Annotated in this window: 53 protein-coding genes (1 of these 53 running past the window's edge); 17 read left to right on the top strand and 36 right to left on the bottom strand. The window is 61.6% G+C overall.

The window, feature by feature from the left end; translation table 11 throughout:
• Nucleotides 1-719, top strand: the 3' portion of a protein-coding gene (locus tag BX591_RS12280) for an NAD(P)/FAD-dependent oxidoreductase (RefSeq protein ID WP_111931656.1). The gene continues 457 nt to the left of window position 1, outside the view; the window shows 719 of its 1176 coding nt (coding positions 458-1176); its start codon lies beyond the left edge, outside the window; its stop codon occupies nt 717-719.
• Nucleotides 720-750: 31 nt separating this feature from the next.
• A complete protein-coding gene (locus BX591_RS12275; RefSeq protein WP_111931654.1) occupies nt 751-1797 on the top strand; it encodes an ABC transporter substrate-binding protein in 1047 nt (348 codons plus the stop codon).
• A 46-nt stretch (nt 1798-1843) separates the two neighbouring features.
• Here BX591_RS12275 and BX591_RS12270 read toward each other — a convergent pair whose 3' ends face one another.
• The 11 genes from BX591_RS12270 to BX591_RS12220 all read right to left on the bottom strand — a co-directional run bounded on the left by BX591_RS12270 (nt 1844) and on the right by BX591_RS12220 (nt 12656).
• Nucleotides 1844-2143, bottom strand: coding sequence for a hypothetical protein (locus BX591_RS12270; RefSeq protein WP_111931652.1), 300 nt, complete (start codon nt 2141-2143; stop codon nt 1844-1846).
• A gap of 94 nt (nt 2144-2237) precedes the next feature.
• Entirely contained in the window at nt 2238-3173 is a 936-nt protein-coding gene (panE, locus tag BX591_RS12265) for a 2-dehydropantoate 2-reductase (protein ID WP_111931650.1), read from the bottom strand.
• A 209-nt stretch (nt 3174-3382) separates the two neighbouring features.
• Nucleotides 3383-4348 (bottom strand): nucleoside hydrolase, encoded by a 966-nt coding sequence (locus tag BX591_RS12260; RefSeq protein WP_111931648.1) that lies wholly within the window; start codon nt 4346-4348, stop codon nt 3383-3385.
• Nucleotides 4345-4734, bottom strand: a complete 390-nt coding sequence (locus tag BX591_RS12255; RefSeq protein WP_111931646.1) for a cytidine deaminase — start codon at nt 4732-4734, stop codon at nt 4345-4347. Before BX591_RS12255 ends, BX591_RS12260 begins: the two co-directional genes overlap by 4 nt.
• Nucleotides 4735-4749: 15 nt before the next feature.
• The gene (locus BX591_RS12250; protein WP_111931644.1) at nt 4750-6027 is read right to left on the bottom strand and encodes a NupC/NupG family nucleoside CNT transporter; all 1278 of its coding nucleotides are present in this window, start codon (nt 6025-6027) and stop codon (nt 4750-4752) included.
• 229 nt (nt 6028-6256) lie between these two features.
• Nucleotides 6257-7444 (bottom strand): thiolase family protein, encoded by a 1188-nt coding sequence (locus BX591_RS12245; RefSeq protein WP_111931642.1) that lies wholly within the window; start codon nt 7442-7444, stop codon nt 6257-6259.
• A gap of 55 nt (nt 7445-7499) precedes the next feature.
• Nucleotides 7500-8933 (bottom strand): efflux transporter outer membrane subunit, encoded by a 1434-nt coding sequence (locus tag BX591_RS12240; protein WP_111931640.1) that lies wholly within the window; start codon nt 8931-8933, stop codon nt 7500-7502.
• A 10-nt stretch (nt 8934-8943) separates the two neighbouring features.
• Entirely contained in the window at nt 8944-10515 is a 1572-nt protein-coding gene (locus BX591_RS12235; RefSeq protein ID WP_111931638.1) for a DHA2 family efflux MFS transporter permease subunit, read from the bottom strand.
• Nucleotides 10516-10525: 10 nt separating this feature from the next.
• Nucleotides 10526-11635, bottom strand: a complete 1110-nt coding sequence (locus tag BX591_RS12230; protein WP_176343122.1) for an HlyD family secretion protein — start codon at nt 11633-11635, stop codon at nt 10526-10528.
• Between the two features lie 86 nt (nt 11636-11721).
• On the bottom strand, nt 11722-12144 hold the full coding sequence (locus BX591_RS12225) for a MarR family winged helix-turn-helix transcriptional regulator (protein ID WP_111931634.1): 423 nt from the start codon (nt 12142-12144) through the stop codon (nt 11722-11724).
• An 89-nt stretch (nt 12145-12233) separates the two neighbouring features.
• Nucleotides 12234-12656: a MarR family winged helix-turn-helix transcriptional regulator gene (locus BX591_RS12220; RefSeq protein WP_111931632.1), complete on the bottom strand. Its 423-nt coding sequence runs from the start codon at nt 12654-12656 to the stop codon at nt 12234-12236.
• Nucleotides 12657-13306: 650 nt separating this feature from the next.
• Here BX591_RS12220 and BX591_RS12210 point away from each other — a divergent pair.
• Complete coding sequence (locus BX591_RS12210) at nt 13307-14929, top strand: DUF2957 domain-containing protein (protein ID WP_111931628.1); 1623 nt, start codon at nt 13307-13309, stop codon at nt 14927-14929.
• Between the two features lie 77 nt (nt 14930-15006).
• On the opposite strand, the gene hutG is transcribed toward BX591_RS12210, so the two are convergent.
• The 8 genes from hutG to BX591_RS12170 form a co-directional block, all read right to left on the bottom strand.
• A complete protein-coding gene (gene hutG / locus BX591_RS12205) occupies nt 15007-15987 on the bottom strand; it encodes a formimidoylglutamase (RefSeq protein WP_111931626.1) in 981 nt (326 codons plus the stop codon).
• On the bottom strand, nt 15984-16778 hold the full coding sequence (locus BX591_RS12200; RefSeq protein WP_111931624.1) for an amino acid ABC transporter ATP-binding protein: 795 nt from the start codon (nt 16776-16778) through the stop codon (nt 15984-15986). The genes hutG and BX591_RS12200 overlap by 4 nt, the downstream gene beginning before the upstream one ends.
• Complete coding sequence (locus BX591_RS12195; RefSeq protein WP_111931622.1) at nt 16775-17443, bottom strand: amino acid ABC transporter permease; 669 nt, start codon at nt 17441-17443, stop codon at nt 16775-16777. Before BX591_RS12195 ends, BX591_RS12200 begins: the two co-directional genes overlap by 4 nt.
• 17 nt (nt 17444-17460) lie before the next feature.
• Nucleotides 17461-18216: a transporter substrate-binding domain-containing protein gene (locus BX591_RS12190; protein ID WP_111931620.1), complete on the bottom strand. Its 756-nt coding sequence runs from the start codon at nt 18214-18216 to the stop codon at nt 17461-17463.
• 83 nt (nt 18217-18299) lie between these two features.
• Nucleotides 18300-19049: an IclR family transcriptional regulator gene (locus tag BX591_RS12185; protein WP_111931953.1), complete on the bottom strand. Its 750-nt coding sequence runs from the start codon at nt 19047-19049 to the stop codon at nt 18300-18302.
• Between the two features lie 229 nt (nt 19050-19278).
• Nucleotides 19279-20169: a transglutaminase family protein gene (locus BX591_RS12180; RefSeq protein WP_111931618.1), complete on the bottom strand. Its 891-nt coding sequence runs from the start codon at nt 20167-20169 to the stop codon at nt 19279-19281.
• Nucleotides 20166-22844: a circularly permuted type 2 ATP-grasp protein gene (locus BX591_RS12175; protein WP_111931616.1), complete on the bottom strand. Its 2679-nt coding sequence runs from the start codon at nt 22842-22844 to the stop codon at nt 20166-20168. Before BX591_RS12175 ends, BX591_RS12180 begins: the two co-directional genes overlap by 4 nt.
• A gap of 30 nt (nt 22845-22874) precedes the next feature.
• On the bottom strand, nt 22875-26348 hold the full coding sequence (locus BX591_RS12170; protein ID WP_111931614.1) for a transglutaminase family protein: 3474 nt from the start codon (nt 26346-26348) through the stop codon (nt 22875-22877).
• Between the two features lie 322 nt (nt 26349-26670).
• On the opposite strand from BX591_RS12170, the gene BX591_RS12165 reads away from it, so the two are divergent.
• Nucleotides 26671-27813 carry a zinc-binding metallopeptidase family protein gene (locus BX591_RS12165; protein WP_111931612.1) on the top strand — a complete coding sequence of 381 codons (1143 nt, stop codon included), beginning with the start codon at nt 26671-26673 and terminating at the stop codon, nt 27811-27813.
• A gap of 114 nt (nt 27814-27927) precedes the next feature.
• On the opposite strand, the gene BX591_RS12160 is transcribed toward BX591_RS12165, so the two are convergent.
• The 3 genes from BX591_RS12160 to BX591_RS12150 all read right to left on the bottom strand — a co-directional run bounded on the left by BX591_RS12160 (nt 27928) and on the right by BX591_RS12150 (nt 30666).
• Nucleotides 27928-29214: a DUF3443 domain-containing protein gene (locus BX591_RS12160; RefSeq protein WP_111931610.1), complete on the bottom strand. Its 1287-nt coding sequence runs from the start codon at nt 29212-29214 to the stop codon at nt 27928-27930.
• 11 nt (nt 29215-29225) lie between these two features.
• Entirely contained in the window at nt 29226-29675 is a 450-nt protein-coding gene (locus BX591_RS12155; RefSeq protein WP_111931952.1) for a DUF2844 domain-containing protein, read from the bottom strand.
• Nucleotides 29676-30240: 565 nt separating this feature from the next.
• Nucleotides 30241-30666, bottom strand: a complete 426-nt coding sequence (locus BX591_RS12150; RefSeq protein ID WP_111931608.1) for a phasin family protein — start codon at nt 30664-30666, stop codon at nt 30241-30243.
• Between the two features lie 353 nt (nt 30667-31019).
• Between BX591_RS12150 and BX591_RS12145 the strand changes: the two genes are divergently transcribed.
• Both BX591_RS12145 and BX591_RS12140 read left to right on the top strand, forming a co-directional pair.
• Complete coding sequence (locus BX591_RS12145) at nt 31020-31448, top strand: hypothetical protein (protein ID WP_111931606.1); 429 nt, start codon at nt 31020-31022, stop codon at nt 31446-31448.
• A 503-nt stretch (nt 31449-31951) separates the two neighbouring features.
• Nucleotides 31952-32719, top strand: coding sequence for a DUF4410 domain-containing protein (locus tag BX591_RS12140; protein WP_111931604.1), 768 nt, complete (start codon nt 31952-31954; stop codon nt 32717-32719).
• A 68-nt stretch (nt 32720-32787) separates the two neighbouring features.
• On the opposite strand, the gene BX591_RS12135 is transcribed toward BX591_RS12140, so the two are convergent.
• From BX591_RS12135 to BX591_RS12115, 5 genes are all read right to left on the bottom strand, one after another.
• Entirely contained in the window at nt 32788-33474 is a 687-nt protein-coding gene (locus tag BX591_RS12135) for a dihydrofolate reductase family protein (protein WP_111931602.1), read from the bottom strand.
• A gap of 79 nt (nt 33475-33553) precedes the next feature.
• On the bottom strand, nt 33554-34147 hold the full coding sequence (locus BX591_RS12130; protein WP_111931951.1) for a DUF2878 domain-containing protein: 594 nt from the start codon (nt 34145-34147) through the stop codon (nt 33554-33556).
• Nucleotides 34148-34376: 229 nt separating this feature from the next.
• The gene (locus tag BX591_RS12125; protein ID WP_111931600.1) at nt 34377-35147 is read right to left on the bottom strand and encodes an SDR family NAD(P)-dependent oxidoreductase; all 771 of its coding nucleotides are present in this window, start codon (nt 35145-35147) and stop codon (nt 34377-34379) included.
• Nucleotides 35148-35254: 107 nt separating this feature from the next.
• Complete coding sequence (locus tag BX591_RS12120; protein WP_111931598.1) at nt 35255-36268, bottom strand: aldo/keto reductase; 1014 nt, start codon at nt 36266-36268, stop codon at nt 35255-35257.
• Nucleotides 36269-36449: 181 nt separating this feature from the next.
• Nucleotides 36450-37346, bottom strand: coding sequence for a LysR family transcriptional regulator (locus tag BX591_RS12115; protein ID WP_111931596.1), 897 nt, complete (start codon nt 37344-37346; stop codon nt 36450-36452).
• A 210-nt stretch (nt 37347-37556) separates the two neighbouring features.
• Here BX591_RS12115 and BX591_RS12110 point away from each other — a divergent pair, with 210 nt between their 5' ends.
• On the top strand, nt 37557-38354 hold the full coding sequence (locus tag BX591_RS12110) for a carboxymuconolactone decarboxylase family protein (protein ID WP_111931594.1): 798 nt from the start codon (nt 37557-37559) through the stop codon (nt 38352-38354).
• A gap of 58 nt (nt 38355-38412) precedes the next feature.
• Nucleotides 38413-39282, top strand: a complete 870-nt coding sequence (locus BX591_RS12105) for a shikimate dehydrogenase family protein (RefSeq protein WP_111931592.1) — start codon at nt 38413-38415, stop codon at nt 39280-39282.
• A gap of 239 nt (nt 39283-39521) precedes the next feature.
• On the opposite strand, the gene BX591_RS12100 is transcribed toward BX591_RS12105, so the two are convergent.
• Nucleotides 39522-39746, bottom strand: a complete 225-nt coding sequence (locus tag BX591_RS12100) for a LysR substrate-binding domain-containing protein (protein ID WP_111931590.1) — start codon at nt 39744-39746, stop codon at nt 39522-39524.
• A gap of 12 nt (nt 39747-39758) precedes the next feature.
• On the opposite strand from BX591_RS12100, the gene BX591_RS12095 reads away from it, so the two are divergent.
• Entirely contained in the window at nt 39759-40286 is a 528-nt protein-coding gene (locus BX591_RS12095; RefSeq protein ID WP_276330765.1) for a VIT1/CCC1 transporter family protein, read from the top strand.
• A 247-nt stretch (nt 40287-40533) separates the two neighbouring features.
• On the opposite strand, the gene BX591_RS12090 is transcribed toward BX591_RS12095, so the two are convergent.
• Nucleotides 40534-41385 carry a LysR family transcriptional regulator gene (locus BX591_RS12090; RefSeq protein ID WP_111931583.1) on the bottom strand — a complete coding sequence of 284 codons (852 nt, stop codon included), beginning with the start codon at nt 41383-41385 and terminating at the stop codon, nt 40534-40536.
• A 175-nt stretch (nt 41386-41560) separates the two neighbouring features.
• On the opposite strand from BX591_RS12090, the gene BX591_RS12085 reads away from it, so the two are divergent.
• From BX591_RS12085 to BX591_RS12065, 6 genes are all read left to right on the top strand, one after another.
• Complete coding sequence (locus tag BX591_RS12085; RefSeq protein ID WP_111931581.1) at nt 41561-41875, top strand: EthD family reductase; 315 nt, start codon at nt 41561-41563, stop codon at nt 41873-41875.
• 60 nt (nt 41876-41935) lie between these two features.
• Nucleotides 41936-42931 carry an alpha/beta hydrolase gene (locus BX591_RS12080; RefSeq protein ID WP_208459644.1) on the top strand — a complete coding sequence of 332 codons (996 nt, stop codon included), beginning with the start codon at nt 41936-41938 and terminating at the stop codon, nt 42929-42931.
• Nucleotides 42928-43815 (top strand): NAD(P)-dependent oxidoreductase, encoded by an 888-nt coding sequence (locus BX591_RS12075; RefSeq protein WP_276330764.1) that lies wholly within the window; start codon nt 42928-42930, stop codon nt 43813-43815. The genes BX591_RS12080 and BX591_RS12075 overlap by 4 nt, the downstream gene beginning before the upstream one ends.
• A gap of 323 nt (nt 43816-44138) precedes the next feature.
• The gene (locus tag BX591_RS12070) at nt 44139-44468 is read left to right on the top strand and encodes a hypothetical protein (RefSeq protein ID WP_111931575.1); all 330 of its coding nucleotides are present in this window, start codon (nt 44139-44141) and stop codon (nt 44466-44468) included.
• Nucleotides 44469-44707: 239 nt separating this feature from the next.
• Nucleotides 44708-45307 (top strand): hypothetical protein, encoded by a 600-nt coding sequence (locus tag BX591_RS36075; protein WP_146749756.1) that lies wholly within the window; start codon nt 44708-44710, stop codon nt 45305-45307.
• A gap of 244 nt (nt 45308-45551) precedes the next feature.
• On the top strand, nt 45552-46283 hold the full coding sequence (locus BX591_RS12065) for a class I SAM-dependent methyltransferase (RefSeq protein ID WP_111931573.1): 732 nt from the start codon (nt 45552-45554) through the stop codon (nt 46281-46283).
• A gap of 183 nt (nt 46284-46466) precedes the next feature.
• On the opposite strand, the gene BX591_RS12060 is transcribed toward BX591_RS12065, so the two are convergent.
• Nucleotides 46467-47453: a zinc-dependent alcohol dehydrogenase family protein gene (locus BX591_RS12060; protein ID WP_111931571.1), complete on the bottom strand. Its 987-nt coding sequence runs from the start codon at nt 47451-47453 to the stop codon at nt 46467-46469.
• A 111-nt stretch (nt 47454-47564) separates the two neighbouring features.
• Here BX591_RS12060 and BX591_RS12055 point away from each other — a divergent pair, with 111 nt between their 5' ends.
• Nucleotides 47565-48434, top strand: coding sequence for a LysR family transcriptional regulator (locus tag BX591_RS12055; RefSeq protein ID WP_111931949.1), 870 nt, complete (start codon nt 47565-47567; stop codon nt 48432-48434).
• A 380-nt stretch (nt 48435-48814) separates the two neighbouring features.
• Here the strand turns inward: BX591_RS12055 and BX591_RS12050 are convergent, their stop codons facing one another.
• The 6 genes from BX591_RS12050 to BX591_RS12025 form a co-directional block, all read right to left on the bottom strand.
• Nucleotides 48815-49318: a DUF1543 domain-containing protein gene (locus tag BX591_RS12050; RefSeq protein WP_111931569.1), complete on the bottom strand. Its 504-nt coding sequence runs from the start codon at nt 49316-49318 to the stop codon at nt 48815-48817.
• Nucleotides 49319-50047: 729 nt separating this feature from the next.
• Nucleotides 50048-51091 carry an iron-sulfur cluster-binding domain-containing protein gene (locus tag BX591_RS12045; protein ID WP_111931567.1) on the bottom strand — a complete coding sequence of 348 codons (1044 nt, stop codon included), beginning with the start codon at nt 51089-51091 and terminating at the stop codon, nt 50048-50050.
• Between the two features lie 69 nt (nt 51092-51160).
• On the bottom strand, nt 51161-52087 hold the full coding sequence (locus BX591_RS12040) for a diiron oxygenase (RefSeq protein ID WP_111931565.1): 927 nt from the start codon (nt 52085-52087) through the stop codon (nt 51161-51163).
• A 178-nt stretch (nt 52088-52265) separates the two neighbouring features.
• A complete protein-coding gene (locus BX591_RS12035; RefSeq protein ID WP_111931563.1) occupies nt 52266-53168 on the bottom strand; it encodes an EamA family transporter in 903 nt (300 codons plus the stop codon).
• Nucleotides 53169-53272: 104 nt separating this feature from the next.
• Nucleotides 53273-55180: an asparagine synthase (glutamine-hydrolyzing) gene (gene asnB, locus BX591_RS12030; RefSeq protein ID WP_111931561.1), complete on the bottom strand. Its 1908-nt coding sequence runs from the start codon at nt 55178-55180 to the stop codon at nt 53273-53275.
• Between the two features lie 206 nt (nt 55181-55386).
• Entirely contained in the window at nt 55387-56154 is a 768-nt protein-coding gene (locus BX591_RS12025; protein WP_111931559.1) for a crotonase/enoyl-CoA hydratase family protein, read from the bottom strand.
• Nucleotides 56155-56433: 279 nt separating this feature from the next.
• On the opposite strand from BX591_RS12025, the gene BX591_RS12020 reads away from it, so the two are divergent.
• On the top strand, nt 56434-57213 hold the full coding sequence (locus tag BX591_RS12020; RefSeq protein WP_111931948.1) for an AraC family transcriptional regulator: 780 nt from the start codon (nt 56434-56436) through the stop codon (nt 57211-57213).
• Nucleotides 57214-57671: the final 458 nt, after the last annotated feature.

Below are 57671 nucleotides of genomic sequence, written 5' to 3'. Positions count from 1 at the left end.
TTTCACCCGCATTCGCTCGCGCCGCGCGCGCGGCCGGTGCGGACGTGCGCGAGCAAACCGAACTCAGCGAGATTCATCACGACGGCAAGCGCTTTCAATTGCGCGCAGGCGACGCATGCATCAGCGCCGACTGGCTGATCAACTCCGCCGGCGCGTGGGCGAACACGGTGGCGGGTTACTTCGGCGAGCGCGTACCGATGAAACCGATCTACCCGAACATGTGGGTCACCGAACCCTTGCCGCCCTTCATCACGCACAACCTCGGCGTGTACGGCGGCGGCATCTACGCGCGGCAAGTGGCGCGCGGCAACTGCGTGATCGGCGGCGGACGCGGACATGGCGACGGCGAATACGGCCACCCATCCACCGACACCACGCGCGCCGTGATGCGCGACGCCTGCGCGCTGCTGCCCGCGTTGCGCGAGGCGCTGCTGATCCGCACATGGAGCGGCGTGGAAGGCGAGACCGTGGACAACAATCCGATCATCGGCGCGAGCCGTACGGTGCCGCGTCTGTTGCATGCGTTCGGTTTCTCGGGCGGCGGTTTTCTGCTCGCGCCCGGCGTGGGTGACGTGCTGGCCGATCTCGTGATCGACGGCGATACCGCCACGCCCTTGCACGCCTTTTCGATTGGCCGCTTTGCCGCCGTTGGCGCGGTATCCGCCGACTCGGCCGCCAGTGTCGCGACCACGCCTTCCGCCACTTCTTCTGCTGCTTAAGTCCCGTTTAGTGAAACTCAGGAGCCCCACCATGAAACTGTTCAAGACGATCGCGGCGCTCGCCGCCCTGTGTGCGTTCAGCGCGGCCGCGCCGGCGTGGTCCGAGACCAAAACCATCTATATCGGCATGAACGGCGGGCCGATGGAAAAGGCTTATACGAGCCAGGTGCTGCCCGACTTCGAGAAAGCCAACAATGTGAAGGTGGTGGTGGTGCCGGGCACGTCGTCGGATATTCTCGCCAAGCTGCTCGCCAATAAGGCGAATCCGCAGATCCACGTGGTGTTTCTCGACGACGGCGTGATGGCGCGTGCGGTCAGCATGGGGGTCTGCAAGAAGCTCGACGACGCGCCGGTCCTGAAAGAGCTCTACCCGTTCGCGCGCATGAAGGACGACATGGGCGCGGGCGTGCAACTCGGCATGACCGGCATTGCGTACAACAAGAAGCTGTTCGCTGAAAAAGGCTGGGCGCCGCCGACTTCGTGGATGGACTTCGCCGATCCGAAATACAAGGGCAAGGTGGTTTTCCAGTCGGCCTCGAGCAGCACCTTCGGCCTGCACGGCTTTCTCGCGATCAACCGTCTGATGGGCGGCAGCGAGCAGAACGTCGAACCGGGCTTCACGAAATGGGCGAGCACGGTCGGGCCGAACGTGGTCGAGTACGTGCCAAACTCCGCGAAGATTTCCGAAATGGTCCAGACCGGCGAGGCAGGTTTGTTCCCGCTGACGCCGACCGGCGTGAGCGATCTGCAGGACAAGGGGATTCCGGTCGCTTATGTGAACCCGAAGGAAGGGCCGGTGTTGCTGCTGGTCGATCTGTGCGTGGTCAACAACAACCCCGATCCGCAACTCGCGCAGAAGCTCGCGCAATTCCTGCTGTCCGCGCCCGCGCAGACCAGGGCCGCCGAAGCGGGCAAGCAGATTCCGACCAACCGCCTCGCGAAGATGACGCCGCCGATGCAGCAAAGCCTGGGCAGTATCGACGATCTGGTGCGCAAGGTGACGGTGGTGGATTGGGACACGATCAATGCGCACCGCGCGCAGTGGGATACGCGCTGGAACCGGCAGATCGAGCGCTAAGTTAGGCGCTGGTTAGACGCTGATTACAACGCTCGGCAACGCCCAGTCAGAAAATCAGCGACACCGCCACGGCCAGCCAGATCGAGCCGACGCCGGCAAGAAACAGATGCCGGGCGATCCGCATGTGGGTGTCGCTGGTTTCCGATTGGGCCGGGTTCGTTGCCAGCCACGGCACGAGCCCGAGGCAGCCGAAACCGATCAGCGCGATCACGACGACCATCACGTCGCCAACGCGCCACTTGGTGGGCTCGTACATGCCCCAGTAGCCGAGAAAGACAATGCCGATCGAAAAGATCGTGGCCGACGCGCTACTGAGCGCGGCCACCGATCCGGTTGGACTCGGCATGCTTCACCTCCGATCGTTGGCTATTGGTTGGCTGTTCGTTGGCTGTTACAGCGTGCCTTGCCTGCCCCCGGTTCCTGCCAGCTGGTGCGATCCGTCAGGACGTGCGGGCCTGCCTCGCTTCATACGTCTTCAGATGACTATAGGCGATTCGCAGCAACGACAGGCCATGTTCGCCCTTCTGCGCATCGCCGCCGCGCGAAATCAGGTCGCCGAGAATATGATCCGCCTCGGTATGCGAGTGGTTTTCCACGTCGCGCAGCATCGACGCGGTGAGCGGCGACGGCGTGAACAGCGTCTGCGTAGCGCGGGCGTCGAAGTCCGGGCCCATCGTGAAGCCTTTGCTCTCGGCCACCGCCCGGCACTCGCCGAGCAGATTCTCGATCACGCGTTTGCCGTCCGGCGCAGCCAGAATATCGCCGACGGAACCCCGCATCAAGCACGTACTGGCCGCCAATGTGGCTAGGAACACCCATTTCTCCCACATGCGCAGCAGAATATTGTCGCTGACCGTGAGGTCGAAATTCGCGCCGGCCATGGCGTCCGCGATTGCCTGGACGCGCTCCGACTTGCCGCCCGCCAGTTCGCCGAATGTGATGGCGTGCATTTCGTTCAGATGCACGATGTGCTGCTCGGCGTTCAACGTCGCGGCGATCACGCATTGGCCGCCCAATACGCGCTGCGCGCCGAACTTCTCGGTCAGCACGTCGATATGGCGCATGCCGTTGAGCATCGGCAGAATCAGCGTCGATTCGCCGACGAACGGTGCGAACGAGTCGATCGCGTCGTCGAGGCTGTAGGCCTTGCAACTGAGCAGCACCAGATCGAACGGCTCGGCGCTCACACCGGCGAGAATCGTGTTGACGTCCGGCAGCGTGAGATCGCCGCGCGCGCTGCGGATCACGAGCCCGTCGCGTTGAAGCTTTTCCGCGCGGCCCGCACGAACGAGGAACGTCACGTCCTGGCCCGCCGCGGCGAGACGCCCGCCGAAGTAACCGCCCACCGCGCCCGCCCCTACTACTAGAATTCGCATCTTTGGCCTCTTGATAGATTTCGGTCGCGCGGCGTTGGGCTTTTGGGTGATAGACCTGAGACACCTAAGAGCCGCTGACGCAGTGCGTGGGGAGAATGTAGCAAAGATTGACCGTCGGCATCCGCCACGATTGCCGGGGCGGCGTGCTGCGAAGCACCGATTGTTCTGGTCAGATCAATCGGTGGGTCCGGCCAATCGCAACGTCACGCTCAGAGCGTGCCGAGAATCGTCTTCTCGTAGAGCGCCAGCATGCCGTCGACGTCCACGTCGACGCACACCTCGCACGCCGGGCGGCTATCCCAGGCCGGCGCGGGCACCGGCATCGTCGCGGGCTTCTGGATCGTCTGACCGACCGCGATACCTTCGGTCAACACGCGCACCGGACCGCGGCGCGTCGAATAGAGATGCGGCGCCAGCACATAAGCCACCGCCGACGAGTCATGCACGTAAATGCCCTTGAGTTGCGCGCTCTCTTCGTGAAACGCCTCGTAGTGCCGCGACACGTCCCACACGAATTGTCCCGCCGCGCCGCCGCGCTCGCGCAGCGACGCCAGATAGTCGTGGCTCATGATGGTGCGCTGCGTAACGTCGAGACCGACGATCGCCACTGGCCACTGCGCGCCGAACACCCTGTCGGCCGCATCCGGATCGCCCAGAATGTTGGCTTCCGCCGCGGGCGTGACGTTGCCGAGCACGCCGTCCGTGCCGAACGCGCCGCCCATGATCACCACCTGTTTGACGAGCGTGGCGAATTGCGGATCGTCGGCGAGCGCCAGCGCGAGATTCGTGAGCGGACCCACCGCGACCAGCGTGACCTCACCGGGATGCGCACGCACCGCGTCGATGATGAACCGATGTGCGGGACGCTCGTCGAGCGTGGCGGCGCCGCTCATGTCGAGCGCGATATTGCCGAGGCCGTTGTCGCCGTGAATCCATGCCAGCGGGTCCGGCGCGATGCGTTTGAGCGGTGCGGCCGCGCCCTGCGCGACCGGCACGCCAGGCGCGAAACGACCGGCAAGGAAACGCGCGTTGCGCGTGGTCGTCTGAATCGTCGCGTTGCCGAACACGCTCGTCAGACCGAGCAGTTCGATCGCCGGATGCCGCGCCTGAAACACCAGCGCCATCGCGTCGTCCACACCGGGGTCGGTGTCGTAAATGATCTTGTGCTGGCTCATAGGTAAAACGCGTCCGGCAGTTGTTCGCGCGCGGTGGTGTCGCGGGTCGCGCCATGCAGATTGCCGAGACGGATCGGCAACTCCGGCCCACCGAGTTCGATGATCACCTGGCGGCATGCGCCGCACGGCGCGATCGGGCCTTCGGTGTCGCCGATCACGGCAAGCGCGGCGAACTGGTCGCGCTGATAACCCGCGGCAATCGCGCTGAAAAACGCCGTGCGTTCCGCGCAATTGCACAAACCGTACGACGCGTTCTCGACATTGCAGCCGTCGAATACCTGGCCGTCTTTGGTCAGCAGCGCCGCGCCGACCTTGAATTTCGAATACGGCGCATAGGCCTTTTCTCGCGCGACGCCCGCGCGTTCCAGCAGTTGTTCCATCTTCATACAGCGATCCTCGATTCAATGCAGCGTAATGAACATGCCTGCAATGGTGGCGCTCATCAGGTTCGAGAGCGTCCCGGCCAGCACGACACGCAAGCCGTAGCGCGCGACTTCGGCGCGGCGTTCCGGCGCGACGGCGCTAAAGCCGCCCGTCAGCACCGCGATCGACGAAAAGTTCGCGAAGCCGCACAACGCAAACGACAGGATTGCAATGGTACGCGGATCGAGCGCCTGCAGGCCAGCCGCGCTCACGCTGGCGGCGTCTTTCAGATACGGCGACAGCGACGCGTAAGCGACGAACTCGTTGAGAATCACCTTCTGGCCGAGGAAGTTGCCGGCGATCGTCGCCTCGCTCCACGGCACGCCGATCAGGTACGCAAGCGGCGCGAACACCATGCCGAGCACCGATTGCATGGACAGGTCCGGATGGCCGAACCAGCCGCCTATACCACCCACGATACCGTTTAGCAACGCGATCAGACTGACGAACGCGATCAGCATGGCGCCGACCATCACCGCGATTTTCAGGCCCACGGTGGCGCCCGAACTCACGGCTTCGATCACATTGGTGGGCCGCTTTTCGTCGAAGTTGAGATGCTGCAATTGCACGCGGCTCGGCTCGGTGCTCGGGCAAATGATCTTCGCGAACAGCAGGCCGCCGGGCACCGCCATGAACGATGCGGCCAGCAGATAATCGACCCGCACGCCGAGCCCCGCATATCCCGCCAGCACCGAGCCCGCCACGGCCGCCATGCCGCTCGACATCACCGCGAACAGTTCGGCACCGGTCATGTCGCGCGCGAACGGTTTGACGACAGCGGGCATTTCGCTTTGGCCGAGAAAGATCGTGGTGACGGCAGAAAACGATTCGAGTTTCGACACGCCCAGCAGTTTCTGGAACACCGTGCCCAGCACGATCACGATCCAGCGCATCACGCCGAGGTAATACAGCACGGAGATCAACGCGGTGACGAAGATAATGGCCGGCAGCACGCGCACGGCGAACACGAAGCCGCCGTCGCCGAACACCTGAAACATCCTGGGCTGTACGAGGCCGCCGAACAGAAACTCGATGCCCGCGTTACCGTAGGCCAGCACGTGGTTGACACCGGTTGCGGCCGCGTCGAGGATCGATTTGCCGAACGGCACGAACAGAATGAAAGCGCCGATACCGATTTGCGTGAGCAATGCGGCGACCACGGTACGTAAGCGAATGGCGCGCCGGTTGGCAGAGAAGATATAGGCGATCAACAACAGGACGGCAATACCGAGGAGGTTTCGGACGATCAGGGCCATGTCTCGTGACGTTCTTGTGAAAGTGGCACAGATGCTAAACGAAACTGACGCTGGAGGAAAAAGATTCGGTTAGGGGTGGCGTTCGTGTGCTGAGGGTTTGAGCGTGGAGTGCATGCGTGGCGCATTTTTTTGTTGGGGGTGCATGGGTTTGCTGCGGCGCGTGAGCGTGCGATCGACGTTCACGCGCTTCAGCGATATTCAGGTGCTACAGCTTTTACTAACCCACCGCTCAGAGCATTTCCAGCGCCAACGCGATGCCCTGCCCGCCGCCGATACACAGCGTCACGATTCCGCGCTTCAGACCATCGCGTCGCATCGAATGGATCAGTCGGGTGGTCAGCACCGCGCCGGTCGCGCCGATCGGATGACCGTGCGCGATCGCGCCGCCCTGCACGTTGATCAGCTCATCCGCGATGCCGAGACGGCGCGCGACCGCGATCGGCACGGCCGCGAATGCTTCGTTGATCTCAAAGCGCTCGACCTCATGCAGTTGCCAACCGGCGCGCGCGAGGGCCATCTGTACCGCAGGCACGGGACCGAGCCCGAACAGGCCCGGCTCGACCGCCGCCACGCCGAACGCCACCAGACGCGCGGCCGGTGCGATCCCGCGCGCTTCGGCGAAACCGCGCTCGGCCACCAGCATCGCAGCCGCGCCGCTGTTCAGACCCGGCGCGTTGCCCGCGGTGATCGTGCCGTCGGGGCGGAAGGCGGGCCGCAGTTTAGCCAGCGTCTCCAGCGTGCTGTCGGGGCGCGGTTGTTCGTCGCGTGTGAAGGGTTGCGGGCCTTTGCGACCCGGCACTTGTACGGCGATCAGTTCGGCGTCGAAGTCGCCGTTCTCCTGCGCCTCGGCGAATCGCTGTTGCGAGCGTGCGGCCCAACGGTCCTGGCTTTCACGCGTCATGTCGAACTGCGCGACGAGGTCTTCGGTATGCCAGCCAGAATGCTCGCCGGAAAACGCGTCGTTCAGGCCGTCGCGCAACAGGCTGTCGTGAACCTGCGCGTTGCCCATGCGGCTGCCCCAACGGCCGCTGTCGAGCAGATAGGGCGCGCGGTCCATGTTTTCCATGCCCCCCGCCACGGCGGCATCGCCGAAACCGAGCCAGATTTCCTGCGCCGCCGACACGATCGCCTGCGCGCCCGATCCGCACACGCGATTCACCGTCAGCGCAGGCACGGCCACCGGCACGCCGCCGCCAATCGACGCCTGGCGCGCCGGGTTCATCCTGTTGCCCGCCTGAATCACATTGCCCATCACGACCGACGCCAACGCCGCCGCGTCGAGACCGCTGCGGCGTAGCGTCTCGCGCACGGCCAGCGCGCCGAGTTCGGTTGCGGGCACATCCTTCAGCGATCCGCCGAAAGCGCCGATCGGTGTTCTTACCGGATTGCAGATCACGACTTCTCGCGGGTTTGTCATTGCTTCTCTCCAGTTGGGTCAGGTTCGCCAATGATTCACAGGCCGTGGCCGTGTGTCAGTTATTCGCCGATACCGCCGTCACGGTGCCCGGCAAATCCCAGCCGCCACCCAGCGACCGGTACAACGCGACCGCCGCGAGCGCATGCTCGCGTTTGGCCTGATTCAACGATTCGTCGTCGCGCAGATACGCTTCCTGCGCGTCCAGCACGTCGAGGAAACTCGACGCGCCGTTCTTGTACAACTCCGTCGACAGCTTCAACGCGTGGCCCGACGCATCGAGCGCGCCGCCAAGTCGTTGCACCTGCACCGAGCCGTTCACCAGATCGCTGCGGTTGTCCTCGATTTCCTTCAGCGCCTGCAGCATGGTCTGCTGCAAAGCGAGTTGCGATTCGCGCATGCGGCTCTCGCTCGCGTCGATATTCGCGGTAATGCGGCCCGCGTTGAAGATCGGACTGGTGGCGTTCAACGCCGCGCTGAACAGGTTGTCGGTCAGCGTCGGCAGGCCGAGATACGACGAGGCCAGCAAGCCGTCGGCGAGATTCAGTCTGAACTGCGGATAGCGCTGCGCTCTCGACACGCCCACTTCCGCCGCGCGCTGTTCGACCGTCGCATACGCGGTGCGGACATCGGGCCGCTTCAGCAATGCTTGCGACGGCAACATCTGCGGCACGCTTTGCGCGGGCAACGGAATCTCACGAGCATTGGCGAGCAGCAAACCGTCCACACTCTCCGGCGTGCGCCCCGAATACACCGCGATCAGACTCAATTGATGCTGCACCGCCGACTGAATGCGCGGAATCTGCGCCTGCAGATCCTGCAGTTGATTCTGCGCACGCGCGACGTCGAGCTGCGTCGAGAGTCCGAAATGCAAGCGCTCCTGCGTGAGCTTCAGCGCACGCGCACGAATCTGTTCGTTGTCGCTGAGAATCTGCAATTGCGATTGCGCCCAGCGCAGATCGATATACGCGGCCGCCGTGTTGGCCGCGAGCGCGAGCCGCACCTGATTCAACGACGCCTCGCGGCCCGACACCTGCGCCTGCGCCGCCAGCACCGCCAGCCGTTCGCCGCCGAACACGTCCGGCGTCCAGCTTGCCGCCAGGCCGAAACCGGCCTGGCGCACGTAGCCGAGCGGCGGCGGCGTGTTCTGGCGTGAGTCGGATGCACCGGCGTTCGCGTTCAACTCGGGCAGCAGCGCCGCGCGATCCTGCGTCGCCAGATCCTGTGCCTGCTTGACGCGTTCCACCGCGGCCTGCACGTCGAGATTGCCGGTCAACACCGACTCGACCAGTTGATGCATCACCGGGTCGCCGAATTGCGCCCACCACGTGTCGGCGCTGACGCTGTCCTGCGGCGCGTCGACGTTCCATGCGGCCGGCGCCACGGTCCTGACCGTCTGTGGCAGATCCGCGTGTTCTGCCGGTGGAACCGCGCAGGCCGCGAGCGTCGACAACGCGGCGCTCGCGAGAACTTTGAGTACGATCGGTTTCATGTTGAATTCCTCAATGAGCGTCGGGCGGCGGCGCGGTGTTGCCGAACGGGCGCGAGAACAGCACGCTCAACAAACCGACCAGGAAACACAGCGACAACGCGAAAAACGTGTCGGAGAAAGTGAGCACCAGCGCTTCGCGCATCAGCAGTCCATGCAAGGCGCCGAGCCCCGCGTTGGCTGCGTTCAACGCGTCGCCGCCAACCGCCGCGAAATGCGCGGTCTGCTGCTGCAGGAGCGATTCGAGCACCGGGCGACCGGCGTTCAGATGTTCGTCGAGACGCTCGTAGTGCAGGTTCAAGCGGTCGTTGAGCATCGTGCTGCTCACGGCAATGCCGATCGCGCCGCCGAGATTGCGCATCAGGTTGAACAGGCCGCTTGCGGAACGCAGCCTCGACATCGGCAACGAACCCAGCGCCATCGTCACGATGGGCGGAATACAGAACTGCTGGCCGATGCCGCGCAACGCCTGCGGAATCAGCAGTTCCTGCCAGCCCCATTGATTGGTCAGCGGCATGTACAGATAACAGCCGACGCCGAACAGCACGAGCCCCACGACCAGCAGGATTCGCATGTCGACAATGCGGGCGAGGATCGAATACGCGACCATGGCGAGCAATTGAAAACAGCCGACCGACAGCAAGGCCACGCCGATCTGCAACGAGTCGAAACCGCGCACACGCGAGAGGAACACCGGCGTCAGAAACACCGCGCAGAAAATCCCGATCCCGGTTATGAACGACAGCAGACTGCCGATGCCGAAGTTGCGGACCGCCAACGCGCGCAGATCGACAATCGGCTCCTTCGCGGTGAACGCATGCACGACGAACAGGAAGCCGCAGATCGCCGAGATCCACGCGCAAAACACGATCACGTCGTCACCGAACCAGTTCTTGCGCGGGCCTTCTTCCAGCACGTATTCGAGGCAGCCGAGAAAACCGGACATCAACAGAATGCCGAGGTAATCGCCCTTCTTCAGCAACGACAGATCGACGTTGTCGAAGTGCACGTACTTCGGCACCATCACCGTGACGAGAACGCCGGGCACGAGGTTCAGATAGAACAGCCAGTGCCACGACCATTGCGAGGTGATCCAGCCGCCGATCACCGGGCCCACGGTCGGCGCGAGCGTGGCGAGCGCGCTAATGGTGGTGGACGCAATCAACCGCTGCTTGCCGGGGAACAGCACGAACGCGGTGGTGAACACGGTCGGGATCATCGCGGCGCCGAGCGCGCCCTGCAAACCGCGGAACAGGATCATCGAGTTGATGTCCCAGGCGAGGCCGCACAGCATGCTGGTGATCGTGAAGCCGAGCGCGGAAAAGGCGAACACCCAGCGCGTGGAGAACACCCGCGTGAGCCAGCCGGACATCGGAATCACCAGAATCTCGGCGATCAGATACGAGGTCTGCACCCAGGAGAGTTCATCCTGGCTCGCGGACAAACCGCCGCCGATATCCTTGAGGGACGACGCCACGATCTGGATATCGAGCGTCGCCATGAAAAAGCCGATGCACATCAGCGTGAACGCGAGGACTTTGGTGCGCGTCGGCAGATCGGCTGGGTTGGCGAGGACTTGGGTCATGATCGGTCTCTCAGCCGCGCGCCGGCGTGGTGCCGGTGTTGCCGGTGTCGACGTGAACCTTCACCGTGGCCGAGAGGCCGGGGCGCAGCACGCCTTGCATGTCTTTCGGCACCTCGAGACGCACACGCACGGGCACACGCTGCACGATCTTCGTGAAGTTGCCGGTGGCGTTTTCGGCGGGCAGCACGCTGAAGGTCGCGCCGGTGGCGGGCGCGAGACTTTCCACCACGCCGTGAATCTGCCGGCTCGACGCGTCGAGATTCACGTCGACGCTGTCGCCGACCTGCATCTTCTTCAACTGGTCTTCCTTGAAATTGGCGTCGATCCACAGGCCGCTCGCGGGGACCACGGTCAGCAGCGATCCGCCGGTGTTCGCCAGCAGACCCACCCGCGCGGTGCGATTGCCGATATAACCATCGATCGGCGAGCGAATCGTCGTGTACTCCACGTTCAGCGCCGCGACGCGCTGTGCCGCTTGCGCCGTGGCGATGCGCGCTTCGGCGTCGCCGATCTGCGCGTCGAGCACGGCGATCTGGCGCTGCGCCGCGATCAGCGCCGCGCCGCTGCGATCGACGGCGGCATGCGCCTTGGTCAGATCGGCGTCCGCGCGCTCGACCACCTGGCTCGACACGGCGTCGTCCTTCACCAGTTCGCGATAACGCGTCTGGTCGGCCGCGCTACGCGTCAGTTCGGCGCCGGAGGCGCGCACCTCGGCCGCCTGCTCGTTGATGGTGGCGAGCTGCAGGGATTTCTTCGCCTGCAACTCGGTCACCGCGGCCTGGGCGCTCTGCACTTCCGCGCTGGCCTGCGCGAGGCGGGCGTCGTAATCGCGTGCATCGAGCCGGATCAGCACCTGGTCCGCGTGCACGAACTGATTGTCGCGCACCAGCACCTCCGTGACGAAGCCGTTCACTTTCGGCGCCATCACGGTGACATCGCCGCCCACGTAAGCATCGTCGGTCGTCTCGACAAAGCGGCCGATGAAAAACCAGTACGACGCCGCCAACGCGAGCACCACCAGCACCGTGATCACCGCGAGCAGCATCCAGGGAATACGCCGCACCGGTTTGGCGGATTGAGCCGCGCTGGGCGGCGCGATAGTGGAAGGGGTTGTGGACATGATGTCGATATGTGCGTATGCACTCCTTGAGTTAAAAAAAACGGCGCTGTGCGTTGCGCCGACCTTGCGGTACTGCCCGTCCAACTTCAAAGCGGATCCTGCGTGATGGCGAACAACTCGCCGCGCAATGCGGCGGCCCGTTCTTCGCCGAAACGGTGTTCGAACTCGGCTTGCGCCGCGTACCAGTGCTCGCGACCGGCTTGCAGACGTTCTTCGCCGGCGGGCGTGAGCGCAATCGACAACGCCCGGACGTCAGCGCCGAGCACGTCGCTCGATATCAGGCCGTTGCGGCGCAGCGGCTGGATCGTGCGAACCAGCGTGGTGCGTTGCATCCGCATGGCCTCGGCCAGTTGCTTCATCGACATTGGGCCGACGCGTTTTAACCGACCCATCAGCGAAAACTGCGTAATGGTCAACCCCACGTTCGCCAGATGCCGGTCGTAAAGCTGCGAGACGTAACGCGCGGCCTGGCGGATCGCAAAGCAGTCGTCGTCGAAGAGGCCTTCCATCGTTGCGCTTCCTGAATCGTGAGTGCGTATGCACATTAGTGGACGCAATGAACCCGCCGGAACGAGTTCATACGGCCTATTGGGTTACGTTAGCCGGTGATGCTGAACAGCTCGGTGCGCAGCGCTCTGGCGCGCGCATGCCCGAAGCGCTCTTCAAACTCGTCCTGCGCCGCGCGCCACGCCACCGATGCCTGGTCGAACGTGGTTTCGCCCTGTGCCGTGAGACTGAACAGAAACGTGCGGCCGTCGTGCTCCGCCGACTCCGCCACCACCAGGCCGTCGCGCTGCAACGGTTTCATGGCGCGAACCAGCGTGGTGCGTTCCATCACCATGGCATCCGCCAGATCCGCGATGGGCAGATTCGGCTTGCGTGCGAGCTTGGCCAGGATCGTGAATTGCGCGGCCGTCAACCCTACGCCGCCCAAATGGCGCTCGTAGATTTGCGTGACGTGCCGCGCCGCCTGGCGCAGCGCGAAGCAGTTGCATTCGTCGTAAGAGAGAGGGCGGTTCATGTCGAGGAGTGTAGGTGTGCATACGCACAGAGTCAAGATGAATTTTGTTTCGGGCAGTGGCGATGGGTGTCGGCAAACCGCATCGATAAGCAAAACCTCCATACATACGTCTGTTTGAATTGCCGCCGCAAGGCCCCACCGCACGGCGCGACGGCGAATCTTACGGGTTTGGATTAACGCCACTATATACAAGTCCGTAGCAGCGGCTTAATGTTCAGCCGCAACCAATTAAATCTAATAAGAGGCCACGGAGACATTAATGCCATTCCACCCAGTCAGTGCGTTTCCCGCTATGCGGTTTGCATGCACCGCGTCGATATCCGGCATTAAATACGTTTGCGTCGCACTGAAGCCAGCCTGTTTTACCTGGCATATGAGGCTCTGCGCTGCATGATCGGGATTCGTCCGTCTCGCGGGCCTTCCGCGTCATTCAGCATGGCCTGCGCGGATTGCGAATAACTCTGCTTCGATGCTTTCGATTTGGCGCGGCTATCTTGCCGCGCATGCGTGGCGATTTTAGCGAGCGCAACGTGGACATCGCGGAGCATGGCATTTCGGTTCACGCACGGATAAAAACCCAGCGGCATCCGCGCGACTCAATTAATCGCGCGCATTAATAACGAAACGACGATTGACGAGGAGACAAAACAATGGCGTTCAAACTGTGGGCAGGCTCATCTGCTGCAACCCTGACCGGCGCACTGACTGGCGCATTCGCGCTGTCCGTGCTGCTGGCCGCTTGCGGCGGTTCCGGCAAGGCGGACGCGCCGGGGGCCGTCGCCGTGCCGCAATGTTCGGGCGCGTCGTGCGGGCCGCAAGGGCAGCCGCCCGGCACGCCGGTCGTGGCGGCCCAGTTGTGCCCCGCTGCCCTCGACTATTCGACCACCTATACAGGCGGCTCGGGCAGCGGCGAGTACATCAAGATGCAATTCAATTCGGCGACGAAGAAGTATCAGATGACCTTCATCGAGTCCGCCGTGCCAACATCAGTCGGCCAGGTCAACGTCACGCGCGCGGGCCTGACGATCACCGGCGACTACGACAATCCGAGCGGCTCGTTCGCGTTGCCGACCGCCGAACAGAACCGCTGCGCGATCGTGCTGAAGAACGGCACGACCGCCGACGGCACCTACAGCGTCACCATCAATCCGCAGGACCCGCCGATGCTGTTCGTCGGCGAGGGCATTATCGGCGGCGGGATTCCGGGCGCGACGATCCAGTTTTCCGGCGTCACATCGCTCGGTTTTCCGATCGGCGTGGTGCCGCAGCGCACCTTCGACTCGTATCCGTTCCTCGGTTTCAGCCAGACCGTCACCGACTTCACCCAGGTGGCGGGCGTCTATAACGAAATCGGCTTCCGCATGAGCCCCGAGGGCAATCCGGCCCAAGGCACGGACGGCCTGACGACGACCGGCTGGGCGCCGCAGGCCGTTCAGGCCAGCGAGACGCTCAACGCGGACGGCACCTGTACGCCCGATTCATCGCCGAACTCGTGCGTCCTGACGGGCACGCCATGGACGTTGCGTACCAATGCCGATGGCTCGCCCGACAACGTTTTCGTCAGCCGCGCCAACGGCCTGGCTTATCCGGCGGCCGGCGTAGGCGTGCTGCAACTGCTGTTCGCGCCGAGCCTGGCGCACGGCATCATGATCGTCGGCAAGGTGAACAATCAGCTCGTGCCGGTGATGATTCGCGTCGGCTATGCCCACACGGACAACTCCGTGACCGGGATTCTGAACAACGCGCTCGACGATCAGCTCGGCATCTCGCTGCTGGCGCCCGCCACGAAGATTGCTCAAACGGCGCTGAAGGGCGGCTATATCGGCGCGAATAGCGCGTCGGCGTGCGGCCTCGTGACCACCATCGGTCAAAGTCCGAACCCGATCTACGTCAACGGACAGCCGGTTTATACCGCGTCGGGCACCTGCACCGACGGCAGCGCGTCGTTCAACCCTGGCGTGAATTACGGCGCGACCTTGTTCCAGAGTCCGTCGGCGGCGTTGTTGAATCCGTTCACGTCGACGGCGTCGAGCAACTTCTCGCTCGATTTCACGCAAACGCAGCCGGGTATCGTCAACGTGACCGCGACCAAGCCGTTAATGTCCGGCAGCACCGCGCTCTACAACGCGGGAGACACCGGCGTGATGGTTCAGGTTGGGCCGGTGTACGGTCTGCTGATGAACGGGATCAACCCGATCTTCACCACGAATGATCCGGCGAACAACATCGGCAAGGTGAATCCGTTCCTGTCGATCGGCGCATTCGTGGAATAAGCGTGCGGTGAGCGGAACGTGAAAACGGCTCGCTGGATTACTCCAGCGAGCCGTTCCGTTTTGCATACCACGCCAGGCTACAGCAATCGATACGCCAATCGCGCGGCCACCCTCGCCGTGCGCTTGTCCTGATCGAGCGACGGGTTGTACTCCGCGATATCCGCCGCGCGCAGCTTGCCGGACGCGCGTACGCGCTGCACCATCGCTTCGAGCACCGACAACGGCACACCCAACGCAGCAGGTGCCGACACGCCCGGCGCAGTGGCCGCCGGCAGCACATCGAGGTCGATGGTCAGATAGACGTCGTCCGCCGCGTCGAGCAGGGTTTGAAGATCGTGCAAGCGCTGCGGCAGATGCACGTCCTGCATATCGACATCGAGCACGTAGCGCACGCCGAGCTGCGCCGCATGCGCGAACAGCGATGCGGTGTTGCCCAGATCGCTGATGCCGAAGCAGACGTAGTTAAACGGCACGCCGCGCTCGGCGCAATCGTCGGCAATCTGGTCGAACGGCGTGCCCGAATTCGCCGGACGCTTCTGGCGCAGATCGAAATGCGCGTCGAAGTTGACGATCAGCAGCTTGCGCGACGCATGAGACGTGGCGCCTTCGACCGCTTCACGCTCCTGATGCAAGCGCAATCCGCTATACGTGCCCCACGCCACTTCATGTCCGCCGCCGAACACCAGCGGCCGGCCACCACTCGCCAGCACATCCCTCACCACCTGGGCCAATTCAAGCTGCGCGCCTTCCAGGTCACCGTCGTCGCACACCACGTCACCCGCATCGGCAAGCGACACCAGCGCCAACTTCGCCGGCAAACCCGCCAGCGCGCGCCGCAATTCCTTCGGCGCGTGCGCCGCGCCCGTGCGGCCCTGATTGCGACGCACGCCTTCGTCGGAACCGAAACCGACGATCACCGGCATGTCGTAGCAAATTTCGCGATCAACCTGCCGGGCGTCGCCGAACGGCACCACCTGGTTGAAAACGCGCCGCGTGTCGCCGGGCTCGCCGTCGTCGGAACGGCCGGCCCACACCTTGTCGTCGAATGGAACTCTCATGCGCGCGACAACACCGCCTGCAGGAAAGCCCGTGTGCGCGGTTGCGAAGGCGCCGAGAAGATCTCCGCGGGCGGTCCCGCTTCGACGATCACGCCGCCGTCCATCACCACCACCACGTCGGCCACTTCCTTGGCGAAACCCATTTCATGCGTGACGACCACCATCGTCATGCCTTCGCTCGCGAGCAGCTTCATCACTTGCAGCACTTCGCCGACCAGTTCCGGATCGAGCGCCGAGGTCGGCTCGTCGAACAGCATCACGCGTGGCTGCATGGCCAGCGCACGCGCAATCGCCACCCGTTGCTTCTGACCGCCCGACAGACTCGCCGGCATCACGTTCGCCTTGTGCGCGAGCCCGACTTTCTCCAGCAACGCGAGGGCGGCCGCTTCGGCCTCGGCCTTGCTCGCGCCACGCAACATGCGCGGACCCACGGTGATGTTGTGCAACACCGACAGATGCGGGAACAGATTAAACGACTGAAACACCATGCCGACTTCCGTGCGCAGCGCGTTCAGCGAGCGCTCCTTGAGCATCTCGCCCTGTTCGACCAGCCGATGCCCGCAAATATCGATCGTGCCGCCTTCGGCCTGTTCGAGCCCATTGCAGCAGCGCAAGAATGTGCTCTTGCCCGAACCGCTCGGCCCGATCACCACGACGACCTGCTGCGGCTGGATATCGAAGTCGATGCCGTTGAGCACCGTATGCGAGCCGAACGATTTGGTCAGCCCACGAATGCTGACGATAGGACCCGTATCCTGAGCCACGGTATTCACGGTATTCACGGTATTCATTGCACCATCCCTCCTGCGCGCAGATGACGCTCGACGCGATGCAACGCGTAGTTGGTCGCCTGTGTCAACACCAGATAAACCAGCGCGATCGCCATATACACCTCGAGCGAGCGGTACGACACGCTGATGATCTTCTGGCCTTCATGCATCAGATCGTCGATCGTCAACAGCGACACCAACGCCGAATTCTTGATCAGCGCGATGAACTCGTTGCCGAGCGGCGGAATCATCCGCACGATCGCCTGCGGCAGAATGATCGCGCGCATGGCCTGTCCCGACGACATGCCGATCGAGCGCGCGGCTTCCATCTGCCCGCGATCCACCGACTGAATCGCGCCACGCACGATCTCCGACACATACGCCGCCGAATACAAGCCGAGCCCGAGCATGCCGCACACAAACGCCGGCAGCAGAATGCCGAATTGCGGCAAGCCGAAGAACAGCAGAAACAGTTGCACAAGCAACGGCGTGCCACGGAAGAACGTCAGATACGCGGTGCAAAAACCGTACACCACGCGCCGCTGCGGCGTGAGCCGGCCGATACCGATCAGCAGGCCCAGCACGCAGCTCAGCGCGAGCGAGGCGGCGGTGACTTCCACCGTCACCAGCGCGCCATGCATGATGTCCGGCCAGCCGGCAATCACCGGCGAAAAATCGAGTGCCATGTTATTTACTCAACCGTTTATTGCGCGCTCGCGCCGAACCACTTCTTGACGATCGCCGCATAGGTGCCATCGGCCTTGATCTTCGCGAGCGCGGTGTTGAACGCGGTCTTCAGTTCCGGCTCGTCCTTGCGCACGGCAATGCCGTAGGCTTCAGTGGTCAGTTGCTTGTCGAGCACGCGGAAACCGCCGCGCGTCTTCGCGAACTGGTACGCGGCCGGCTTGCCGGTCACGGCGGCGTCGGCGCGGCCAATACCCACGAGGTCGAACATTTCCTGATTTTTTTCGACTTCGACGCGATTAATCTGCGGGTAGTTGTCGCGCAGGAAGTTCACCGACTTCGTGCCCACCTGCACCGACACCTTCTTGCCGTTCAGATCGGCCACGGACTTGACCGGCGAATCGCTTTTCACCAGCGCGACGAGGCCGCCCGCGTAGTACGAATCGGTGAAGTCGACCACTTTCGCGCGTTCGTCGGTGATATAGATGCCGGAAATCGCCGCGTCGAAGCGATGCGCGATCAGGCCGGGAATCAGCCCTTTAAAGTCGATGTCGGTCCACTGCACACGCTTGCCCATGGCCTTGGCAAGTGCGTTCATGACGTCGACGTCGAAGCCGGTGCGCGCGCCGTTTTCGGTGAATTCCATCGGCGGGAAGGTGGCGTCGGTAGCGACGTTCAGCACGTCGGCCGTTTGTGCCGACGCGGCGCCGGAAAAGCCCGCAAAAGTCACGGCAACCGTGACACAGGCGAGGGACAGCAGTCGTTGCAGTTTCATGGGGTAGGCTCCTTGTGGTCCATCAAGTTCTTCAGTTCGTTCGGAATCCGGATCGACTTACAACCTCGAATAGCGTGAGGCGATCAATCGGTTTGCATGTGCTCGGAAATGGCGCGGGCCGTACGTAGCGTCCCGTCGATGAATTGGCTTTCGCGACCCGTGGCGCGCGTGGACGGCGCCATCAAGGTGATCGACGCGCTGCTACCGACGCCGCGTCCGCTGCGATGAAAGATCGGGGCGCTCACGCCCCACACGCCGGGGTCGACTTCGCTGTCGCTGACCGAGTAGCCCTGGGCGCGAATCTGTTCGAGTTCGGCTTCGATCGCGGCGCGGCCGGCGGGGTCGTTGTCGAACGCGCTATCGAGTATTTCGTTGCGCGCTTTGTCGGCCATGAAGGCCAGCAGCGATTTCGCCGACGCGCCCGCTTTAAGCGGCACGGCGCGGCCTTTTTCGAACGAGCAGCGCAGCGAATGCTGACTGTCGACCATTTCGAGGCACATTACCTGGTGTTTGACGGCGACCACCAGCCCGATGCTTTCCTGCGACGCGCGCGCCAGTTGCTGCATCTCGCTACGACTCGCTTCCACGAGCAGCGAATTCACATCGAAGCCGAGCGCGAGTTGCAGGCTGATCGGGCCGGGCGCGTAATGCCCCGCGTTTTCGGCGACGAAACCCCAGCGCTTGAGCAGCGCGATCTGCCGGTACAAGGTGCTTTGCGCAAGGCCGGTCACGGCCAGCAAATCTTTAACCGACATGGCTTTGCCGTGACTGGCGAGCGCCGCCAGCACCAGCAAAACCCGTTCTGCACCTGTCACATTTTGTTCCGCGTTCACGTCGACACCACCCGCAATCAATCACGGAATCAGAATGCCAGAACGTTCTCGGTTTTCAAAAATAGGATTCCCATTGAATGGGAATAAGAGGCAAGGGATTTCCCCAAGTGGGCGAAATTGAGCGTGCCGCGGCGAAACGCGCGGCACGTAGAGACGAATCGTCTGACAGAAAACAGCTTAGATACAGGGGTAAAGCGGGAAATGGTGATGAAGCGGTGAAGCGAACGCCCTACAGCGCAAGCACTGTCACCCCCACTTCCACACGATGCGCGCCGCCGCCGAGAATCATGCCGCGCAGCAACGACACGTCGCTGTAATCGCGGCCGATGGCGAGCGTCACGTGATCCATATCGGCCAGCACGTCGTTGGTCGGATCGAGGTCGATCCAGCCGCTGCCGGGACAATTCACCGACACCCACGCATGCGACGCATCCGCGCCGATCAAACGCGGCTGCCCGGGCGGCGGGTCGTTGCGCAGATAGCCGCTCACGTAACGCGCCGGCAGACCCAGCGAACGCAAACAGCCGATCATCACCTGCGCGAAGTCCTGACACACGCCGCTCTTCAATTCGAACGCGCGTTCGGCGGGCGTATCGAACATCGTCGCCGAGGGCTTGTACTCGAAGTCTTCGTGAATGCGGTGCATCAGGTCGATCGCGCCTTCGGCGATCGGCATGCCGGGCGGAAAACTCGGCAAGGCATACGCGCGCAGCGACGGCCGCGGCACGATATTCGGCGACGCGAAACAGAACTCCACCTCGGGCCGGAACTGGCCGCCCACACGAAACCGCAGCGCCTGCGCCACCTCGTCCCAGGCGGGCGTGGTGTCCGGGTCGAGGTCGGTCCAGCGCGGCGTCAGCGCCACCGTGGTTTCGCTGACGAGTTGCAGGCGTTCGTGCGGAGCGTCGAGCGCGAAATACAGCACGTCGTTGCCGAATGCGTCGAGACGGCTGTTCAGATACGACGGTTCCGGTTCGATCTTTTCGCTGTGCGACACCACGCGCTGCCACGAGCACGCGATCGGCCGGATCGTCGCGAGATGCTGGGCGGTCTCCACGTACGTGGAATAGTGATACGTGGTGCGATGCGAAACGGACAGCACGGTCGGCGCGTTCTTCATGACCACACCTGCGAGGCGACGGTGCTCGCGTGACTGAAGTAACGCGCGCTGATTTCGTGGGCGGCGGCGCCGACAAAGCTGCCGATCTGATCGCACACCGCCATGAGGTCGCTATGCACGCCGTTTTCGTCGACGGTACACAGCGCTTCGAGCGACGGCAACGACACGGCGGGCGGCATCAATTCCGCGAACGGACGATGCCGCACGCTGCCCGCCGCGACGGCGATCTCGTCGAGCTTTTTACGCAGACGCGCGTAGACGCCGTAGATGCCACGCGGATTGGTCGGCTCGCTGACCAGCAGGTCGAGCAGCGCCGGCACTTCGAAACGGCCGGGATAGAGCGAGCGATACGTCAGCGTGCTGTCGAATAACTGCAGCAGCAGATCGAAGCCGGCGGGCGTGGCAAGCTGACCTTTATCGGCGACCACGCGCAGGAACGAGGTCATTGCCGAGACACGCTCGATATGCCGGCCGACGAACAGCAAACGCCAGGCTTCGTCGCGCGTCATGCGGTCACCTTGCGCGCCGCTGATCGCCGACAATTGCACCGACAGACGTTCGAGCGCGGTCATCAACGTGACGCGGTCGTAGCGGTCGAGACGTTCGTTGCGCTCGCTACGGCCATAGGCGCCATTCGCACCATTACCACCATTTGCGCTGCCATTTGCGCTGCCATTCGAATTGCCATTGCCACCGCCCGTCCCCGGCATCAACGTCTGCAACGCATCGCGGAAATCATTACGCGCGGCGAGAATCGTGCGCCAGTGATCGTTCGACAGCCGCCCCCGCACTTCGCCATTCGAGCGCGCCTGGCGCGCCAGATTCTGGCCGATGCTCGCCACCCCGGTGCTCTCGCTCAGATTCGCGACCAGCGCGCGTTCGAACGCTTGCGGCGAATGCGGCAAAGCCATGTCGCCGGCCTGCACCAGCCCACAGTGCAGCGCGAGTTCGACCAGCGTCGGAAACATCGCGTCGGCGTCGTTGCCTTCCAGCGAGCCGAGAATCAGCCGCAACAGCCGCACGTTGTTTTCCACGCGCTCGCCATAGCGTCCGGCCCAGAACAGGTTTTCCGCCGCGCGGCTCGACACGGTGCGATGCTTGCGCGCGAGGTCGGCGGGTTGCATCGGCGAAGGCAACAGCGTGAACGTCGAGGTCGGCTGACTCGACAAGACCCATGTATCGACGCTGCTGCCGCCGTACTGCATCGACACCGTCGTCTGGCGTTCGGCGGCCATGCGCGTGAAGCCGCCCGGCATCACATGCCAGCCGCCGTTGACGTCGGCGATCGCATAGACGCGCAATACCGACGGACGGCGGCCGATCGTGCCGTCCTCGTAACGCGGCGTGCTGGAAAACCGCTGCGCCTGCTGGATCGTATAAGTGTCGGGCATCGCTTCGATGCGCGCGCGCCACGAGGACAGTTTCTGCCTGCCCTGCTCGATGCCCGGCGGCGCATCGCGCGCGCCGACCGGCCACGTCGGCACGATGAACGCCTCGTCGAGCCGCGCGAAAGCGTGCTCGCGCGCCGCCTTTTCGCCGCACCACCAGGTCGGCACGCTCGGCAGCAGGAGGTCTTCGTCGAGCAGCACTTCGGCGATGCCCGGCAGAAAACCGTGCAACGCCGGCGACTCGACGACGCCCGAGCCCGGCACGTTCGAGACGATCACCTTGCCCGCGCGCATGACCTGCAACAGACCGGGGACACCGATGCTCGAATCGGCGCGCAGTTCGACCGGATCGCAGAAGGCGTCGTCGAGACGGCGCAGCACCACATGCACCCGTTCGAGACCGCCGAGGGTTTTCAGATACAGCTTGTCGTCGCGCACGGTCAGGTCTTTACCTTCGACCAGCGTGACGCCGAGATAGCGCGCCAGAAATACGTGCTCGAAATACGTCTCGCTGAACGGTCCCGGCGTGAGCAGCGCGATATGTGCCGAGGTTTCGGCGCCCTCGCTGTCGTGCAGCATGGTCGCCTGCGCGGCCTGCACGAGCGTTGCCATGAGCTGCGAATAGGTCGGCGCGAGGCGGCTCACCCGCATCGCGCGGAACGGGTCGGCGAACAGCGTGGACACGATCAGCCGGTTTTCGAGCGCATAGCCGAGCCCGGACGGCGCCTCGGTGCGATGCGCCATCACGGTCCAGTCGCCGCCGGGCGTGCGCGCCAGATCGACCGCCACCACCTGCAGATACTGGCCGCCAGGCGGCGTATAGCCCTTCACCGAACGCAGATAACCCGGATGCCCGAACACCAGCGCGGGTGGCAATTGGCCACGCTCCAGCAAGGTCTGCGGCCCATAAATATCCGCGACGATCGCATTGAGCAGATGCGCGCGCTGCGTCACGCCCCGCTCGATATGCGCCCACTCTTCCTCGCTGATCAGGAACGGCAGCAGGTCGAGCGCCCAGGGTCGAGGTTCGCCGTTATCCGCGTAGACGTTGTAGCTGATGTCGTTGTCGCGGATCTGCTGCGCGATCGACGCGCGATGATCGTCCAGCCGCGCGATGCCGTCTTCGCCGAGCCGTTCGAAGAACTGCCGCCACGGTTCGCGCAGGGCGCCCGAGGCGTCGCGTAACTCGTCCCAATGTCCCTCGTAAGCCGGCAGCAAGCGCAACAAGGACGAAGCGTCCGCGCGCGCCGCGGACGTCTCGAAGGGAAAAGTCGATTGAAAGGCCAAGGTCGTGTCGTTTTTAAGAGTGCTTCATTGTTACCAGTAGCGCAGGTCCAGCGTGAACGGAAACTCCAGGCTGCGCTGCGGCAAGTCGACCGTGAGCGGCCCCGGTGTATGGCCCGACGCGAGATAACGCGCGCGCCGCCGGCTTTCCGCCTCGTAAGCATTGACCGGGAAGGTCTCGTAATTGCGCCCGCCCGGATGAGCGACATGATACTGGCAACCGCCCACCGAACGGCCGGTCCATGTGTCGACCAGATCGAAAGTGAGCGGCGCGTCCACGCCGATGGTGGGATGCAGCGCCGACGGTTGCGACCACGCGCGAAAGCGCACGCCCGCTACATACTCGCTGACGCGACCGGTCGGCTGCAGCGGCACCGGCACGCCGTTGACGGTCAGCACATGACGGTTGTCGTTGAGCCCCAACGCGCGCACTTCGAGCCGCTCCACCGACGAATCCACATAGCGCACCGTGCCTCCCGGCGAGCCCTCCTCGCCCATCACGTGCCACGGTTCGAGCGCGTTGCGCAGCGTCAGCGAAACGCCGTTCACCGTGGTCGCGCCGACCAGCGGGAAGCGGAATTCGAAGTGCGGCGCGAACCAGCTGCTGTCGAACGCGAAGCCCGCCTGGTTCAGTTCGCCGATCACGTCGTCGAAATCCATCTTCGCGAAGGTGCCGAGCAGGAAACGGTCGTGCAGTTCCGTGCCCCAGCGCGTGAGCCGCTGGGTATAAGGCGTATGCCAGAAACGCGCCACCAGCGCGCGCAGCAACAACTGCTGCACGAGACTCATGCGCGCGTGCGGCGGCATTTCGAAGCCGCGCAATTCGAGCAGGCCGAGGCGGCCGGTCGGGCCATCCGGCGAATACAGCTTGTCGATGCAGAACTCGGCTCGGTGCGTGTTACCGGTCACGTCGATCAGGATATTGCGCAGCGAGCGGTCGATCATCCACGCCGGCAGATTGGCGCTCTCGCGCCCGCCGAGCAGATCGATCTGCCGCTGCAATTCGCGGAACGCGACTTCGAGTTCATAGACCTGATCGTTGCGCGCTTCGTCGATGCGCGGCGCCTGGCTGGTCGGTCCGATGAACAAGCCGGAAAACAGATACGACAGCGACGGATGGTTGTGCCAGTAGGCAATCAGACTCGCGAGCAGATCGGGACGCCGCAGGAATGGACTGTCGGCGGGCGTCGCGCCGCCGAGCACGAAGTGATTGCCGCCGCCGGTGCCGGTGTGGCGGCCGTCGGTCATGAACTTCTCGCTGCTGAGATAGCTCTCGGCGGCGGACTGATACAGATACTCGGTGTGGTCGACCAGTTGCTCCCAGTTCGACGCCGGATGAATGTTCACCTCGATCACGCCGGGGTCGGGCGTGACCTGCAGAATCTTCAGACGCGCGTCGCGCGGCGGCGGATAGCCCTCGAGCACCACCTTCATTTGCAGCTCGGCGGCGGTCGCTTCGATCGCCGCCAGCAGGTCGAGATAATCGTCGAGCTCGGTGAGCGGCGGCATGAACACATGCAGCAAGGTGCGGCCGCTGCCGAACGCCTCGGTCTCGGCTTTCGGACCGGCAGCCCGTTTCGGGTCGCGCGCTTCGACGCAAATCGCCGTGCGCAACGTTTCCTTCGAGGACACCCCGCGCGCCGGCGGCTGTGCGCCGCCGGTCTGCGGCGCGAACGCCAGCACACCGCTGCCCGCCATGCCGCTCAGCAAATCCGCTGCCGACGACGACAACGCCGCCGCCCGCCGCGCTTCTGCCTGACTCAAGGTGCGCTGCTCGCCGTCGTATTGCATTCGCAACTGCGCGGCCGAACGCAACGGCACCGGCGGCGCGAACGGATCGTGCGCGTGCTGGTACGGGTAGTCGGTCTTCGACACCCACGGCAAGGCGTCGAGCGGCAGGCGGTAACCCATCGGCGAATCGCCGGGAATCAGGAACATGCGCTCGTCGCGGAAGAACCAGCGGCCGCTGACCCACTTGGGCGCTTGGTGCGGCACGTCGCGTTCGCGGCCAATGGGCAACACGAAGCCGGTCGCGCCGCCCAGCCCCGCGTCGAACACGCGGCGCAGGCGCACGCGTTCGAGTTCGTCGTCGAGGCGCGCATCGAGTGGATCGACGTTGACCGGCAGACGGCGTTCGCGCCACAGGTAGTACCAGACGTCTTCGAAGCCGGGCTGGATGCAATCCGTGTCGAGGTCCAGTTTGGCGGCAAGATGCGCGAGGAAGCGTTGCGCGTCGGCGGCGGTGTAGTTGCCGGGCTCGCGTTCGTCGCCGAATAACGACGGGTCCTGCCAGCACGGCTCGCCGTCGGCGCGCCAGTAAAGCGACATGGCCCAGCGCGGCAGTTGTTCGCCCGGATACCACTTGCCCTGGCCGATATGCAGGAAACCGTTCGCGCCGTAACGCGCGCGCAGCTTCTCCATCAGCGCGACGGCGTAGCCGCGTTTGGTCGGTCCGAGCGCGTCGGTGTTCCATTCGGCGGCGTCGCGATCGCGCACCGACACGAAGGTCGGCTCGCCGCCCATGGTCAGGCGTACGTCCATGTCGTCCAGTTGACGGTCCACCTGCGCGCCCATGCTCAGCACGTCGGCCCACACCGCTTCGCTGTACGGCTTGGTGACGCGTGGCGTCTCCAGCACCCGCTCGATCGACATGGTGTGCCCGAACTCGACCTCGGACTCGTCGACCGCGCCCGAAATCGGCGCCGCGCTGCCCGGTTCAGGCGTGCAGGCGACCGGAATGTGCCCTTCACCGGCCAGCAGCCCGGAAGTCGGGTCGAGGCCGATCCAGCCCGCGCCCGGCAGGTACACCTCGCACCATGCATGCAGGTCGGTGAAATCGACCTCGGTGCCGCTCGGCCCGTCGATCGATTTGACGTCCGGCGCCAGTTGCAGCAGATAGCCGGACACGAAGCGCGCCGCCAGCCCGAGTTGCCGCAACGTTTCGACCAGCAGCCAGCCCGAATCGCGGCACGAACCCGCGGCGCTCGTGAGCGTCTCCTCGGGCGTCTGCACGCCCGGCTCCATCCGGATCAGATAGCGGATCTCGTGCTGCAGCCGCTGATTCAACGCGACGAGGAAGTCGGCGGTGGCGGCCGGCTTGCGGTCGATACTCGCGACGAACTCGGCGAAGCGCGGCGTCATGGGCCGCTTGACGCGATAGGGCGCGAGTTCCAGCGCGAGGCCGGGGTCGTAGTCGAAGGGGAATTGTTCGGCCGACGGTTCGAGAAAGAAGTCGAACGGGTTGTAGACGGCCATTTCGGCGATCAGATCCACGGTCACCTTGAACTCGCGGGTCTTCTCCGGAAAGACGAGGCGTGCCTGATAGTTGGCGAACGCGTCCTGCTGCCAGTTGATGAAGTGTTCAGCCGGCTCGATCCGCATGGAATAGGCGAGGATCGGGGTACGGCAATGCGGCGCAGGCCTGAGACGCACGACCTGGGGCGACAGCGCAACCAGCCTGTCGTAGCGGTAATGTGTGACATGATGCAACGCGACGCGTATGGACACACCGGACTCCTGGACGAAGGATGGCAGCCCGCCAAAAAGCAAGCTTCATGCCGTTTATCAAACAAACGCGAAAATCCACCTGATCAGCCTGTAACCCCCGGAACACCGCCTGCTGCGAAGTGTGCCGCGTCTAGTGAGCGTCCGGTCGCCCGAATAGCGCGCCTTTTTACCGTCTTCCGCAACGCCGCGCACCAAAGCGGCGCAATGTCGATGCACGATCATGCACGTAATGTGCGTTAAACCAGTGACGTCTGGCAATTGCGGCATAAAGATTGCGGCGAGTCGTCGCTCATATCCGGTCTCCACTCTTCAGGCTCCATCGATGAAAACGTTCCACTGCAATCACTGCTCGCATCTCGTCTTCTATGAAAACGTGCGTTGCGAACGGTGCGAATCGTTGCTCGGCTATGTGCCCGAGGTCGCGGAAATCAGCGCCTTCGAAGACGCCGGCGAAGGACGCTGGCGCAGTCTGCATCCGGACCTGCAAGGCGCGCTGTTCCGCCAGTGCCACAACTACGCGGTCGAAAACGTCTGCAACTGGATGATCCCCGCCGACTCCCCCGACACGCTGTGCCGCGCCTGCCAGCTGACGCGGACCATTCCGAACCTGAGCGCGCCGGACAACCGGCTCTACTGGTACCGGCTGGAAATGGCCAAGCGACGCCTGCTTTACACGCTGGCGGCGCTCGGGCTGGACGTGAAATCGCAGCAGATGGACCCGGAGCATGGTCTGGCGTTCGAATTCCTGGAAGATGGCGGGGATGGCGAGCAGGTCATGACCGGCCACGACAACGGACTGATCACGCTCAACATCGCAGAAGCGGACGACGCGTATCGCGAGAAGGTCCGCACCGCGATGGGCGAGCCGTACCGGACCCTGCTCGGCCACTTCCGCCACGAGACCGGTCACTACTATTTCAGCCAGCTGGTGCAGAACAACCCGCGCTGGCTCGAACCGTTCCGCAAGCTGTTCGGCGACGAGAGCGTCGACTATGGCGAGGCGCTAACGGCCTACTATCGCGACGGTGCGCCGGCCGACTGGCAGGGCTCGCATATCAGCGCGTACGCGACGATGCATCCGTGGGAAGACTGGGCGGAGACGTGGGCGCACTACATGCTGATCGTCGACGTGCTGGATACCTCGACGTCGTACGGTGTCGCGCTGCTGCCCGACGATCCGAGCGAACCGACGCTGACCGACCGCACGCCGGTGGAAGACGCGAGTTTCGAGAATCTGATGAAGCGCTGGTTTCCGCTCACCTACGCGCTGAACAGCCTGAATCGCAGTCTGGGGATGGCGGACGGTTATCCGTTCACGCTTGCGGCGCCGGTGGTGGACAAGCTGCGCTTCGTCCATCGCGTGATCGCGGAGGCGGGCGACAAGTCGCAGCCGAGGGAAGCGGCGGCGCCAGCGGGTGCCGCCCCCGCGCCCGCCGCAACGGGCCAACCCGCCAAGCCCCAGTAGCCGCGCCCACGACGCGGCACAGCGCACGCATCAGTGCACGCATCAGCGCACCGACAAAAAAGCCCGCTACCGGACTAACCGGTAGCGGGCTTTCTCTCTTCACTCCTTCTCGACTCAATACGCGACGTAAGGCCCCGTGCCGCCGGGCGTCGCCTGTTGCTCGACCGCCGCGTACACGTTGCGGCCATAGAAAAACGGCAGCCCCCAATCGAAAATCGTCGACGTGACGAACGCCGGACCCGCCAGCAGCGGCAGCGCCGAACTGCCGCTATAGGTCTGCGCGATCGCCGTCGCATTGCCGACGCTGAAGTTCACCGCGCTCGTCACGCCGTTCACGCCTTCGATCATCGCGCTCAACTGCTGCGTCGACGCCGGGCAGTAATACGAACTGTTCGGGCTCGCGCACACCGGCATCGCGCTGCTCGCGAAGAACAGGCCGGTCGAGCCGCTGTCCAGAATACTTTGCGAATACGTGTTGCTGCCCTGCACCGTCGTGAAGGTGCCGTTCGACGGACTCACGCCGATCACCTGCGCGCCGGCCAACGTATTGTTGGTCTGCGTGCCGATGCCGAACACCAGTTGCCCCGTCACCGATGCCGCGCCGCCGGAGACCGTCGGCAAGCTCAGCATCGAACCGTTGTTGTCGGTGGCGAAGTAGGGAATCGGGTTGGCCACCTGATACTGCTCGGCCAGCGGAATCGACGTGCACGATGCACCGCTGCACGCGTAGTACGTACCGTCCACGGCCTGCTGCACGCAGTTCGCGCCGCAGTCGTGCTTGAACACGCCGATGCCGAGAATCCCGTTGGCCTGCAGCGTGGCCGGCGTATTGCGCGACGAGCCGAAGTTCGCGCAAGCGGCCGGCAGCGACGCGTAGTTCGGATCGATCACCTGAATCGGCAGCGACGCAGCTTTCTCGCCGGCGATCTGTAGATCGGCGAGCCGCACCGAGCCCCAGGTGTAGCCGTCGAAGAACTGCATGCATTCGGCGACCTGGTGACCCGAGGCGTCCTGCTGCTGCGGCAACGCCACCGAAGCCGGCAATTGCGATGCGAAGATGCGCACGCCCCACGAGCCGGTGTCGACCAGCACGTGGTCGATGGTCTGGCATTGGGTGGTGCCGGGCGTGCAGATCGTGAGGCTGACGAACGGCATGTTCGGCACATTGCTCACGCCCGAGTCGACCGTCACGCGCACCGCGTTCGCGGCCACCGCTGGCGACGAAGGCGCCGACAACGCCGTGGTCGAACTGCTCGACCCCGCCGAGGCGCTGGAACCGCCGCCACCGCCGCCACCGCACGCGGTGACGAGCAGCGCGAGCAGGGCCGCGCCCAATAGGGTGACCACCGTCGAGCAACGCGACGAAAAACGGGCAGAAGAGAACGAAGACAGATAACGCATGATTCGCTCCGTTATTGAATGACGCCGACATCGACGCCCGCGGGCACCGCTTGCGGCAAATACGCATGGCCGGCGAACGCGCGCAGATGGCCGCCGGAGTAGACCACCAGATCGCTGCTGGACACCGCCAGCGGCGTGCCGCGACGGGTCGCGGTCGCGGCGACGTAAGTGTCGAACGACGTGCCGAGCATCGACTTCAGATCCGGCAGCGTGGGACCTTGCCACGCGACGCCGAACACGACGCCGTTGGACGCCACGTATTCGCGCACCTGGGTGCCGGACGGCATCGTGATCAGGTGTACCGAATACGCGCTTTGCGTAGTAGCCGTATGGGCGACGGCATGCAGACGCGCCTGATCGTTGTCGATCGTGCTGACGTTCTGGCCTAGCGTGGCGTGTGCGGCGAACGACAGCGCGCAGCTTGCCCCGAGCATTGCGCGAGCAATGCGGGTAGAGAGCATCGGTTTCAAGAGAATGTCCTTCGAGGTGAAACGCTCATGACGACCTTGGCCGGGTCGGTCATGAACGGGAATCCAGGGGCGCACTCCTGATCGGCGGTGCCGGTTCTGCATTCACACCGGTTGGCTTGCGTGAATGCGTCAACGGAGTGGCGGCGCGAAACTTTAGCGAGCGCGGCATGACGTTGCAATCGTTTGCGAAGCGATTTAAACCGGCGCGCGGCGCGCGGCCGTTTAGGCCTGTTTGATCATAGGGAAGGGGTTCCCACACGGACGGTACTTACGCGTAAGTTTTCGCGTCATGAGCCGTTTAAAGCGAACACGCGCATGAAATAACGGGGACGTAGTAAAAAAACATCCATGCGTGCTGCATCGCGCGCGCGATGTAAGCGTGCGCTGAATAAAGTGCCTGGAAAACGAGATTTCCTCTGACGATAAGCGCTGCTGCAAACGCTTTCGCGTGACGAGGTCGAAGCACGACGAAGGGCGTTGCCGAGCCCCAAAAAAAACCGCAAACGACGCGATGGTCATTTGCGGTATCGGCCGGGATTTGCGATCCCGGTGCCGGTTATTTCTTCTGCTGCTGAAGGAGCGATTTCAACTCCTGCACATTTTCTTCTACGCGTTTTGCGATCACCGCATACGACTCGGCTTGCGTCTGATACGCGGCTTGCGCGAGTTGCTGCATGTCGGCGAGCGACTTGTGCAGGCTTTGCTGGATCAGCTCGGCGGCCTTCGTCGAAGGCGCGGCGCCGCCGCTTGACAACTGCCCCGTCAGCGACTGCATTTCGCTCAACGTGGTGCGCAACATATCTGCCTGTTTCTGCGCGAGCGACTGCATGCCCTGGAAGGCCGTCTGGTTTGCCTGAACGAGCGCTTCCATGTCCTTGCGTCGCGCTTCCATGATGGCGGGTACGTCGAAGCCGGGGAGCTTGAACTGCTCCAGCATTTTGGTGAAATCGCCAAACGGATTGGCGGCGTCAGGTCGGTCCATGCGAAATCCTCCTTAACGGTTTGAGTACGCGCCGGCGGTGCGTCGCCGTGTTGTGTGCCATGACGCATGCACCAGCGGCGTGGCGTGCGCCGCGCGTCCCGCAAAGGCTTGCGGCTTCTGGGGTCGGACGGCACATCGGGTCAATCATGCGCCATCCGGCCATATTGCGCCAGCAGGCAGAGCCCTGGATTACGTGCCGGCGCTTCAGGGCGCCGACCGTTGCCTTCGTTTTGCAAGCAAGGTTCAGTAAGTTACAGCGCGGCTTCGGTAACCCTACTAAACGGCGTGTCGACTATCGTTGCTCATGGGTCCGCGCACGGTTGCGTCGACCCTTGTTCAATGGGAGCGACATCATGAAAAAAAGCCTTATCGGCGCGGCGCTGGCCGCCATCCTGAGTCTGGCCGCGACGGCCGCATTCACGCAGGAAGCGCCGCCTGCATCGATGCACGAACACGACCATGGCGGCGGCCCGCAACACGGCGACGGAGCGCCGCCGCACGGGCCAATGGGACCGCGCGGCGCCGGCTTCGCGGTGATCAACGATCTGGAACAGTTGCGCCGTCTCTACGCGATGAACGGCCACGAAGGCGAGATCGTCGCGGTGTATCACGACGTGTTGAGCAAGACGCAGGACCCGATGCTGCGTCACTACGTGTACGACTCGCTGGCGCGCGAGCAGTTGAAGCCCGCCAATCCCGATCAGGCCATTGCTACCTTGCGCACGAGTCTGTCGGAAGATCTTGCCGCCGCGAGCAAGGCGCCGGCCGGTCCGGAAAGATGACAATGCAACGACTTTTCCGTGACCTCGACGCGGAAGCGTTACCGCCAACGCACAACGCGAAGCTGTTCACCGTGATGCGTTAGCTGCCCCACATTGCCGTGTCACTGCCCACTTTTCATCTTCCGTCAGGTGATTAGGATGAAGGCTCCGAAACGCTAGAGCCTGGTGAAGAATGCGCTACCCGCTCAACATGGCCGTTGCCGCCGCCCTACTCGTCTTCGTTCTTTGCTGCATCGTCAGACTCGCGTTGAACTGACGTCCGAATCATGCGGAAGTCCCTGCGTTTCGCGCCATGACATGGCGCGAAATAATTGTCGAATGGCGTTGCAACAGCACCTCGCCCATACTTCGTTTCGCTGCCGGTGCGTAAGAAACGAACGCATGAGATCAAGGTGTTTAACGTGCGAGTGCGTCTCGCCGGTGATCAACGATCCTACGGTTGCCCGATCGCCGAACGAGACGCCCGAACATAGCGGCACCCGCGTGCCGACGACAGGACGACCATGTTGCTTTCACTGAATTTCCTCAAGAACCAGACCACCCGTCTGGCCTGCATCGCGATGGTGTGCGGCAGCGCGCTGCTGAGTGGTTGCGCAAGCGGCCACATCGACAACGCGAGCGCCGCTACCGCGCAACCGCACGTGCGGCCGGACAACATTTATGTCTACACGTTCGACACCGATTCCGGTCAGGTGAAACTCGACGGCGGCATGCTGCAGAAACTGAAGACGCAGATGGACGGTTCCTCGGCCGCGGAAAAACAGGCTGCGGATGCGCTCGCGGTCCGTGAACAGGTGGCCGACGAAATCGTGCATCAGTTGCAGGCGATGGGCTTGCGTGCGATCCGCTCGGACATTCCCGCGCCCGCCGATCAGAACGTGCTGCTCGTGCAAGGCAGTTTCGACACGATCGACTCGGGCAATCGCCGTCGCCGCATTCTGATCGGCCTCGGCGCGGGCAAGAGCCAGGTGAGCAGTTCGGTGCAGATTCTGTACAAGCCGGCAGGCGGCGAAGCGCGCCTCGTGCAAAGCTTCAATGCCTCGGGCGACAGCGGCAAGGCGCCAGGCATGGTGGCGACCGGCGGTGTAGGCGCGGCGGCCGGTAGCATCGCGACGTCGGCGGCGGTGGGCGGCGGCTTGCACGCGGTGTCGGAAACGAAGAAAACCGGTGTGTCGGCGGATGCGAAACGCCTCGGCGACGCGGTCGCAAAACAGATCGCGCAGATCGGTGTGAGCGGCGGCTGGTTGTCCACGCAACAGGCGAAAGGCTAAGCGGCCTGAAATGACTGACGAAGCGCGGCGCGGAGAGCGGAACAACGCTCTGTGCGCCGCCCCTTTTTTTATACCTTCACCGACTTCGTGTAGCGCAGCCAGACCGCATCGTGCTGCGTTTTTTCGACCGATGTCAGCGTCAGATAGGCAGGCGCTTGCCACTTGTCCATCGCCACTTCGAATGAAGAAGGATGCTCGCTGCGGCCATCCACCAGCGGCAGGATCAGCACACTCACTTCGTCCACGAGCCCTGCGTTGACGAACGCGCCGCTGACATGCGAGCCGCCCTCCACGATCAGCTTTTTCACACCGAGTTCGTGCGCGAGGGTCTGAACCACCTTGCCGAGATCGATCTCATGCTCGCCGCCGAATACGTACGACACGCCGATCGATTGCAGGTACGCGAGATAGTCGTCGCTCACCTGGCTGGTCAGCACTTCGACCACGTGCGATTTCAACGCCGTGTTGCTCTTCCACGCCACGCGTCCCTGAGGGTCGATAGAGATCGCATACTGTGCGGCATTTCGCTCGACGATATGGTCCGTGCGCGGCACCGTGCCTTTCGCAAGACCCTTCGGATAATCGTCGCCGTGCGAGATTTCCTGCATGGTCACGCGGCCGCAGATCCAGCCGTCGGCTTCGAAGGTGGCCGCGGTGTCTTCGTAAAGATCCGACGCGAAGTCGAGATGCCAGCCGTCCGTGAGGCTGCGGCCGTCGAGCGAGGACATCATGTGAGCGACGATATAAGGTTTCATGCGCAAAGCCTCCGTGTAAGATCGATTCAATCGATAGACCTTTAGCAAGGGGCGTTCCGCGACAGCGTGTTTGGCCGCCTTAGATGGAGTGCAGCGGATGCGTTTTCGTTTCGCGGTGCACGCCGTCCCAGCGTTTTGCGAGTTGTAGCAGCGCGGGCAGTAAGACGGCCCAGCCCAGCGCGAGTGCGACCCATGCGGCGGGCGGCCGGTTGAAATGCACCGCACCCAGCGCGGCGCCGGCGCGAAACGACAGTGGCCCAGCGAGCGCGCCGAGCACTGAGGCCAACACCGGCCGCGCGCGCAACCACGCGAACACCACATTGAACTGGATCGCGAACAGCGCCCACAGCGCGCTCATCCAGTACGGCGCGCAACCGTCGATCACCGTGCCGCTCGGATAGACCAGCAAGCCTGCGTAGACCAGCACGCTCTCCCAGATCACGCCGACGCACACCGTCACCGCCAGCAAACGGGCTTCGCGCTGGGGCTCGGGTACACGCATCAGATGCCAGACGACCGCGCACGCCGCGAAGAGCATGCCGAGCCAGCCAGCGCCGCGTGCAGCGCTCAACACGCAGACGAACCAGCCGGCCTGGCAGATCACGAAGTAGAGGCCGGCCGTTGTGCCGCTGCCGCTGCTGCGCGCGAAGAGGCCGGCGAGGGAATGTTTCATCGGTTGCATGCGATGGGTTCGTTGAGCGTGATGGACTCGCCGTGCGGCGCTGCGAGAAGGCACGCGTGGGACCTATTGCGCGGCTCTCCTGTGATGATTACGCGCGAAACGCCGAGATGGATGCGTGGCGCCGGGATAATGAGGCGGGGTGGGGAATGCGAGGCGTGGGGGCTGTCCGACGAGGGTTTGCCGTCCCCGCCGGCCAGGAGTTGGCAGCGCCAAACTTCTTTCATCGCATGATGAAGCCGCCATCGACGGAAATAGACTGACCGGTCACGTAACTCGACGCGTCGCTACACAGCCACAAAACGGCATCAGCGATTTCCTCGGGGCGACCGTGACGGCCCATCGGGATACTCGCTGTCATAGCCTCCAGGGCCGCTCCCTGACCACCCGCGACCATCTGGTCTGCCATGGGCGTCCAGATCAGCCCCGGGCAGACGGCATTGACCCGGATTCCGCGGCCTGCATATTCGAGCGCGGCGCTCTTCGTCAGCCCGAGCACGCCATGTTTCGCAGCGTGATAGGTGGCGCGTTCCGCACCGCCGACGAGGCCGCCGAGCGACGAACAGTTGACGATTGCGCCACTTCCCTGTTTTCGCATCTGTTGCAACTCGAACTTCATGCAACTCCATACACCTCGCAGATTGATCGACATGACGCGCTCGTAGTCGTCTCGTGGAGAATCGGCGGTTTCCGCAAGGACGTTCTGGACGCCAGCATTGTTATAGGCGACGTCCAGCCTTCCGAAGGTCGACACGGTTTGCGCAACCATGGCTTCGACCTGCGCATCGTCGGCCACATCGCACTGCACCGCAAGGACCGCGCAACCTCGGGCCTTCAGCCCATCTGCCGCTGCCTCCACCGCGTCTCCATGCCAGTCTGCCAGCACGACCGACGCCCCCGACAAGGCGAACGCCGTCGCCGTCGCCGTCGCCAGACCCAGCCCGGATCCCGCACCCGTGACGAGTGCGACCTTTTTTTCAAAAGTTATATTCACAATGAGTTCCTTCGACCTGAAGTTATGGGTTAATCGCGCGCTACCGCTGATGGCACAAAGAGAATCCGCGTCGCTCGCCGGAGAGATGCGATGCGCGTGCTGCCAGATCAATCAGTAAGGCGTCGGCCTTCGACGGGATAGTTCGGATCGGTATATCCTGGCGTCGATGCATGGCCCGGAGAAACCAGACCATCCACAAACTTTTCGTCGTCCGGTCCAAGTTGCAGCGTCAGTGCGTCCATGTAACTGTCCCAGTGGGCTTCCGTGCGTGGGCCAGCAATCGCAGAACTCACTAAGCTGTTCTTCAACACCCACGCGATGGCGAAGGCAATCGAGGTTGTCTGGCGCTCGGCGGCGTGCGCCGCAAGCTTTTGTGCAATGGCGAGAGATTCCGGACGCCACTCGGTCTGCTGGATGCGCTTATCGCCGCGTGCCACGCGCGAGCCCGCAGGCGGCGTATCGTCCAGTGCGTATTTGCCGGTCAGCACACCGCGTGCGAGCGGGCTGTAGGGCACCACGCCAATGCCGTAATGTCCGGCAGCAGGCATCAGTTCGACTTCGGCGGTACGGTCGACCAGGTTGTAAACCGGTTCGATTGCAACGGGACGATCGATGCCGAGCTGATCGGCCAGGCGCACAATTTCCGCAATTCGCCAGGCGCGGAAGTTGGAGAGGCCGAAGTAACGCACTTTTCCTTGGCGAATGAGGTCACCGATCGCCCGAACCCCCTCCTCCAGCGGCGCGTCAACGAGCGAGCGGTGGAAGTAGAGGACGTCGATGTAGTCAGTGCCGAGGCGCTTAAGACTGGCGTCGACTGTCTGGCAGATCCATTTGCGCGACTGGCCCTGTTCGTTCGGACGAGCCGTGGCGGAAGCCGGATAGCCGAATTTCGTTGCCACGACCCAGTCGTCCCGTCGTTGCGCGATCGCGCGGCCAACCACTTCTTCCGACCGGCCAGCGTGGTAGACGTCCGCGGTGTCGAGAAAGTTGACACCCTGATCGAAGGCCTTGTCGATAATCCGGCGGGAGGTCGCTTCATCAGTTTCGCCGCCAAACATCATCGTACCCAGACACAGGGGCGAAACCTTGAGGGCGCTGCGCCCCAGATACCGATAGTCCATTGTCATCATCTCCATGCAGGCTGCGCCTGCGGTTATCAAAGCGTGCGCGCCACGGCGCACCCGACGGCGGGTTGATCGCCATCTGCATGGAGGATGATAGGTGGGAGGTATCCAGTGATAAAGCCCTTAAAACGGCAAACGCTCATGAACTGAAATCATGAATCTCGCATTCAACAGCCGCTTATTCCGTACGATAACGAATCGCATCGATCACCACGGTCATCGCTCGTGAGAACTCACGACGCGTCGCATAGCAGGCGTGCAGACCGGGAAATGTGGGACACCATTCTTCCAGTACCTTGACCAGGCGACCCGCTTCCACATGAGACTGGGCCAGGTCAGCCGGGATGTAAGCGAGACCATATCCCGACAACGCCGCCGCCAGCATCTGGTAGGTCCCGTTGAACGCGAGTTGTCCGTCCACGCGAACCTGCACTTCGCGACCGCCTTTCTTCAATTCCCACGGATAAAAACCACCCAGCGTCGGCAAACGAAGATTGATACAGTTGTGCGTAGTCAGATCCTGGGGCTTCTTTGGTAGCGGACGCGTCTTCAGATAATCCGGCGCGCCGACAATTGCCACGCGCATTTCGGGCGCGAGGCGGACCGCGATCATATCTCTGGCCACCTGATCGCCATGGCGAACGCCGATGTCGTACCGGTCCGCCACGATGTTTGAGAGACCGTAGTCGGTGATGATCTCCACCTTGAGGTCAGGATATTCACGAAGCACCGGCGACAACCTGGGCCACAGGACCGTCTCGGTCGCGTAATCGGTCGCGGTGATGCGAATCGTACCCGCGGGTTTGTCCCGAAACTCCCTGACGGCCGCCAATTCAGAGTCGATCTCCTCAAAGCGGGATGCGACGCTCCGGATGAGTCGCTCGCCGGCCTCCGTCGGTGCGACGCTGCGCGTGGTTCGGGTCAGGAGTCGCATGCCGAGCCGGGTCTCGAGTGCCCGAATGGTATGGCTCAAGGCCGATTGCGACACGCCGAGCTGCGCAGCCGCACGTGTGAAGCTGCGCTCGCGAGCGACGGCAATCAGCGCCAGCAGGTCGTTGTAGCTTTCTCGACGCATTGATGAACTCATTTCATAGGTTTATGCCGATTCTAGCGCCTAGTCGCCTGTGAGCGGGTACGTTAGATTTCAGATGCGGCGCAGTGCCTGCCTGTCCGTGCCGCCCCCGTGGCCCGCAAGTCAGAGCAGCATGCGCCTATGCGTCGCCGAACGACTCCGTGTAGATCGGCTCATTTCAATGCGCTGAGGACTTATCGAGGAAACCCGCCGATGAGGATATTCGTCGTGGCAATACTGGTGCTCGCGCTCGACACTGCGGCCTGTTCGCAGTTAGAAAGGAAAACTGATATGGAAAGTCTCGACCGCTCGTCCTCCGCCAATCTGCTTGCCGGAATGGCCACTGTTTCACCCGCTCTTGAGCGCTACACGAACGATGTGGTGCTAGGCGACCTGTGGAAACGTCCGCAGCTTTCAGCGCGTGATCGCAGCGTAGTGACTCTCTCGGTATTGATTGCGCGCAATCAGAGCGCCGAGTTGCCGTTTTATCTCGATCTCGCACTCGACAGCGGACTTAAACCCAGCGAGATTTCGGAGATCATCACGCATCTGGCGTTCTACTCCGGTTGGGCCGCCGCGACCGCAGCGGTGAAGGTCGCGAACGCTGTCTTCGTAAAACGTGGGATTACGGCGGCGCAACTCCCGCCGGCGTCGGTTGATTTCCTTCCTCTCGACAAGGCGGCAGAAGCCCAGCGCGAAAGCACCGTGCAGCAAAACTTTGGCGCGGTCTCGCCCGGGGTCGCTCAGTTCACCCGGGACACGCTGTTCAACGACCTCTGGCTGCGACCGGGTCTCGCGCCACGCGACCGCAGTCTCGTCACGGTCAGTGCGCTGGTTGCCACCGGCCAGGTTGCGCAACTGACCTATCACCTGAACCGGGCAATGGATAACGGACTGACGAAGGCGCAAACGTCGGAGGTGATGACACAACTAGCGTTTTATGCGGGTTGGCCGAATGTATTTACGGCACTTCCGGTCGTCAAGGACGTACTGGAACGGCGCCCCGGCTGAGGTCTTCCCCGGAGGCTGGACCCAAGGCACCTGTCGATTCCAACGCTAGAGAAACCCGATGCAACAGAAACTGGATGGCACCACACGGCTGTTCCCGATCATAGGGGATCCGATCAAATTCGTAAAATCGCCGCAACAGTTGACCCTCGGATTCGAGGCACGAGGCCACAACGCCGTTTGCCTGCCTATGCAAGTAGCGAAGGACGACCTGGAAACGGTCATGCACGCGCTGACACTGACCGGAAACGTCGACGGCCTGCTTGTCACCATGCCCCATAAATTCTCGGCCTTCGCTTACTGTCAGACCAGTTCCGACACGGCAAGGTTGATCGGCGGGGTCAGTGTCATGCGGCGCAACGCGGACGGCACATGGCACGGCGATATGCTCGACGGACTCGCCTTCGTGAAAGCGCAGATCGATCACGGTGCGCGTGTCGAGGACGGACGTGCATTATTGCTGGGTGCAGGGGCTGCGGGGAGCGCAATCGCTATCGCGTTACTCAATGCAGGCTTGGGTGAACTCGTCATCCACGATGCCGACGAATCTCGCGCAACCCGCCTGGTTGACCGTGTTGCCGAACTCGGCCGGGGGCGCATACGCCTTGGCGCCGCCGATCCAGCGGGATGCACTTTGGTGTTCAACGCAACCCCCATGGGTCTCGCGGAGAACGACCCGCTGCCAGTCTCCGGCGGTCTGCTGGATTCGTCGATGTTTGTTGGCGATGTGATTGCCGGTCATGGTCTGACGCCGCTTCTGAAGGCGGCCCAGTCAGTGGGCTGCAAGACGGCAAACGGCGCCCAGATGGTCGATGCAGTGCAAGAAATGATGCTTGATTTCCTGCTTGGCCAGGACGCAAATTCACTTCCCCAGCCGACTGCGGCTTCAACGTCACGGCGGCAGCGTGACCCCGCTCATCGCACAGGTTGATCCGCGAAGACACCCAGGATGAAGTAGTCCATCGGAATGTCCGTTGCTGCAAGCGCTTCGGACGGTCGTCGTGCGTGGCCGTCTGGCTGCCTGGCTGCCTGGGGTCGTCCTGAGCCGACCGCCGTTGGGCCTGCGCGGCCAGCGCCGCCGTTAGCTCGCAACAACGACAAGACATCTGGCAGGCAGATCGACCTTCAGTAGCGGACGGCCCATCCGTACGCTGCGCCCGCATGGTTGTCTCATTTGACGCGGGAAGCCTGCGCGCCTTGACGCAGCGCATTCGCAACGACGACGAAAGCCGGAGTGGGTTGTCGACGGCTCGGATAATACAGGTGGAAGCCTGGAAATGACGGGCACCAGTCAGACAGCACCCGAAGAAGCACTCCGCTCTCGAGCTGCGAAGAAACGCGCTGCTCCGGGACGAAGGCAAGACCGACGCCTGCAATTGCGGCTTTCACTGCCATCGTTGCCGTGGGTTGGTTGCCGGCGCGATGTCGATGGCGACAGGCGAATACGTATCGGTCTCGTCGCAGGCGGATACCGAAACTGCGGCGCTCGCCGAAGAGCAGGCGGAGCTCGATGCGGATGGCGCGCGCGAGCATCGGGAGCTGGCGGCGATTTACGTACGGCGGGGCCTCGATATGGCGCTTGCGAAACAGGTCGCGCAGGCTCTCATGGCTCACGACGCACTGGGCGCGCATGCCCGGGACGAATTGGGTATTTCGGAAACGACCCGGGCAAATCCGTTGCAGGCCGCGCTAGCGTCAGCCAGCAGCTTTTCGGTGGGGGCAGCCTTGCCGCTCATCGTGACGGCGCTCGCCCCGCAACGATGGGTGACCCCGAGCATCGCGGTGACGGCGCTGTTGTCCCTGGCGATCCTTGGCGGACTTGCCGCGCGCGTCGGCGGGGCGAAAACGGGACCCGGCGTAGTGCGGGTCACCTTCTGGAGTGCGCTGTCGATGGGGATGGCATCCGCGGTCGGTGCTCTATTCGGCGCGAGCTGAGCCGTGGCGCCTTCCCGCAATAGAGCCACCTGCACCACTCACTATTCCGCAACGGCTGTCATCTGCGCCGCACATCGGAGACGAGACGCGTCCTACATACGCGTTGCCGCCAATGCGAAAGAGCGGGATTAATCTCGGCTCCAAGATGGAGACCGAGGGTCATTGGCGCTGTTCGAGCCTCTTTCAAAACTCGCGGTCAACGCCGCGATTCACGACCATGCCGAAATGGCCGAGAACCTGGGCGTGCCTAATTGGCCAGGTGCTTGATGACAATATCCACGAATGCGCGCAGGCGGTGTAACCGCCTCAGATCGCGGTGATAGCCCATCCACATCTCGCGATGTGGTGGCTCTTCGCCAAGCTCGAGCCTGCGAATCGTGCCGACCTGATCTCCGACAGGCCGCGGCAGTACAGCAATGCCCAAACCCATCGCACACATCTGGGCCTGGACGTTACGGTTGTTCGACTGCAATACGACACTGGCGTTTGGAAACCGGTTTTGTAGCCATTCGATATCGGGAAAGCTACCCGTCGACGTATCCATTGCGATTAAACGGTTCCCCGTGCCGTCACCTTCCGTCGGATCGGCGCTCGCGTGATTCACGTAGACGCCATATCGCATCGGGGTCAACCGTCTCTGCACGATGTCAGGCCCATCGAATGGAACGATACGAAAGGCAACGTCCGCTTCACGCTGCGCGAGGTTGAACAGGCGCGTTCCCGTCAGGACCTCGATCTCGACATGCGGATACTCGCGCGAGTATTCAACGATCACTGGCGGCAGGACATAGGCGCCAAACCAGTCGGCCGATGACACTCTGAGCGTTCCTTCCAGTTGTTGCTGTTCACCGGCCAGGCGCCGCTCCATGGTTAGCGCGCTGTCTTCCATCTGCTCGGCGAGAGGCAGGATCGCGGTGCCCTCCTCCGTCAGCACAAAACCCTCGGCCGTTCGCTGAAACAGCACCTGTCCGGTGGCTTCTTCCAGCGCGCGAAGCCGTCTTCCCATTGTCGGATGGCTAAGGTGCAACAGTCGTGCCGCTGCGCCCAATGTTCCAGTGCGCGCTATTGCAAGGAAGATCCGGACATCGCTCCACTCCATACCCGGTACCCACAAAAATGAACGAAGAGTGTTCATTATATTGAATTGCCGAACAATAGTGAATGCGTGAAACTTCGCTCCGTCCCATGTCGAAACGCCCTCGCGGCTAGCCTGATTGGGGTGCCAGATTCCGGGCCGGGACAGCTCGGGAGAAATAGTCAAAAGGGAAATTCTCATGTCGCACACTGAATCGCCGACCGTGTACGTCACCTACGAGGGCGCGCCAGGCGACCGTTTCGATCGGCGCTATTACATCGAACGGCACCTGCCGCTGGTGATGCAGGCGTGGCAGCGCTACGGCCTTGAGAGCATCGCGGCTTTCTTCCCGTCGTCGACGCATATCGGCACGCTTGTGATTTGTGAATGCCGCTTTCGGGACGAGGCCGCCATCGCAACCGCCTTCGGATCTCCGGAAACCCAAGAGGTCATGGCCGACGTTCCGAGTTTCACCGACCTTGCCCCCACACGCTTGCGCATCGCTTCGCTCTGAGCGGGTCAATTCCACATCGGCGCTACATGCCTCTCACTTGCACAACACCGGAGAAATAACTTGGCCTTCTGGAAAAATTCTGCCCTGCGCACCGTGCGTCGCGGACATATGTGGATTTCGGGCGATCGCATCGAGCGAGACGGACAGACCTACCAATGCGGCCCGCTTTTCGTGGAGTGGGAGGCGCCTGAGGCGGTCACGCGGCCTTGGCCGATTGTGCTTGTGCATGGCGGCGGCTATCAGGGAACCGAGTGGTTTGACACACCGGATGGCCGTCCGGGCTGGGCACAACGTCTGGTGGAAGCGGGCTACGCGGTACTCGTGGTGGATCGCCCTGGACAAGGGCGATCGCCGTACCACGTCGAGACGATGGGTCCAATGGGGCCCGGCTTCTCCTATGAACACGGGCGCGATATCTACTTCCCGACACAATATGAAGCCCAACACACCCAATGGCCATTTGCCCGGGACGACGAGGCAGCGATGGACGAGTTCATTGCTGGCTATGGGCCGCTTCCCGCAGACCTCGCGTTTTCCGAGGACATGGAGGCGGACAGGATCGCAAAGTTGCTCGATAGGATCGGTCCGGCGATCCTCCTGACGCACTCAGCGTCGGGACCCGTTGGCTGGCTTGTAGCAGACCGTCGGCCCGGGCTGGTCAAAGGGATCGTCGCCGTTGAGCCGATGGGCCCGCCGTTCGCACGTATTCCCAATATCGGGTCGCTCACGTGGGGCCTCGCGGCGGCCCCGCTCAACTGGGAGCCGCCTGTCGCAACGCCTGAGGAGCTGCGGGCGGCGCTTCCTGGCACACACCGGTTGCCTGCACTCGCCGGTTTGCCGATCGTCGCCGTCACCGCCGAAGCCTCGGCCTTCGCCGCCGCCAGTCGACCCGCTGTCGAGCAACTGAAGGCGGCTGGCAGCCGGGCGGAAGTGTTGCATCTTCCCGACCACGGTGTGTTCGGAAACGGCCACGGGCTTATCTACGAAAAGAACTCGGATGATGCCCTGGTGCCGGTGTTGAAGTGGCTGGTCGAGAACACGGAAACACCCGATTGAGCGAGAGGAATAAACCCGTCTGTCAGGAGAGTCAAATGGAAATTGGAATCATCGGTCTTGGAGCAATGGGCCGGGAAATTGCCCGCAATCTGGTCGCTGCCGGTCACACGGTCACAGCGTGGAATCGTTCAGGCGGGAATGTGGATGGTGTGCGCATCGTGGAGACGCCTGCGCAAGCGTTGCAGGCCGACATTGCCTTGACGATGCTGGCCGACGACCAGGCGATCCGCAGCGTGCTGCTGGACGCGAATCCGCTGTATCAGGCACGGCCGGGTTTGGTGCATGTAGTGGCATCGACAATCTCAGTGGCATTCGCGCGGGAACTGATGGAGATTCATCGCGCGGCAGGTATCGCCTATGTGGCGGCTCCTGTGCTCGGGCGGCCGGATGTCGCCGCTAAAGGAGACCTCAACGTCCTCGCAGCCGGCGCGCCTGCTGCGCTGAAAAAAGTAATGCCGGCACTGGAAGTCATCAGCAAACACGTCTGGGACATGGGCGATGAGCCGCCCACGGCCTACGCCGCCAAGATCGCCTGCAACATGATGATCGCGATGGCCATCGAGGCGATGGCGGAAGCCGTAGTGCTAACGGAGACAAACGGACTTTCGCGAGAGCGCTTCTTTGAATTGATCTTGGGTACGCTGTTCGGCAGTCGCCCCTATCAGACCTATTCCAGCAATATCATCCGTAGCGAATACCAACCCGGATTCAAGGCAACGCTGGGTCTCAAGGATCTTCGTCTGGCCAGGGAGGCCGCCACCGCTGCGGCTCGCGTACTGCCGATGCTCGATGCCGTTCACTACCGGATGCGTGACGCCGTCGACGCGGGTTTCGGTGATCGTGACTGGTCCGCAATTGCGAAGTTCACAATAGATCACGGCTAGCGGCGTACTGGAATGCAACTTGCCAATCAGGAGGGCCGCAGGAATCCGCTGAAGCCCACGCGAGTTCGAGGACTTCGGCGTAGGGCTGTGACCTTGACGCCGAGAGGCGTGTGTTGATTGGGCGCTTTGGAGAAGATACGAAGGCAGCTTCGGGGCGAAGCGCCGGTCGTCGTCGAGCGCAGTTCGGCCACAGACGGTCAGTCGACATCCGTAGACAGACCGTCGACAGTTGCACGCGTGCCTTGAGGAGGCTAGTTTGAGACGAACAGGCAGTCGTTTGGGGTATCCGGTTGTTGAATGGAACCAAGGAGACGACGCGCAAATTGCCGACCAAAGAGGAATTTTCTGCTGGATGGACGCAGCATGGCACGCTTGCTCTAAGCCCCCGGATCAGCGCCGTATCGCAACTTCCTTCTCCAGGCTTTGACGAGTGGTACGTCTACGACAGTCATGCTGGTCTGTCGCCGCATCAAAACTTCGTCAATCGCTTCCAATTCAGTGCGCTTGCCACGAAAGACGAATTCACGGAGAAGTTCTGGAAGCAGGTAGTTGAGTTGCAGCCCTTACATGTGCTGGGCGCGGGTTTGCCTTCGCTTTTTGTAGTCACGCGCGACGAAGTGATTTTCAAGGCAATAACCCGGACCAAAAGTTAGAAGCAATGACGGGCCGACTAGCCGACCGGGTTCGGCCAGGAGGCGACATTCGACACATCAGGCGAAATCATCGACAATCGGCGATACTGCGATTATAGGTTACTGGTTAGCAAGTGCAAATAGTTGAGTCGGGTTACATTGCAATGCGCTTAGTTCAGGACCATTTTTGTCTATACAGAACCTTAGAAACCGAAGTAAAATTAATTTATTATCTATCGCTTCCGAAAAGGGGTTGAGAGTTGGGTAAAATAATTTTTTTGCTGATGTTGCCTGTACTCCTCGTCATTGTGCCATATGGAATGGTAAAAATCGGCAAAGACGCCGAAAAGTGGCGGATAGAGATCAATAAAATATTAGAAAAAAAAGACATTCCTCAATGCATGCATTTTTTCTACTCAAAGGGAGCAGTTGCATTTGAAGCGATTTCTCAACTAGTCCTCACTGGAACGTTTCTGTTCATGAACGCCGCGTGGTTGTGGGCTCCCTCGAAGCAGCCAAATGATCGTCTGGCTGCAATCGTGCTTGGCATAATTTTTTTGCCCGCAACAATTTTCTTTGGAAGGAAGGCTTGCGACACTGTTCGAATTTGGTGGAGCATCAACACACCCGCAGTAACGCTTTCAAAAACTGGCTATAAACATGGGAATTTTCAATTCCCGTGGGCTTTCGTTGCAAACGTAGCTGCGACTGGTGGATACAGGAGAGTGCCATCGATCGTGGTGACATTTAAAAACGTCAATGGAAAATCAGAGAGGGATGTAATTAACTTGTCGCTATTGAGAGACCGGCATTTGGAGGCCTACATCAATGCCTACATGTCAACTTCTCAAGAGAACTGACGGGACGACAATTTTTAGCAATGGGAACAACCCGTGACCGGTTACTTGCCCGTGCTTTTGAGTGTCTGCTTCGGAGCGCGACCGCTGGCCGCTACGGGTCAATCTGAGCCTGATGCTGAGTGCTTTGTGGCTGGACAATTATCCACTTTGCATCGGACCGAGTTCGGCCGGTCGACATCGGCATCCAAACCGCTGACAATCGTCAGCAGTCTTCCCTTGACGCGAAAGCAAACGCGTGACCGACATGAATGAATCGACTCAGTCCATCGGACATATGGCCTATTCCGGGTTTGCCGACCGATACGCAGCCGCCGTTACGACGAAGCCGCACAATGCGCTCTACGAGCGCCCCGCGACGATGTCGCTTCTCGGTGATGTCGACGGGTTGCGTGTCCTAGATGCCGGATGCGGACCCGGCATTTGCAGCGAACATCTCGCCCGAAACGGCGCAGCGGTCCACGCGTTCGATATAACGCCACAGATGGTCGATCTAGCACGCCACCGGTGCGCCGAACTTCCAGTAGAAGTGGTGACAGGCGACCTTGCAGCTCCGCTCGACTGGCTTCCGGCCCCGTCGTTCGACAAGATTCTGTGCTCGCTCGCCCTCGACTACGTGGAAGACCTCAAACCCGTTTTTAGCGAGTTCAGACGAGTCGCACGAGTCGGCGCACGTTTGGTGTTTTCTATGGCCCATCCTATGCGCGACTGGATGGATGAACGAACCCGTGGCGGAGATACTTACTTCACGACTTCCCGCTTCGGGCTGTATTGGTCCGGCTTCGGTGAACCGAAACCGTATGTGCAGGCTTACCGTCGGCCGCTTTCCGACATTCTCAACGGGTTATCAGAAAGTGGCTGGCTATTGGATTGCTTTGTCGAACCTCGACCGCTTCCCGAGATGAAAGCGGCGTCGGAATCGTTGTACGCGGAGCTGTCACAAGCCCCGGCATTCATTTGTGTGCGTGCACGCTGCTAGCAAACTACGACGCCGGGCTGTGTTCGGCCAGTTCTAGTCGTTCGCTCTCGGGACGCGACGGTCACTCGAATATCCGGTTAGGTCGGATAGTGAGCTTTTTGATTCTGCAAAAATGGAGGGCCGCCTGCGCCCACCTCGTGGGGCAGTCATGAATCGACACCGCGAAGCTGACCTCGTTCGATCTCACGCGACGTCCACCACGATCTTCCCGCGTGCGGTGGCATTCGTGATCGCCTCGTAGGCGAGTTCCGCCGATGGCAGGTCGAACCGGCGAGGATCGAGATTCGGCGTGAGCTTGCCCGCTTCGATCAACCGTGTGGCCTCGCGCAGCATCGCTCCGTGATGCGCTCGATGCGTGCCGCTCAGGAGCGGATAGAGGGTGAAGACTCCTGAGTACGTGGCTTCTCGAAACGACAGGGGCGCCAGCGAATGCGTACCCCAGCCCAACGCGCTGACGACATGTCCAAAGTGCCTGACTGCCGCAAACGATGCATCGAGCGAAGGGCCGCCAACGGTGTCGACCACAACGTCGAAGCCTGTGTCCTGCGTCAACGATGCAACATACTGCTCGACCGATTGCGACCGGTAGTCGATAGGCGTGGCGCCCAGACGCGTAACGAGTCCGTGGTCGCGTGCACTCGCTGTTGCGAAGACCTGGACGCCGAGGGCCCGTGCAAGCTGCACGGAGATATGCCCGACACCGCCTGCTCCGCCTTGCACCAGCACAGTTTGGCCCGCTTTCAGATGGGCCCGATCGACAATTCCGGAATAGGAGGTGATGAACGCGAGGGGCAGCGCCGCGGATTCCCGCATCGACAGGTTGGCCGGCTTGATCGCAAGCAGGTCGGCATCGACCGCCGCATACTGCGCCAGCGAGCCCTGAAGACCACCGACGCCGCCCGTCATGCCGTAAACCTCGTCGCCGACATGGAAAGCGGTCACCCCCGGCCCAACGGCATCGACCACGCCAGCCATATCGATGCCGAGCACCAACGGGAGCGGATGCTTCGCATGCGCTGCGCTACCAGCGCGGATCTTGGTGTCTAGCGGATTCAGACCGCTTGCAGCAATGCGCACACGTACCTGGCCGTGTACGGGTTCGGGCATCGCGATTTCGGTCAATTCGAGCGGGCCGTTGTAGCGGCTAAGGACGAGCGCCTGCATGGTCATGGTGGATGCCTTCCTGGGTTGGTTTCCCGTCGAGTGAACGAGTCAATGCGTTATCATGGTTTATGCTCAAATGCATGTAAATCGATGTTTCTGCATATGGCTCATGCAAAAATGAATGAACCGCACTTGGACTGGGGCGATGTCCGGATCTTTCTGGCGATTGCCCGCTGCGGCACGCTGGGAGCAGCAGCGAAGCGCGTGGGCCAGACCCAGCCAACGATGGGGCGCAGGTTGCGCGCACTCGAAGATGCACTCGGACATACGCTGTTCCAGCGCACGAGCAACGGCTTCGTGCTGACGGATGAGGGTGCTACGGTGCTCGTCTATGCCGAGCGAATGGAGGAGGAAGCGCTTGGCTTCACGCGCGCGCTCACCGGGAAAGAGACCCAGTTGACCGGTCTGCTGCGCGTCTCCTCGTCGGACTGGTTCGGCGTGCACATACTCACGCCAGTGTTCGCGCGCTTTCTAGCGAAGTACCCGGGCATCTCGTTGGAACTCGTCACGGATTCGCGCCTCTACAACCTTGCGCGGCGCGAGGCGGACCTGCTTTTCCGCATTACGCCGTTCGACGAACCGGACGTCATCCAGCGCAAGCTGATGCGCATCGACTATGCGTTGTACGGGCACGCGGATCTCGTCCCGCCGACTCGCGGCGGGGGTGACGGGTACGCGCTGATCAGCATGGACAGCGAGTTCGGCTCGCTGCCCGACGTCGAGTGGGTCAAGCGCATGCTGCCCCGGGCCAGGATCGTGTTCGGCAGCAATAATCGCGGAGTACAGGCACGCATGTGTGCTGAGGGATCTGGCTTTGCAGTGCTGCCTTGTCCGCTGGGTGATGCGACGCCGGGCATCCGACGAGTCGATTTAGACGAAGCGCCGCCGGGTCGCGATGTCTGGCTTGGCTTTCACCGCGATTTACGTCGCGTCGCGCGACTGCGCGCACTTCTGGATGCAACGATCGATGCGCTAGCCAATGTTTGAGTCAGGCGGGCAATCCTTGCCTCCGCGTGGTCTACGCCGCTTCGCCAGGCCGCCTTTCTGAGCGGAGCGACCCAGGTTATAGCAGATCGTCCTCAGGTGGTGATACGGCTTTGGTCAAGCCCCCCGCACGCGTGAATGACCGTTGTAGCTTGCAACAGGCCATAGCTGTTAATTGGCTCGACTGGCGGTTGAGGGTCGGCTACGGTCGACCGCGCAAGGCAGCGGTCGGCCAGGAACGGCCCTTCGACGCGCCGGCCCAGATTGTCGACAACTTGACCAAAGCCAATAGCGGATAGCGCCGGTGGCTGTCTGGCCAAGGATATGTCAAACATCGGCTCGCCCAACCCTCTGGAGAAGTGCATATCGCGGGTAATAAGCTCTTAGATACCAATGGGTTGGTAGCCCTGCCATTCGGGACCGAATGACTGTTCGTCCGAATGTGGCGTGAGATGGACGAACATCTCGCCTACCTGCTCGAGCGCAATGCAGTCGTCCACAGACCGAAGATTGTCCTTATGTCGATGTCGCCTTCCGCTCAGCAGCCTTTTCATCGCGTTTTCTTTCGCATTTGCGGGAGAGTCCGCCACGAACAAGCCGAATTCATGCAACTCCGCCAATGAATCGGGAGTATATGCACCGACGTTCACGAAAAAAAGCTTCGGCCCCGCTACAGGGCGTTCGCAGGAGAGTGTCACGCGGTAGCCGTCAGCCCATTTAATGCGCGCGTAACCGTCTATGTGAAGTTTGCCCTTGTCGCCAAACCATGCCTCTCGCAGGGTCGGCCAAGCCTGTTCGGGGTGTTCAGCAACAACGAACTGAATATCGTGGACCTCAATATTCGACTTACCGGCATTGCCGCCCACGTAAAAGATAAACAAATCCATTTCGAAACAATGAATGATGTAATGAGAAACTCAAACATTACCACTTGGGACTATTTGAGAGTGGATGCGAGCGATATGTTGCGCCGATTTTTACTGCTAAATGAACACGTACCTCAAAGGTCGAAATACATCATCGCCTTCCCTCCGCGGGATGGAAAAGCGTAAAAACTCCGCTCATTGCTTCATGTCGATGCTGGCGCGCCGAATGCGATGCGCTCCGAGGCCGCGCGTAGCCATGTGTATCGGGGAATCGAAAGCCACACCGCCCTTGTTTGTCTATACGCCTTCGTAACGACTTACATTCATCGGAGGAGCCGCTTGAATGATTGCTATTTGGAGTGGGTGAGAGGTTTCTCCGGACCGACAGCGGCCCGATGGGCGACCGGATACCAGCATCGCCAGCGGCGCCTCGAACCTGCTCACCAAAGACGGCGCTCGGGTGTCCGGGCGCCCGATTCTCAGAAGCTGCCAGATTTTTTCACTCTCTGTGGCAGCGCTTTTTACTAACCTGGCACGGTTTTGACTTTCTGTTACATTCGATACGACTACTGCGGCGTGACCCAACGGCCATCAGCCTGACCGACCAGCCGTCGGTGATGGGCAGTGCACTGGGACAGACCGGCGATTGGTCAGTCTCAGCACATGACCTTCCGGTCATCTATCAACGGGACCCATCGTACGGACCGGGGTACCCGTCTCTAACCGTTTCTCAGAACGCCGATAAACGACCTAAAGGGCCAAGGTAACGGTCTCGCCAACGGGACGGCTGCAGCACGCGAGACGGCAGCCTTTCTCACGTTCGAGATTCGTCAAACCGATTTCCGACGAAGACTCAACTTCGCCTTCGATCAGCCGGACGCTACAACGCCCACAGACTCCCATCCGGCATTGATTTGGGATCAGCACGCCATTCGCCTCTAGCGTCTGAAGCAGCGTATCGTCTCGAGATCCAGTCACCAGCCGGTTGCTGTCGGCGAGGCTGAACGTACAGAGTCTTTCAGGCGAGCCGGGTGATGCCTTCCACGTTCTCGCGTCCTCGAGATTCGCGCGGTGCTGATTGAGGATCACGGCGTCCGGGAAAGTGCGCAGGAGTTTGCGTTCCCAGTCCACGACGAATGGAGCGCTCCCGCATACCACGAGGGCCTCCGGTACCGCTATCCTGTCGGCGAGTTCAACCGGATCTGGGCGACCAGACATCAGATACGGGATTCCGGCGCGGACCCGCTCCTGTGTGACAAACGTTGCGACGGTCAGCCATTGATATCTAGCCTGTAACGCCAATAGCTCGGTAAAGTAAATCAGGTCACCCAACTGCGGCACGCAAACAATCAGATGCACATTGGGTACCTCAACACCCCGATCTGACAATGCCGCCAAGCCTCGGGCAAGTCCTAGGGGCAACGTAACACCGACCCCGCCGCACACCATCAACACGCTGCAATAACGCAACAACGATTTGCCGGTCAGCGTTCCCGAGACTTCGTCCACGATCAGCATAGAGTTGGGTGTCAGAGATTGATGGATCGACGCCGACACGCCTTGGCCGGGTTGACGTTTGACCGCAATTTCGACTAGACCTTTATCTGGCCTGCCAGCAATCGAATAGCTGCGCCGTTGCACCCTATTCTCCGCATCCGGATACTTTAGCAACAGGTGTTTCCCGTAATCGCATTCATCGTAGCGGTCCGAATCCAGCAAGCGCAGCCAATATGCATTTACCGTATTCGACATCCGAACAACGTTCTCACATCTGAAATGAAGAGGTCCGTTCATCTGATTCTCTAATAATTTCTATTTTTTAGTGACTCATCCACGGTCGGACTTGCTCGGACTTGCGAGCGTCTACCCGGACCAGTCTGGACGCACTGGCAACCCCAGCTTGTCAAGCAGCGTCATGACCGAATCCCGATAAACCTTGATCTGACCGATTTTTTGCGAGTCGTGGACAATTTCCTCGCGGTGCGGAAACTCCATATGCGCGAATACGGCTGACCATGCTCCCATCTCGTTGTCGGCGAACATTTCGACCGTTTGCGGCACAACGCCAGCAAAGTAGCAACGTTCGGATTGAGAAAGCGAGCCGACTATATGGTCTGCCGCCACACTGAACACGCTCGAGTGGCCCCACTCATCGATCGCGTGCGAGCGCGTTACCTCCCGGCATAAGGGCTGGATAGACGCATCATCGGAGAGCGTCTTCAAATAGTCGGTGATGAGCGTCTCGCTCGCGCAGGCGATCGCAAACCTTGTCAGGCGACGCTCCCATTCCGAGCTGCACTGGGCAAGTAGCCGCGATCGCCAAGTCACGAGGTTGAAGTTCGCGTAGTCGACGGGCTTCAGCTTTCGATGCGCGTAAATGTAGTTGCACGCGCTAACCGACATTTTTGTGTGCAAGGCTTCATCGAGTAGCGCCTCGGCCATCACCTGCTGCAACTCATATCGCGCATTTGCGCTGCCGACAGGGGACTTGATCAGGTCCTCGCACGCCGGTGTAACGACGTCGCACTCGATGTAGACCGTCTTTAGGTTGTAAATCGCCCAGGCATACGACAACACGTTTTTCTTCAATTCCGGATCTGCGTCCAGCCACCGCGGATGTGAGCTGAAAGGAAGGAGCGACTCCGCGAAATCTGGCATTTCGGGATCGAAGGCGATTGATGTGTGGTCTATCGGCCCTTTATTGACCATCGCTCGATCCCGCCAGAGCAGGGAAAGCTTCTTCAGGGTATCTTTTACGTGACTTGATTCGACGATGTCGTCAGTATGCATGTGGCTGCTCTGCGAAAGGTATTAAATCCAGCCGTGCGCGGTAACGCCGGCTAGTGTTATGAACTTGCGAATGGCACGACGGTAGGCGGCGACCAACCGACGCGAGTCGGCACCCCGGCCACGGCACGAAAGGTCCTTGCGGCGACACTTACCGGGGCGCCAACGCTTTATCGCTTCATCATGCCTCGGACGCAGTGGTGGCAGTGGGTCGTGTCAGTACCGGCCGGTTGCTCCTCCTGTATATCCCGATAGCAAGGCCAACGATAACCACTACGATCGATACCATCTCCGCGGGATGCACCTGCTCACCGACAAGCAGAATGGAAGTGGCTATGCCAAACACCGGGATCATGAGCGACAACGGCGCGACCGTCGAAACCGGATACAACTTCATCAGCGAGTTCCAGCCCCAATACGAGAAATGCGTGGCGAGGTACACCTGGAACAGCAGAGAGAAGAGGGCCATTCCGTCCATGTTTCGCCAGCTCATCAGGAAGGGATGCCCTCCTTCCAGGAGCCAGGTGCCGAGCAGCAAAGGAAGTGGTGGAAAAAGGCTGGCCCAAACCATGAACGAGAATATCTCCTTAACCCCGGATTTTTTGATAATCACGTTGCCCACGCTCCACGCGATCGCGCTCAGAACGATCAACGCGATACCGAGGACCTGGTGCGCGCCTTTCTGCGCGAAGAAGATTCCGCACAGCCCAAAGAGAACCACGACCGCACCAATCCATTGCGCGGGGCGCAAGGTCTCGCGAAACAGAAGCGCGCCCCAGAACATCGTAAAGAAAGCGCTGAGCTGGATAATCAACGACGCGATACCTGGTGCGACGCCCGCTGCGATTCCATAATTGATCGCCCCCCACATACCGACGCCAAAGATCAGTCCGTACGCCGCGACATAACCGAAATGGACTGATGGCCTGCGGATGAAAAACACCAGCGGGATGGCCGCCAACGTGAAGCGGATGCCGGTCAACACAAACGGATCGATTGAGTCCAGACCAAGCTTGGTGATCGGGAAATTGATGCCCCAAACGAATGTGACCAGTAACGCGAGGGCGAGGTGCTTCTTCTTCATGCTTTCTCCTATGGAAGATATTCGGCGGCGGCGCGTTCGGCCCGCCTTGGGAGCCGCTCAGAAAGACCAGCCCGCAGCGCCGAAGCGGGACTGATCAACCGGCGCTAGCGTAGCGAGAAGCGCTTTTGCAGCAGACAGAGTCCTGTGATTTCCATCAGAACATGGTCAGCTGCGGCCCGTTGTCCTTCCGGCAGTTTCCGGGCGATACCGAGGAAGTCGCGCACACGCGACGGTTCGAAGAACGGTAGCGACGTCAACAACGGACTGGACAATGTGTCCGCGATCAGTTGGAACATCTTCGATTCTGGCTGCAGCAGTGACGGCGGGGCGCGGAAGTATTGCTTCTTGCGATCGTAGATTTCCGCCGGCAGGTAGGGACGCATGGCTTCGCGCAAAGCATATTTCTCGACACTGCCCCGGATCTTCATCCACACGGGGAGCGTAGCGGCCGCCTCCACGACGCGATGATCCAGAAGCGGCGGGCGCCCCTCGAGGCTTCCAGCCATCTCCAGCCGGTCACCCAACGTGGTCAGCACGAGGTTAGGCAGACTGGACTTAGCTACCGCGTAAAGGGATTTATTTACGGGATCCCATTCATCAAAAGCCGGACCTCCGAGACGCTCATAGAATTGCCGATAGGGGGCGGCGCCCGCGTAATGCTCACGGTACCCACCCTTGAACAAGCCAGTAAGCGGCCGGAACAGCGCCGACTGGGTCTCGATCCAGGAGATGCTGTGCCCGAGATTGTTGGTCACCCACTGCACGTCATCCGTGGGTTCCTCGAGGAAGCGATCGCCTTGGGCCGCGATTCGATCCGCGAGACGGCGAATTTCGTCGCTATCCTGGTGGTCGTTATTGAATTGAACCATATCGCGCCGGTAGTGGGGATAGCCGGCGAACACCTCGTCTGCCCCTTCACCGGTCAGCACCGCGCGCATGCCTTTGCTCTGAATAAACTTGCAAAGCATGTATTTCGCGACGCTATGAGCGTTCGAGAACGGCACCTCCGTATGCCAGAGCGCATCCTCGAAGTGGTCGGCCAGATCGTCCTGTCTGACCGAAAGCACGTGAAGCTCGGCGTTGTTGTGCTTCGCGGCGATTTCAGCATAGCGTCGCTCGTCGTACCCGTCGGCGCCGTCAAACGAGAGGTGAAACGCCTGCAACGGCTTGCCCACCAGCTCCGTCGCCAGACCGAGCATGGCCGACGAATCCAGACCACCGCTTAGCGAAACGCCGATCGGCACGTCAGCGTGCAGTCGAAGCTGGACTGCGTCTTTGACGGCGTCGCGCACGCGCTCGATCATTAACGCTTCCGTCTGATCGTGATCGACTGCCGCGCGGGCCGGGAACGGCCAATCCCAGTATGTTTTTTCCTGCAAGCCACCGCTATCTGCCAGCAGGAAGGTGCCTGGCTTGACACTACGAACCCCGTTGAACAGCGTTCCGTCGCGCAGAATGAAGCCGCGGTTCGCGTACGTTTCCCGGTCCCATTCCGCCGGGAGCCCAACTGCCACCATCGCCTTGACTTCGGAGCCGAAGTAGAAGGCGCCGTCGTGTTCGGCGTAATACAGCGGCTTCACGCCAATTCGGTCCCGAACGGCGAACAGTGTTTCGCGCAGACGATCGTAGATCAGGATCGCGAATTCGCCGCGCAGCTGTTTGAGTCCCCGAACACCATGCCGGCGGTACAGGTGCATTGCGATCTCGCTGTCCGATGAGGTCTTGAACCGGCATCCCTGCTCTTCGAGTTCGGACCGGATGCGGGCGTAGTCGTAGAACTCGCCGTTGACCATCATGACAAAATCGCCTTCATCAGCCACGATCGGCTGGGTGCCGTTGCTTAGGCCGACCAGTCCGAGGCGGACGTAGCCGAAGGCAACCCGCCCCTTGGGATCGAACCAGGTGGACTGGCTGTCGGGGCCGCGATGATGAATTGCAGCCATGGCCGCGTCCAGTTGGTCCGGCAGGAATTCACGCCGTTGTTTCGAAAAGATTGCGACATAGCCACACATATTAGTAATCCGAAATAATAAACACTGTTCAAGGGTAAAAATGTAGCGCGCACATCAAGGGCGAAATATCGAGCCGCGATGCCGGTTCGATTCTGTTTGCCCTCTCACTGGCGAGATCTCTCAGGTCCCGTACTGGTGGTTGCGTTTTTCTGGCTAACGCGCGAAGAGGCAACCTGACTGTGGAATCGTTTTGTCGCCGCTCTTTCTCACTGAGGTACATGCTTCTTGCGGTGCAGGAATGCGTCCATCCGCGCGGCGGTTTCTGGAGCTGACTGAACGACGGAAGCAATCAGCGCTTCAGTGTATAAGCCCTCATCCGGGCCCTGTTCAACGATGCGGGGCAGCGCGTGAATGATTGCGTGATTCGTCATGGGCAGGTTCGAGGCCGCGATCGCGGCCAGTTCGACTGCCTTATCCAGAGCTGCACCTGCGGGAACGATGTATTGCGCGACACCCCGCGACACGCTTTCCTGCGCAGCAAGAGGACGTCCGGTAAGCATCATATCCATCATCAATGCGGTACCTGCGAGCCGAGGAAAGCGAACAGATGCGCCGAGTCCAACATATAATCCTCGCGCGCCTTCTGGCAATGAAAAGTACGCAGTGTCGTCCACCACGCGAAGGTGGCAGGCGCTTGCCATTTCGAGGCCAGCACCAATAGCCGCGCCAGAAATAGCGGCAACGACAGGAACCTTGCCGAATTGGATAAGGCCGAAGACCTCATGCCATTGCCTGAAAAAATTAAAGCAGTCGATGACGGATTGACCTTTAACTTCTGTGAGGTCAAGCCCAGAGCAGAAGTGCTGGCTGGTGCTGTAAAGCACTGCTGCTCCGACATCGTCTGGAATATTAAGAAATATTTCGCGCAATTCTCGCATCATCGCCTTGGGCATTGCGTTGCGCTTTTCAGGCCGGTCAAGCCCGATCAACAAAACGTTTTTTTGTCGAGATAACTTAATAAAAGAACTACCCATTTATTACCGACCCCGTTTGATTATCGAGGCAGGATACTATCCTGCAGTCGACTGACCCACGTTGCAGAATCGGGCACTCTTATGTCAATATTGGGCCAAGAGCATCAAGCGATCGAGATCAGCGCGCAATGCCTGCAGAAGGGCGCCAGGATTAGTCCAGTTGGCTTTTAAGAGCCTCATGCATCACGCATGCGGGATGCCAAAGTCCGGTTGTATTAAGGCGACTTCCGATCAGATTCAGAACTACGCCGAATGGCAGACGAACGACAGAAAGCAGACATGGATCTCGATTCGATTGGTGTCGTTGTGACAACCCGTACATTCAAACCTGGCGACGTTTTTGCCCGACATACGCACGACGAAGGACAATTCGCCTATGCAGTCAGCGGTGGAATCTCGATGTTCACGGACAAGGGGAACTGGATCGTGCCTGCGCAGCGAGCGATCTGGGTTCCTGCCTACATCGGTCACGAAATGCACATGCATGGCGCTGTGACGATGCTGAATACGTTTATTGAGCATAAGTCTGCCGCGCTCGCAGCTTTGCCGCCCTACTGTCAGGTCTACGGTGTCTCTGCCTTACTTCGGCACCTGTTTGATGCGATGCTGGCTTTGCCGGGTGGCACGAGCGCGCGACGCGCTCGCCTTGAATCTACCCTGCTCGATGAACTGAGCGGTATGCCCCGGTTGCCATTAAGCGTGCCGCTCCCGCAAGACCCGCGGCTCTCAAGAGCGTGCAGACATATGCTCGATGCGCCAACGCAGGCGATGTCGATCAATGAGATGGCGAAGATGGCGAATATGAGCCGCAGGACCTTCACTCGACAATTCCGCGAAGCGACTGGCGTCAGCTTCGTCGTTTGGAAGCAGCACGTTTGCGTGCTTGAGGCCTTGTCCCGGCTCAGCCAGGGAGCCAGCGTAAAAGATGTTTCTGCCGATCTCGGATACAGCAGCACAAGCGCTTTCTCAGCCACATTCAAGTTTCTTCTTGGTGATGCCCCGGTTCGGTATCTAGCTCGATACAGGGAGCTTACGCTTTCATCTGACGCCAGCAGCTAAGCGCGGTTTGCCTTGTCAGACTGCGGGCGGCTCTGCTTCGTGAATCGTCCAGTGGCCGGCTCCGATGTAGGAGAAATAGCCCCGTCTGCGTGTCGGCAACTTCGACGGTCGTTTCATTGGCATTTCCAGCCATGCGCGGCGAGGACGTTATGCCTCGCTCAAGGAAACGAATTCCAAGAGATCCGGCCGGCGGTCCTTGTTGTTAAACTGGGTCCGCTCCGTGACAGGACGGCTCTATACTCGCGTCCAGCAGCTGATTGGTTCACCCGTCTCGGCAAGGGCGCGCTTGCACCAGTGAGCGTGCTTGGTGGGCGCATGCATTTGAATGACCGTAACCGGGAATGGCGAATGGCTCTTGAGGGTCGAGCTTGTGTGAAAACGCGCTGATCGCCTAAACTGGATTAACTCATTCAGCATGGGTGACCGGATGAAGCGATTCATAGAAGGTGAAGATCGCA

This window comes from Paraburkholderia bryophila (assembly GCF_003269035.1).
Lineage (GTDB): Bacteria > Pseudomonadota > Gammaproteobacteria > Burkholderiales > Burkholderiaceae > Paraburkholderia > Paraburkholderia bryophila.
This window is presented reverse-complemented; position numbering and strand designations above follow the sequence as displayed.

Excerpts from the sequence above, each read along its gene's own strand:
- BX591_RS12275 (WP_111931654.1), top strand. The coding sequence starts at position 751 with ATGAAACTGTTCAAGACGATCGCGGCGCTCGCCGCCCTGTGTGCGTTC.
- BX591_RS12270 (WP_111931652.1), bottom strand. The coding sequence starts at position 2,143 with ATGCCGAGTCCAACCGGATCGGTGGCCGCGCTCAGTAGCGCGTCGGCC.
- panE (WP_111931650.1), bottom strand. The coding sequence starts at position 3,173 with ATGCGAATTCTAGTAGTAGGGGCGGGCGCGGTGGGCGGTTACTTCGGC.
- BX591_RS12260 (WP_111931648.1), bottom strand. The coding sequence starts at position 4,348 with ATGAGCCAGCACAAGATCATTTACGACACCGACCCCGGTGTGGACGAC.
- BX591_RS12255 (WP_111931646.1), bottom strand. The coding sequence starts at position 4,734 with ATGAAGATGGAACAACTGCTGGAACGCGCGGGCGTCGCGCGAGAAAAG.
- BX591_RS12250 (WP_111931644.1), bottom strand. The coding sequence starts at position 6,027 with ATGGCCCTGATCGTCCGAAACCTCCTCGGTATTGCCGTCCTGTTGTTG.
- BX591_RS12245 (WP_111931642.1), bottom strand. The coding sequence starts at position 7,444 with ATGACAAACCCGCGAGAAGTCGTGATCTGCAATCCGGTAAGAACACCG.
- BX591_RS12240 (WP_111931640.1), bottom strand. The coding sequence starts at position 8,933 with ATGAAACCGATCGTACTCAAAGTTCTCGCGAGCGCCGCGTTGTCGACG.
- BX591_RS12235 (WP_111931638.1), bottom strand. The coding sequence starts at position 10,515 with ATGACCCAAGTCCTCGCCAACCCAGCCGATCTGCCGACGCGCACCAAA.
- BX591_RS12230 (WP_176343122.1), bottom strand. The coding sequence starts at position 11,635 with ATGTCCACAACCCCTTCCACTATCGCGCCGCCCAGCGCGGCTCAATCC.
- BX591_RS12225 (WP_111931634.1), bottom strand. The coding sequence starts at position 12,144 with ATGGAAGGCCTCTTCGACGACGACTGCTTTGCGATCCGCCAGGCCGCG.
- BX591_RS12220 (WP_111931632.1), bottom strand. The coding sequence starts at position 12,656 with ATGAACCGCCCTCTCTCTTACGACGAATGCAACTGCTTCGCGCTGCGC.
- BX591_RS12210 (WP_111931628.1), top strand. The coding sequence starts at position 13,307 with ATGGCGTTCAAACTGTGGGCAGGCTCATCTGCTGCAACCCTGACCGGC.
- hutG (WP_111931626.1), bottom strand. The coding sequence starts at position 15,987 with ATGAGAGTTCCATTCGACGACAAGGTGTGGGCCGGCCGTTCCGACGAC.
- BX591_RS12200 (WP_111931624.1), bottom strand. The coding sequence starts at position 16,778 with ATGAATACCGTGAATACCGTGAATACCGTGGCTCAGGATACGGGTCCT.
- BX591_RS12195 (WP_111931622.1), bottom strand. The coding sequence starts at position 17,443 with ATGGCACTCGATTTTTCGCCGGTGATTGCCGGCTGGCCGGACATCATG.
- BX591_RS12190 (WP_111931620.1), bottom strand. The coding sequence starts at position 18,216 with ATGAAACTGCAACGACTGCTGTCCCTCGCCTGTGTCACGGTTGCCGTG.
- BX591_RS12180 (WP_111931618.1), bottom strand. The coding sequence starts at position 20,169 with ATGAAGAACGCGCCGACCGTGCTGTCCGTTTCGCATCGCACCACGTAT.
- BX591_RS12165 (WP_111931612.1), top strand. The coding sequence starts at position 26,671 with ATGAAAACGTTCCACTGCAATCACTGCTCGCATCTCGTCTTCTATGAA.
- BX591_RS12160 (WP_111931610.1), bottom strand. The coding sequence starts at position 29,214 with ATGCGTTATCTGTCTTCGTTCTCTTCTGCCCGTTTTTCGTCGCGTTGC.
- BX591_RS12155 (WP_111931952.1), bottom strand. The coding sequence starts at position 29,675 with ATGCTCTCTACCCGCATTGCTCGCGCAATGCTCGGGGCAAGCTGCGCG.
- BX591_RS12150 (WP_111931608.1), bottom strand. The coding sequence starts at position 30,666 with ATGGACCGACCTGACGCCGCCAATCCGTTTGGCGATTTCACCAAAATG.
- BX591_RS12145 (WP_111931606.1), top strand. The coding sequence starts at position 31,020 with ATGAAAAAAAGCCTTATCGGCGCGGCGCTGGCCGCCATCCTGAGTCTG.
- BX591_RS12140 (WP_111931604.1), top strand. The coding sequence starts at position 31,952 with ATGTTGCTTTCACTGAATTTCCTCAAGAACCAGACCACCCGTCTGGCC.
- BX591_RS12135 (WP_111931602.1), bottom strand. The coding sequence starts at position 33,474 with ATGAAACCTTATATCGTCGCTCACATGATGTCCTCGCTCGACGGCCGC.
- BX591_RS12130 (WP_111931951.1), bottom strand. The coding sequence starts at position 34,147 with ATGAAACATTCCCTCGCCGGCCTCTTCGCGCGCAGCAGCGGCAGCGGC.
- BX591_RS12120 (WP_111931598.1), bottom strand. The coding sequence starts at position 36,268 with ATGGACTATCGGTATCTGGGGCGCAGCGCCCTCAAGGTTTCGCCCCTG.
- BX591_RS12115 (WP_111931596.1), bottom strand. The coding sequence starts at position 37,346 with ATGCGTCGAGAAAGCTACAACGACCTGCTGGCGCTGATTGCCGTCGCT.
- BX591_RS12110 (WP_111931594.1), top strand. The coding sequence starts at position 37,557 with ATGAGGATATTCGTCGTGGCAATACTGGTGCTCGCGCTCGACACTGCG.
- BX591_RS12105 (WP_111931592.1), top strand. The coding sequence starts at position 38,413 with ATGCAACAGAAACTGGATGGCACCACACGGCTGTTCCCGATCATAGGG.
- BX591_RS12100 (WP_111931590.1), bottom strand. The coding sequence starts at position 39,746 with ATGGCAGTGAAAGCCGCAATTGCAGGCGTCGGTCTTGCCTTCGTCCCG.
- BX591_RS12090 (WP_111931583.1), bottom strand. The coding sequence starts at position 41,385 with ATGGAGTGGAGCGATGTCCGGATCTTCCTTGCAATAGCGCGCACTGGA.
- BX591_RS12085 (WP_111931581.1), top strand. The coding sequence starts at position 41,561 with ATGTCGCACACTGAATCGCCGACCGTGTACGTCACCTACGAGGGCGCG.
- BX591_RS12065 (WP_111931573.1), top strand. The coding sequence starts at position 45,552 with ATGAATGAATCGACTCAGTCCATCGGACATATGGCCTATTCCGGGTTT.
- BX591_RS12060 (WP_111931571.1), bottom strand. The coding sequence starts at position 47,453 with ATGACCATGCAGGCGCTCGTCCTTAGCCGCTACAACGGCCCGCTCGAA.
- BX591_RS12055 (WP_111931949.1), top strand. The coding sequence starts at position 47,565 with ATGAATGAACCGCACTTGGACTGGGGCGATGTCCGGATCTTTCTGGCG.
- BX591_RS12050 (WP_111931569.1), bottom strand. The coding sequence starts at position 49,318 with ATGGATTTGTTTATCTTTTACGTGGGCGGCAATGCCGGTAAGTCGAAT.
- BX591_RS12045 (WP_111931567.1), bottom strand. The coding sequence starts at position 51,091 with ATGAACGGACCTCTTCATTTCAGATGTGAGAACGTTGTTCGGATGTCG.
- BX591_RS12040 (WP_111931565.1), bottom strand. The coding sequence starts at position 52,087 with ATGCATACTGACGACATCGTCGAATCAAGTCACGTAAAAGATACCCTG.
- BX591_RS12035 (WP_111931563.1), bottom strand. The coding sequence starts at position 53,168 with ATGAAGAAGAAGCACCTCGCCCTCGCGTTACTGGTCACATTCGTTTGG.
- asnB (WP_111931561.1), bottom strand. The coding sequence starts at position 55,180 with ATGTGTGGCTATGTCGCAATCTTTTCGAAACAACGGCGTGAATTCCTG.
- BX591_RS12025 (WP_111931559.1), bottom strand. The coding sequence starts at position 56,154 with ATGGGTAGTTCTTTTATTAAGTTATCTCGACAAAAAAACGTTTTGTTG.
- BX591_RS12020 (WP_111931948.1), top strand. The coding sequence starts at position 56,434 with ATGGATCTCGATTCGATTGGTGTCGTTGTGACAACCCGTACATTCAAA.